The organism is Streptomyces stoeckheimensis, from assembly GCF_045822005.1.
GTDB classification, from domain to species: Bacteria; Actinomycetota; Actinomycetes; order Streptomycetales; family Streptomycetaceae; genus Streptomyces; species Streptomyces stoeckheimensis.
In genome coordinates, this window is sequence record NZ_CP169550.1 from 2,208,065 (window position 1) to 2,263,890 (window position 55,826).

General features: G+C 72.9%; 49 protein-coding genes and 3 pseudogenes (1 of these 52 cut by a window edge). 17 read left to right on the plus strand and 35 right to left on the minus strand.

From position 1 onward, the window contains the following. Positions 1-315 precede the first annotated feature (315 nt). Positions 316-1,200 (minus strand): hypothetical protein, encoded by an 885-nt coding sequence (locus ACE1OC_RS10220; RefSeq protein ID WP_407836757.1) that lies wholly within the window; start codon positions 1,198-1,200, stop codon positions 316-318. Between the two features lie 288 nt (positions 1,201-1,488). Next, positions 1,489-2,572 (minus strand): annotated as a pseudogene (locus tag ACE1OC_RS10225) (IS630 family transposase). Between the two features lie 315 nt (positions 2,573-2,887). Between ACE1OC_RS10225 and ACE1OC_RS10230 the strand changes: the two are divergent. After that, positions 2,888-3,562: a hypothetical protein gene (locus tag ACE1OC_RS10230; protein WP_407836758.1), complete on the plus strand. Its 675-nt coding sequence runs from the start codon at positions 2,888-2,890 to the stop codon at positions 3,560-3,562. A gap of 200 nt (positions 3,563-3,762) precedes the next feature. On the opposite strand, the gene ACE1OC_RS10235 is transcribed toward ACE1OC_RS10230, so the two are convergent. Next, on the minus strand, positions 3,763-4,422 hold the full coding sequence (locus ACE1OC_RS10235) for an ADP-ribosyltransferase (RefSeq protein WP_407836759.1): 660 nt from the start codon (positions 4,420-4,422) through the stop codon (positions 3,763-3,765). 203 nt (positions 4,423-4,625) lie between these two features. On the opposite strand from ACE1OC_RS10235, the gene ACE1OC_RS10240 reads away from it, so the two are divergent. Together ACE1OC_RS10240 and ACE1OC_RS10245 are read left to right on the plus strand one after the other, a co-directional pair. Then, complete coding sequence (locus ACE1OC_RS10240; protein WP_407836760.1) at positions 4,626-5,243, plus strand: excalibur calcium-binding domain-containing protein; 618 nt, start codon at positions 4,626-4,628, stop codon at positions 5,241-5,243. A 118-nt stretch (positions 5,244-5,361) separates the two neighbouring features. After that, positions 5,362-6,771 (plus strand): cytochrome P450, encoded by a 1,410-nt coding sequence (locus ACE1OC_RS10245; protein ID WP_407836761.1) that lies wholly within the window; start codon positions 5,362-5,364, stop codon positions 6,769-6,771. Between the two features lie 24 nt (positions 6,772-6,795). Here the strand turns inward: ACE1OC_RS10245 and ACE1OC_RS10250 are convergent, their stop codons facing one another. Continuing rightward, a complete protein-coding gene (locus tag ACE1OC_RS10250; protein WP_407836762.1) occupies positions 6,796-8,358 on the minus strand; it encodes an MFS transporter in 1,563 nt (520 codons plus the stop codon). 111 nt (positions 8,359-8,469) lie between these two features. Here ACE1OC_RS10250 and ACE1OC_RS10255 point away from each other — a divergent pair, with 111 nt between their 5' ends. Continuing rightward, a complete protein-coding gene (locus ACE1OC_RS10255) occupies positions 8,470-10,569 on the plus strand; it encodes a S9 family peptidase (RefSeq protein WP_407836763.1) in 2,100 nt (699 codons plus the stop codon). A gap of 97 nt (positions 10,570-10,666) precedes the next feature. Here ACE1OC_RS10255 and ACE1OC_RS10260 read toward each other — a convergent pair whose 3' ends face one another. From ACE1OC_RS10260 to ACE1OC_RS10280, 5 genes are read right to left on the minus strand one after another with little or no spacing between them, the layout of a single operon-like run. Next, positions 10,667-11,680, minus strand: a complete 1,014-nt coding sequence (locus ACE1OC_RS10260; protein ID WP_407836764.1) for an ABC transporter ATP-binding protein — start codon at positions 11,678-11,680, stop codon at positions 10,667-10,669. Then, positions 11,677-12,765, minus strand: a complete 1,089-nt coding sequence (locus ACE1OC_RS10265) for an ABC transporter ATP-binding protein (protein WP_407836765.1) — start codon at positions 12,763-12,765, stop codon at positions 11,677-11,679. The genes ACE1OC_RS10260 and ACE1OC_RS10265 overlap by 4 nt, the downstream gene beginning before the upstream one ends. Beyond that, on the minus strand, positions 12,765-13,751 hold the full coding sequence (locus ACE1OC_RS10270) for an ABC transporter permease (RefSeq protein ID WP_407836766.1): 987 nt from the start codon (positions 13,749-13,751) through the stop codon (positions 12,765-12,767). Before ACE1OC_RS10270 ends, ACE1OC_RS10265 begins: the two co-directional genes overlap by 1 nt. Beyond that, positions 13,748-14,731: an ABC transporter permease gene (locus ACE1OC_RS10275; protein WP_407836767.1), complete on the minus strand. Its 984-nt coding sequence runs from the start codon at positions 14,729-14,731 to the stop codon at positions 13,748-13,750. The genes ACE1OC_RS10270 and ACE1OC_RS10275 overlap by 4 nt, the downstream gene beginning before the upstream one ends. Before the next feature lie 22 nt (positions 14,732-14,753). After that, the gene (locus ACE1OC_RS10280) at positions 14,754-16,496 is read right to left on the minus strand and encodes an ABC transporter substrate-binding protein (protein ID WP_407836768.1); all 1,743 of its coding nucleotides are present in this window, start codon (positions 16,494-16,496) and stop codon (positions 14,754-14,756) included. Positions 16,497-16,673: 177 nt separating this feature from the next. Here ACE1OC_RS10280 and ACE1OC_RS10285 point away from each other — a divergent pair, with 177 nt between their 5' ends. Continuing rightward, positions 16,674-18,137: a hypothetical protein gene (locus ACE1OC_RS10285; RefSeq protein ID WP_407836769.1), complete on the plus strand. Its 1,464-nt coding sequence runs from the start codon at positions 16,674-16,676 to the stop codon at positions 18,135-18,137. Positions 18,138-18,163: 26 nt separating this feature from the next. Here ACE1OC_RS10285 and ACE1OC_RS10290 read toward each other — a convergent pair whose 3' ends face one another. The 9 genes from ACE1OC_RS10290 to ACE1OC_RS10330 all read right to left on the minus strand — a co-directional run bounded on the left by ACE1OC_RS10290 (position 18,164) and on the right by ACE1OC_RS10330 (position 28,703). Then, on the minus strand, positions 18,164-18,874 hold the full coding sequence (locus ACE1OC_RS10290) for a GntR family transcriptional regulator (RefSeq protein WP_407836770.1): 711 nt from the start codon (positions 18,872-18,874) through the stop codon (positions 18,164-18,166). 74 nt (positions 18,875-18,948) lie between these two features. Continuing rightward, on the minus strand, positions 18,949-19,881 hold the full coding sequence (locus tag ACE1OC_RS10295) for an ornithine cyclodeaminase family protein (RefSeq protein ID WP_407841524.1): 933 nt from the start codon (positions 19,879-19,881) through the stop codon (positions 18,949-18,951). 23 nt (positions 19,882-19,904) lie between these two features. After that, entirely contained in the window at positions 19,905-20,936 is a 1,032-nt protein-coding gene (locus ACE1OC_RS10300; protein WP_407836771.1) for a proline racemase family protein, read from the minus strand. Continuing rightward, positions 20,933-21,937: a proline racemase family protein gene (locus ACE1OC_RS10305; protein WP_407836772.1), complete on the minus strand. Its 1,005-nt coding sequence runs from the start codon at positions 21,935-21,937 to the stop codon at positions 20,933-20,935. Before ACE1OC_RS10305 ends, ACE1OC_RS10300 begins: the two co-directional genes overlap by 4 nt. Before the next feature lie 27 nt (positions 21,938-21,964). Further along, complete coding sequence (locus ACE1OC_RS10310; RefSeq protein WP_382973833.1) at positions 21,965-22,894, minus strand: dihydrodipicolinate synthase family protein; 930 nt, start codon at positions 22,892-22,894, stop codon at positions 21,965-21,967. A 112-nt stretch (positions 22,895-23,006) separates the two neighbouring features. Further along, positions 23,007-24,461 (minus strand): NAD(P)/FAD-dependent oxidoreductase, encoded by a 1,455-nt coding sequence (locus tag ACE1OC_RS10315; RefSeq protein WP_407836773.1) that lies wholly within the window; start codon positions 24,459-24,461, stop codon positions 23,007-23,009. Next, on the minus strand, positions 24,442-24,777 hold the full coding sequence (locus ACE1OC_RS10320; protein ID WP_267040174.1) for a (2Fe-2S)-binding protein: 336 nt from the start codon (positions 24,775-24,777) through the stop codon (positions 24,442-24,444). The genes ACE1OC_RS10315 and ACE1OC_RS10320 overlap by 20 nt, the downstream gene beginning before the upstream one ends. Positions 24,778-25,061: 284 nt before the next feature. Then, entirely contained in the window at positions 25,062-26,216 is a 1,155-nt protein-coding gene (locus tag ACE1OC_RS10325) for an NAD(P)/FAD-dependent oxidoreductase (protein ID WP_407836774.1), read from the minus strand. Between the two features lie 48 nt (positions 26,217-26,264). After that, positions 26,265-28,703: a collagenase gene (locus ACE1OC_RS10330; RefSeq protein ID WP_407836775.1), complete on the minus strand. Its 2,439-nt coding sequence runs from the start codon at positions 28,701-28,703 to the stop codon at positions 26,265-26,267. Between the two features lie 170 nt (positions 28,704-28,873). Here ACE1OC_RS10330 and ACE1OC_RS10335 point away from each other — a divergent pair, with 170 nt between their 5' ends. Next, a complete protein-coding gene (locus ACE1OC_RS10335; protein WP_407836776.1) occupies positions 28,874-30,268 on the plus strand; it encodes an aminopeptidase P family protein in 1,395 nt (464 codons plus the stop codon). Positions 30,269-30,337: 69 nt separating this feature from the next. Here ACE1OC_RS10335 and ACE1OC_RS10340 read toward each other — a convergent pair whose 3' ends face one another. The 3 genes from ACE1OC_RS10340 to ACE1OC_RS10350 form a co-directional block, all read right to left on the minus strand. Continuing rightward, a complete protein-coding gene (locus ACE1OC_RS10340) occupies positions 30,338-30,706 on the minus strand; it encodes a hypothetical protein (RefSeq protein WP_407836777.1) in 369 nt (122 codons plus the stop codon). Positions 30,707-30,886: 180 nt separating this feature from the next. Then, a complete protein-coding gene (locus ACE1OC_RS10345; protein WP_407836778.1) occupies positions 30,887-31,285 on the minus strand; it encodes a RidA family protein in 399 nt (132 codons plus the stop codon). Next, positions 31,282-32,529: an acyl-CoA dehydrogenase family protein gene (locus tag ACE1OC_RS10350; RefSeq protein ID WP_407836779.1), complete on the minus strand. Its 1,248-nt coding sequence runs from the start codon at positions 32,527-32,529 to the stop codon at positions 31,282-31,284. The genes ACE1OC_RS10345 and ACE1OC_RS10350 overlap by 4 nt, the downstream gene beginning before the upstream one ends. A gap of 162 nt (positions 32,530-32,691) precedes the next feature. Here ACE1OC_RS10350 and ACE1OC_RS10355 point away from each other — a divergent pair, with 162 nt between their 5' ends. The 4 genes from ACE1OC_RS10355 to ACE1OC_RS10370 all read left to right on the plus strand — a co-directional run bounded on the left by ACE1OC_RS10355 (position 32,692) and on the right by ACE1OC_RS10370 (position 36,504). Then, a complete protein-coding gene (locus ACE1OC_RS10355; RefSeq protein WP_407836780.1) occupies positions 32,692-34,338 on the plus strand; it encodes an AMP-binding protein in 1,647 nt (548 codons plus the stop codon). 4 nt (positions 34,339-34,342) lie between these two features. Beyond that, positions 34,343-35,152, plus strand: coding sequence for a PaaX family transcriptional regulator C-terminal domain-containing protein (locus tag ACE1OC_RS10360; RefSeq protein WP_407836781.1), 810 nt, complete (start codon positions 34,343-34,345; stop codon positions 35,150-35,152). 72 nt (positions 35,153-35,224) lie between these two features. Further along, complete coding sequence (locus tag ACE1OC_RS10365) at positions 35,225-36,064, plus strand: GNAT family N-acetyltransferase (protein ID WP_407836782.1); 840 nt, start codon at positions 35,225-35,227, stop codon at positions 36,062-36,064. Next, the gene (locus tag ACE1OC_RS10370; RefSeq protein ID WP_407836783.1) at positions 36,061-36,504 is read left to right on the plus strand and encodes a hypothetical protein; all 444 of its coding nucleotides are present in this window, start codon (positions 36,061-36,063) and stop codon (positions 36,502-36,504) included. Before ACE1OC_RS10365 ends, ACE1OC_RS10370 begins: the two co-directional genes overlap by 4 nt. 7 nt (positions 36,505-36,511) lie before the next feature. Here the strand turns inward: ACE1OC_RS10370 and ACE1OC_RS10375 are convergent, their stop codons facing one another. Next, positions 36,512-38,845, minus strand: a complete 2,334-nt coding sequence (locus tag ACE1OC_RS10375; protein ID WP_407836784.1) for a bifunctional salicylyl-CoA 5-hydroxylase/oxidoreductase — start codon at positions 38,843-38,845, stop codon at positions 36,512-36,514. Positions 38,846-38,849: 4 nt separating this feature from the next. Further along, positions 38,850-39,677, minus strand: a complete 828-nt coding sequence (locus ACE1OC_RS10380) for an enoyl-CoA hydratase family protein (protein WP_243331536.1) — start codon at positions 39,675-39,677, stop codon at positions 38,850-38,852. Positions 39,678-39,896: 219 nt separating this feature from the next. Here ACE1OC_RS10380 and ACE1OC_RS10385 point away from each other — a divergent pair, with 219 nt between their 5' ends. Continuing rightward, positions 39,897-40,316 (plus strand): ATP-binding protein, encoded by a 420-nt coding sequence (locus tag ACE1OC_RS10385; protein WP_274549995.1) that lies wholly within the window; start codon positions 39,897-39,899, stop codon positions 40,314-40,316. 37 nt (positions 40,317-40,353) lie between these two features. On the opposite strand, the gene argF is transcribed toward ACE1OC_RS10385, so the two are convergent. The 5 genes from argF to ACE1OC_RS10410 all read right to left on the minus strand — a co-directional run bounded on the left by argF (position 40,354) and on the right by ACE1OC_RS10410 (position 47,540). Continuing rightward, positions 40,354-41,364, minus strand: coding sequence for an ornithine carbamoyltransferase (gene argF / locus ACE1OC_RS10390; RefSeq protein WP_407836785.1), 1,011 nt, complete (start codon positions 41,362-41,364; stop codon positions 40,354-40,356). 135 nt (positions 41,365-41,499) lie between these two features. Continuing rightward, positions 41,500-42,729 carry an arginine deiminase gene (locus ACE1OC_RS10395; protein ID WP_407836786.1) on the minus strand — a complete coding sequence of 410 codons (1,230 nt, stop codon included), beginning with the start codon at positions 42,727-42,729 and terminating at the stop codon, positions 41,500-41,502. Between the two features lie 95 nt (positions 42,730-42,824). After that, positions 42,825-43,292, minus strand: a complete 468-nt coding sequence (locus ACE1OC_RS10400) for a hypothetical protein (protein WP_407836787.1) — start codon at positions 43,290-43,292, stop codon at positions 42,825-42,827. Positions 43,293-43,500: 208 nt separating this feature from the next. Continuing rightward, a complete protein-coding gene (locus tag ACE1OC_RS10405) occupies positions 43,501-46,059 on the minus strand; it encodes a polynucleotide kinase-phosphatase (protein ID WP_407836788.1) in 2,559 nt (852 codons plus the stop codon). Then, entirely contained in the window at positions 46,056-47,540 is a 1,485-nt protein-coding gene (locus ACE1OC_RS10410; RefSeq protein WP_407836789.1) for a 3' terminal RNA ribose 2'-O-methyltransferase Hen1, read from the minus strand. The genes ACE1OC_RS10405 and ACE1OC_RS10410 overlap by 4 nt, the downstream gene beginning before the upstream one ends. A gap of 68 nt (positions 47,541-47,608) precedes the next feature. Between ACE1OC_RS10410 and ACE1OC_RS10415 the strand changes: the two genes are divergently transcribed. Together ACE1OC_RS10415 and ACE1OC_RS10420 are read left to right on the plus strand one after the other, a co-directional pair. Continuing rightward, positions 47,609-47,854, plus strand: coding sequence for a hypothetical protein (locus ACE1OC_RS10415; RefSeq protein ID WP_407836790.1), 246 nt, complete (start codon positions 47,609-47,611; stop codon positions 47,852-47,854). A gap of 32 nt (positions 47,855-47,886) precedes the next feature. Continuing rightward, positions 47,887-48,039 (plus strand): annotated as a pseudogene (locus ACE1OC_RS10420) (IS5/IS1182 family transposase); the annotation flags it as partial. 6 nt (positions 48,040-48,045) lie between these two features. On the opposite strand, the gene ACE1OC_RS10425 reads toward ACE1OC_RS10420, so the two are convergent. Next, entirely contained in the window at positions 48,046-48,561 is a 516-nt protein-coding gene (locus ACE1OC_RS10425; protein WP_407836791.1) for a DinB family protein, read from the minus strand. A gap of 192 nt (positions 48,562-48,753) precedes the next feature. On the opposite strand from ACE1OC_RS10425, the gene ACE1OC_RS10430 reads away from it, so the two are divergent. Further along, positions 48,754-49,176, plus strand: a complete 423-nt coding sequence (locus ACE1OC_RS10430) for a hypothetical protein (RefSeq protein ID WP_407836792.1) — start codon at positions 48,754-48,756, stop codon at positions 49,174-49,176. Here ACE1OC_RS10430 and mmuM read toward each other — a convergent pair. Both mmuM and ACE1OC_RS10440 read right to left on the minus strand, forming a co-directional pair. Continuing rightward, positions 49,163-50,074, minus strand: a complete 912-nt coding sequence (gene mmuM / locus ACE1OC_RS10435) for a homocysteine S-methyltransferase (RefSeq protein ID WP_407836793.1) — start codon at positions 50,072-50,074, stop codon at positions 49,163-49,165. The two genes, ACE1OC_RS10430 and mmuM, sit on opposite strands and share 14 nt — an antisense overlap. 13 nt (positions 50,075-50,087) lie before the next feature. Continuing rightward, a complete protein-coding gene (locus ACE1OC_RS10440) occupies positions 50,088-51,011 on the minus strand; it encodes an LLM class F420-dependent oxidoreductase (RefSeq protein WP_407836794.1) in 924 nt (307 codons plus the stop codon). 287 nt (positions 51,012-51,298) lie between these two features. Here ACE1OC_RS10440 and ACE1OC_RS10445 point away from each other — a divergent pair. Further along, positions 51,299-51,499, plus strand: a pseudogene (locus ACE1OC_RS10445) (hypothetical protein); the annotation flags it as partial. 125 nt (positions 51,500-51,624) lie between these two features. Here ACE1OC_RS10445 and ACE1OC_RS10450 read toward each other — a convergent pair. The 4 genes from ACE1OC_RS10450 to ACE1OC_RS10465 all read right to left on the minus strand — a co-directional run bounded on the left by ACE1OC_RS10450 (position 51,625) and on the right by ACE1OC_RS10465 (position 54,448). After that, positions 51,625-52,110: a DUF6099 family protein gene (locus ACE1OC_RS10450; protein WP_243331552.1), complete on the minus strand. Its 486-nt coding sequence runs from the start codon at positions 52,108-52,110 to the stop codon at positions 51,625-51,627. 124 nt (positions 52,111-52,234) lie between these two features. After that, positions 52,235-52,627 (minus strand): nucleotide pyrophosphohydrolase, encoded by a 393-nt coding sequence (locus ACE1OC_RS10455; RefSeq protein WP_407836795.1) that lies wholly within the window; start codon positions 52,625-52,627, stop codon positions 52,235-52,237. Further along, on the minus strand, positions 52,624-53,730 hold the full coding sequence (locus ACE1OC_RS10460) for an ATP-binding protein (protein WP_407836796.1): 1,107 nt from the start codon (positions 53,728-53,730) through the stop codon (positions 52,624-52,626). Before ACE1OC_RS10460 ends, ACE1OC_RS10455 begins: the two co-directional genes overlap by 4 nt. A gap of 322 nt (positions 53,731-54,052) precedes the next feature. Continuing rightward, positions 54,053-54,448 carry a cell division protein SepF gene (locus tag ACE1OC_RS10465; RefSeq protein ID WP_250742110.1) on the minus strand — a complete coding sequence of 132 codons (396 nt, stop codon included), beginning with the start codon at positions 54,446-54,448 and terminating at the stop codon, positions 54,053-54,055. 182 nt (positions 54,449-54,630) lie between these two features. Between ACE1OC_RS10465 and ACE1OC_RS10470 the strand changes: the two genes are divergently transcribed. After that, positions 54,631-55,362, plus strand: coding sequence for a DUF2470 domain-containing protein (locus ACE1OC_RS10470; RefSeq protein WP_407836797.1), 732 nt, complete (start codon positions 54,631-54,633; stop codon positions 55,360-55,362). Positions 55,363-55,447: 85 nt separating this feature from the next. Next, positions 55,448-55,826, plus strand: the start of a protein-coding gene (locus tag ACE1OC_RS10475; protein WP_407836798.1) for an NADP-dependent oxidoreductase. The gene runs 548 nt beyond the window's last position; the window shows 379 of its 927 coding nt (coding positions 1-379); its start codon is at positions 55,448-55,450; its stop codon lies off the right edge, out of view.

Below are 55,826 nucleotides of genomic sequence, written 5' to 3' on the forward strand. Positions count from 1 at the left end.
CTGGCATGGAGCCCCGCAGTCACCGACCGCCGGGCCCTCACCTTCAGGGCGCCACGCAGCAGGTTCAATGCCCGCCGCCAGGGTGGCCCTCGGCGCGCTGGGCCCCACATACTTCAGGGGGATCGCCATTCCGAATGGCCGAACACGGGACGCGGTGCCGCCTACCCGCCACCGGGATCCTGTCGGGGCCTGCCAGGCGGTCGCGTCTCACCGGGCCGGAGCGACCGGCGAGCGCCGTACGTTGCCCAGCTCTATGTGAAGGCCACGGCGGCGGCGAAGCCCTGACGCCCAGGGGCGGGGGCTGCCATGCCCTGGTTATACGCCGCCCTCGATGAGGGTCCAGCCAGCGGAGATGTCGCCCAGCGGCCCGACGCTCTTGTAGTCGCCGTCGACCAGCTTCGAGGCCGAGGCGGTGCCGTCGGACTTGTAGAAGAGCAGGCTGTCCGAGGTTCGGCCCACCTTCTCCCAGAGGTCGGAGGTGCCGACCCCGCGGAAATGGAAGACCCAGCCGTCGGTCGCCGTGCCCGCCCGCAAGTCGAGTTTCCCGCCCGCCTTCGCCCAGGACAGCACCGAGTCCCTGGTGGCGGTCAGCTGGCCCAGGTGGTCCTCCCCCACCAAGCTGCCCCTGCGCCCGTAGACGCCGCCTTCCAGGGTTCCGTACTCGCTCTTGTCCCACGAGAAGGTGGCCGCCCCTGGCCGGGCCGCGGCGGTCAGCGTGTCGCACGAGCCGGCCATGGTCACCCAGCCCTTCTTGAAGTCGTCGTACGTGCGCACCTGTTGGTACTTGCCGTTCCGCAGGGTGCCGGTGATGCCGTGGCCGGTCTGGCCGTTGTAGAAGAGCACCGAGTCGCCGGAGGCCTCGACCTGGGTCCAACCCGTCGGGAAGTTGCCAAAGGTGCGGGTGCGCGCGTACTCGCCGTCGGTGAAGGTGCCGACCTCCCCAGCCCCGGTGATCTTGTTGTACAGCAGCAGCGAATCGTGGCTCGCCGCCGCGTGCGTGTAGCCGCGCGGCAGGTGGAACTCCCCGTTGGACTCCCAGTGGCCGGCGGAGAGGGTTCCGGTGACGGCGGAGCCGCTACCGGTCCGGTAGAACAGGATCGAGGTGTTCCCGCTGGTGCCGAAGCAGGACGCGGAAGCGGACGCGGGGGTGACGGGACCCGCCAGCAGAACCGCCACTGCAGAAGTCGCCAGCGTGACCACCAGGGATTTCCTCATCATTGCCCCATTTCGTCGCGCGTGGGCGCGCGCGTCGGGCGTCGTGGGGTCGCCCGTGCGTAGGGGGTTCCCCGCGTGGACGCGGTCGCAGCGGCCGACGTCACGGGTCGACCGAGGCTGCGACGGGCGGCACGACGTGAGCTCCAACAGGGCGCCCACCGGCGATTCCCGCCCATGTGCAACGCCCTCGTCCATTCTGCGCCGCATCGGGACCCGTCGCATCCAGGCCCGGCGCCTAGTGCTGTGACCGGGAAGGTTTGCAGGGTCGGGTGGTCAGGCCGCGGCGGGTAGTGGTCTGCCGCCCCAGCGGATGCCTTTCTCGCTGCGGATGCGGGCGCGTTCGCGTCGTCGTGCGCCGAGGACGTCGGGGTGGCGGGCGTTCTGGTTACGCCAGCGCAGGTAGGCGTGCAGGACCCTGGTCTGGACCGTGTGAGGGGTCCGAAGTGGGCCTCGATGGGGTTGGCCCAGGACGCGTAGGTCGGGGTGAAGCACAGCTCGACCTTGTGCCGGGCCGCCCACCTGCGGATTCTCCAGTTCAGGTGGGCGGAGAGGTTGTCGAGGATCACGTAGATCGGTCCGCCGTCCGGGCGTGCGGCCCGGATCGTTCTCAGGGCCGCCCAGGTGTGGTCGATGCCCTTGCGTCTGTGGTTGACGCCCCAGAGCTTGTCGTCGCCGACGGAGTAGCAGACGTGGAAGTAGGTGATTCCGTGGGTGCGGCGGTAGGTCGCCGGAAGGCGGTCGGGCCGGCCCCGATCTGCCCAGCAGGAGCCAGCGGTGGGGCGGATGCCGAGCGGGCCGAACTCGTCGAACGCGCACGTGCGGTCCGGCCGCTGGTTGATCGCGTACTCGATCCGGTCCAGCTTGGCGTCGAAGTCCAGGTCCGGGGACTCCTTCCAGGTTTCGTGCGCTGGAAGGTGATCCCCCGGCGGGCAAGTAGGCATCGAAGTGCCTCTCGGCCGATCCGGACAGGCCTGGCCATGTTGCGCCGCAGGTGATCGACAAGCTTGCGGATCGACCAGCGGGTGAAGGGCTTGCCGAGCTGGGCCGGTCGGGCACTGGCCGTCTGGACGACGAAGTCCTCGTCGTCAGGACTGAGTAGGCGGGGACGGCCTCCCGCCCACTGAGGGTTCAGGCATGCAAGCCCGATCTCGTTGAAGCGGTGGATCACATCGCGGACAGTGTCCTCGTCCGCCTGGACCAGCCGTGCGATCACCGGCACCCTGCTGCCACCGGCCGAAGCGAGCAGCATCATCGCCCGCCGAAACCGCACAGAACTGGTACTGCCCCGCCGGACGATGTGCTGCAGTTTCTGCCCCTCCTGCTCGGTCAGCCTGCGAACCCGGACCGGTTGCGCCATCCCGCCTCCCCATGCTGGTCGGAGAACTCATTTCCAACCAGCACAACCAGCAACCCGGCGACCCTTCCCGGTCACAGCACTAGCACAGACCGAAGCCCCCGCCGGCCGGCGGGGGCTTCGCCGGCCGGCGCGTGGGCCCTCGCGGCCCCGCCCCCTGCACGATGCAGCCGTCAGCCCGCGCATGCCGAGAGTCCGGCGAAGCGTCAGAGGAGCCTCGTGTCCGATCTGCCTCCCTACGGCCACTCCGTGCCGAACCAGCCTCCGCCGCCGGGGCGGTTCGGGTCCCCGCAGAGGACCGTTCTGGGGTGCGGTGGGATGGCGACGGTCTTCCTCGTGCTACTGCTGATCGTCGCGGCGTGCTCCGAGAGGGCGAAGTCGGAGCCCGTGCCTGCGCCCACCGTCACCGTCACGGTCACCGCCACCGCGCAGGCCCCGGCCGCGCTCCTGCCCATGCCCCGGATCGTGGGGTCCACGTACGCGGCCGCGGCGCAGCAGATCGAGATCCTCGGTGGAGGCGCCCTCCAGCGCAGGAGCGTCTACACGGACGTCACCCTCCCCGCCGATACCGGCGCCTGGTTGGTGTGCGTCCAGGGGCCGGCCCCCGGAGAGGGCATCACGAACGGCGGGCAGCGGGTGGCCCTGGCCGCGCCGGACGCGGCATGCCCGGACAGGGAGGGGACACGGCTCCACCCGGAGCCGCAACCGACCCCCACTCCGCCGCCGGCCCCGGCCCCCGAGCCGCCGAAGGACGACGACACGGGGTCGTCCTCGGGCGGAGGCGGTTTGATCGGGGGCCGCGGCTCGAGCGGAGGCGGCAGCGCAAGCGGAGGCACCACTTCGAGCGGAGGCAGCAGCGGCGGAGGTACGAGCGGCATTCAGTTCGGCCAGGCCTGCTCCCCGGTCGGCGCCAGTGCGACGACCTCGGACGGCCGCCCCGCGAAGTGCTTCATGGGCAAGGACGGCCGCGCGCGCTGGGGATACCGGAGCTAGGGCCTGTCGTCAAACTCCCGTCTGCCGCGCGGCGTCTGGCACGCGCTCTCGCCGCACCGGACGGAAGCCAAGTACGTCCAGTACGCGGGCTTCCGCCCGGCACGCCGAGAGCACGCACCAGACGCCGCGCGGCCGCCCTTCGGGCGACGACGGGATTTTGACGACAGGCCCTAGCCGGACGACTGGACCGAACGGCGGTTTCAGCCCGGGTAGTTCGCGCGCCAGGGCTCGTAGTGCGGGTTGTCCTCGCAGCGGTCCATGATTTCCACCTTCTTCACCGTGTCCACCGGGCAGACGGCCACGATGAACGAGCGGGCGATGCCGCCCGGGAAGGCCACCTCGACCTGGGAGGCGTACTTGTGGGTGTCGCCGATGGTCTGGTTGACGTCCACCCCGCCCGGGGCGTCGATGTAGTAGTTCCAGCCGCTCTTCCAGGACTTGTACAGGTCGTGGTTGTACGTGGTGGAGACGTACGGGGAGGGCTGGTTGACCAGCACGTAACTCTCGATGTCGTACTGGCCGTTCAGGGTGTCCTTCGGCAGGAAGCCCTCCTCGAAGACCACCGCCGGCGGGCGGCCGTCCGAGCGGTAGAGCTGCTTGCAGTTGATCCGCCAGGACGGGGAGGGCGTAATGCGCTCCACCTCCACGCGTTCGTCGGCGGCGGCGAAGAGGTGGTTCTGGACCCGGGGGCAGGAGTTCGCGGGAGCCGCCGCGTGGAGCGATCCCCGGGCGGAGGCGGAGGCTGAGGCAAGGGCTGAGGCAGGGGCCGAGGCGGACGCGGAGGCCGGGGGCAGCACGGCGGCGGCGAGGGCGGTCGCGAGCACGGCGGCGCGACGGCGCAGGGCACGGATGGTGATCATGGGCCCACCCTGGCGCCATCGCGCTGCGCTCGGGGGCATCCTCACCCGTTGGTGAGCGTGTCGGATTCCGCCTCGACTGGCTTGGATCGGGAGCGAGTTGGTGATGGAACGATCCTGCGGAGCCGAAGCGTGCCGACGGGGCCTGGGTAGGCTCCTGTGCCGCGGCGGTTCGACGCCCCGCGTGATCTTGGGGGGTCAGTTTCATGTCTGGGAATCGAGGCATCGCCATGGCCGGCGCCGTGGCGGCCGCCGTCCTGCTCCTCGCCGGGTGCGGGGAACCTGCCGACCCGAAGGGCAAGGACTCCGGCAAGCCGGCATCCGCGCCCGCCCCGAGCGGGTCCGGGCCCTCGATGCCGGGGCTCATCGGGAAGACGTCCGCCCGAGCCGAGGACCTCGTCAAACCCGTGCTCCCCAAGCCGGTAGAGGCGCGCAGCGCCTACGACGACGTCCCGCTCGCCGCCGACCACGGCCAGTGGACGGTCTGCTTCCAGACCCCGGCGGCCGCCACCCCCGTGACGGGCGACGCCTCCGTCGAGATCTCGCTCGTCGCGCCCGGAACCCCGTGCCCGGCCGCCGCCGGCGCCTCCCTGCATCCACCCAAGGGGTCGAGCCCCGCCAGGCCCCCGGTCCCCTCCGCGGAGCCGGGTCATCCGAAGCCGAAGCAGCCGAAGTCCGGCCCGACCCCGGCCCCCGGGCCGAAGGACGTCAGTTACCGGAACTGCGCCGAGGCCAGGGCCGCGGGCGCCGCTCCGATCCGGCGCGGCCAGCCCGGGTACAGCAGGCACCTCGACCGCGACGACGACGGCGTTGCCTGCGACTAGCCGGAGAGGAAGGGGCCCGCGCGACGGCGATATCCGGCCTGATGGCCCTCCGACCCTCGCACCCGGTGGGCCGTCGCCCCCAGAATCGCCCTGTCGGCACAGTTCAGAGGGCGGAGCCATGGCAGCAGCGCAAGCACCACGGACAGGCAGCAGCGACCGTACGGGGATTCCCCGGCTGGAGGGCTCCCCGCTGCTCGGGTCGCTCGCCGACCTGAAGTCGGACGCCCTCGGTACGTACGAGCGGGCGCGGCACCTGCACGGCGACGTCGTGCGGATCACGGCCGGCCCGCCGGGGCTGCGCACCGAGCTGCACTGCGTCTTCTCGGCGGAGGGGGCGCAGCAGGTCCTGGCCACGCAGGCGGCCAACTTCCGCAAGGACAACGCCATCTACCAGGAGGTCCGCGACGCCCTCGGCAACGGTCTGCTCACCAGTCAGGACAAGGACTACCTGCGCCAGCGGCGGCTGGTGCAGCCGCTGTTCACCAAGCGCCGGGTGGACGGGTACGCGGACGCCGTCGCGACCGAGACCGCTGCCACCCTCGCCGCCTGGGAGGCGGCCCCGGACGGGGTCGTCGACGTCGCGGACGAGATGATGGCCCTGGCGCTGCGTGCCGTCGCCCGAATCCTCTTCGGCACCGACGTGGACGCCACCGCCGACGTCGTGGACCGGTCCTTTCCGGTCATCACCGCCTACGTGATGCGCCGCGGCTACTCCCCCGTCAACGTCCCCCGCGACTGGCCCACTCCGGGCAACAAGCGGGCGGCCGCCGCGATGGACGAGCTGTACGCGGTGTGCGACGGGATCATCGCCGAGCGCCGCAGCGGCAGTAGCAGTAGCAGCCAGGAAGTCGGAGCCGGCGAGGACCTGTTGTCCTTGCTCGCCGCCGCGAGCAGTGTGGACGACGGGGAGTTCGACGCCACCGAGCTGCGCGAACAGGTGCTGATCTTCCTGCTCGCCGGGCACGAAACGACCGCCACCTCGCTGGCCTTCTCCCTGCACCTGCTGGCCCGCCATCCCGAGCTCCAGGACCGGGCCCGCGCCGAGATCACCGCGGTACTGGGGGACCGTACGCCCGGAGCCGCCGACCTCGACCGGCTCCCGTACCTCACCCAGGTGCTCAAGGAGGCCATGCGGCTCTACCCGGCGGCCCCGGTGCTCGGTCGCCGCTCGGTGGCCGCGGCCGAGGTCGACGGGCACACCATCCCGGCCGGTGCCGACGTGATCGTGGCGCCCTGGGTGACCCACCGCCATCCCGGCTACTGGCCGGACCCGGAGCGTTTCGATCCCGACCGGTTCACCTCGGAGGCGGAGGCGGCCCGGCCGCGGTACGCCTGGCTGCCCTTCGGCGGCGGACCGCGCGCCTGCATCGGGCAGCACTTCTCCATGCTGGAGTCGGTGATCGCGCTGGCGATGCTGCTGCGGGCCTACGAGTTCGAGGCGGTGGACACCGCGGTGTCCGTCACCGCCGGGATCACCTTGCGCACCACCGGTCCGGCGCGCTGCCGGATCCGTCGCGCGGGGGCCTGACCCGGCCGACGGCCGCCCGCCGGGTCAGGCCCCCGCGGCCGGTGTGTGGTTGCCCTGGAGGCGGGCGAGGTCCGAGGGCCGCACCTGGATGACGAGGAGTGCGATCAGCGCCGTGATCAGGGTGAACACGGCTGCCGCCACGAAGGCGGCGCTGACGCCCGAGGTGAGGACCTGGTCGCTCCAGGGCTTCGGGTACTGCTTGGTCTTGGCGAAGAAGAGCTTCTGTTCGGGTGTGGCGTTGCGCAGGAAGGAGCCCGCCTGGTCCTTGGCCTCGTTGCGGCTGGCCGTGCCGAAGACGGTGACCAGGATGGACAGGCCCAGCGAACCGCCCACCTGCTGCATCGCGTTCAGGAGTCCGGAGGCCGCGCCCGATTCCCGGTCGGGGACGTTCGAGAGGGCCATCAGGGTCAGGGACACGAACTGCATGCCCATGCCGGCGCTGAACAGCAGCATCGGGCCCAGGATGCTGCCCAGGTACGTCGAGTGGATGTCGGTCTGCGTGAGCCAGGCCAGTCCGGCGGCCGAGAGCAGGGAGCCGGTCACCATGAACGGCTTCGGCCCGAACTTCGGAAGCAGCTGCGAGGTCATCCCCGCCGTCACCGCGATCATCGCGCTGACCGGCAGGAAGGCGAGCCCGGCCCGCAGCGGGCTGAAGCCCAGCACGTTCTGCACGAACAGGGTCAGGAAGAAGAACATGCCGAAGATCGCGCAGGCGAAGAAGAGCATGATCGCGTACGTGCCGGCCCGGTTGCGGTCGGCGAACATGTGCAGCGGGGTGATGGGCTGGGGCGAGCGCCGTTCGTTGACGACGAAGAGGGTCAGCAGGACCACGGCCGCCGCGAAGGAGCCGAGCGTCAGCCCGTCCAGCCAGCCGTCCTGGGACGCGCGGATGAATCCGTAGACCAGTGCCACCATGCCGATGGTGGAGAGCAGGGCGCCCGCGAGGTCGAAGTGTCCGGGGCGGCGTGCGGATTCGCGGATCACCTTCGGGGTGACCAGGGCGATCAGCAGCGCGATCGGAACGTTGACGAAGAGCACCCAGCGCCAGTTCAGCCACTCCACGAGCACCCCGCCCGCCAGCAGCCCGATCGCGCCGCCGCCTGCCGAGACGCCGGCGAAGACCCCGAAGGCCCGGTTGCGTTCGGGTCCTTCGCGGAAGGTGGTGGTGATCAGTGCGAGGGCGGTCGGGGAGGCGATGGCGCCGCCGACGCCCTGGAGGGCGCGGGCGCCCATCAACTGGCCGGCGTTCTGGGCGAATCCGCCCAGCAGGGAGGCCAGGCCGAAGAGCAGGACGCCGAAGATGAAGACGCGCCGCCGGCCGAGGATGTCGCCGGTGCGGCCGCCGAGGAGCAGCAGTCCGCCGAAGGTGAGGGTGTAGGCGTTGACGACCCAGGACAGGCTCTCGGTGGAGAAGTCGAGTGCGGTCTGGATGTGCGGCAGCGCGATGTTCACGATGGTGATGTCGAGAACGACCATGAGCTGGCAGGAGGCGAGCACGAACAGAGCTAGCCCGTGATGGCCATCGCTGTCTTGGACCTTGCCGTCGGTCCCGGTGCTGGTACTGCTCGGCGTAGCGTTCGGGTCCACTTTTTCGACGCTAAACCTGTACCCGGGGTGACACCACTCGAACGGCCTAGGCTATGTGGCATATGCTGTGTGGTATGTGCCGTGTAGTATTTCACATGACACACTGATTCCATGGATCGCATGGATGACTTCCTCAGGCTCTCCGCGAGCACCGCCCGGTTCACCTACGGCGCCCCGCGCGCCTTCGCCTTCGGGGACGAAGGCCGGCTCCTCTGGTTCCTCCGCTCCACCGGCCCCACCGATCCCTTCGACGGCCTCTGGGTCCTGGACACCACCACCGGCGCCGAAACCCGGCTCGCCGACCCCCGCGAACTGTCCCCCGAGCCCGCGCCCCTCCCCGTCGTCGAGCGCCGGCTGCGCGAACGCTCGCGGCTCGTCGCCGCCGGGATCGGCTCGTACGCGCTCTCCGCCGACGGGCTCACCGCGGTGTTCGCGCTCTACGGGCGCCTGTACTGCGCCGCGTACGAAGGCGCCCGCGCGGCGGACGCCGGAACGCCCGCGCAGCCCAAGGAACTCCCCACCGCCGGGCCCGTCTTCGACCCCCGCCCCAGCCCCGACGGCTCGCGCATCGCCTACGTCACCGGCGACGCCCTGCACACCGTCCCCGGCGGCCGGGTCAGCCCCGAGGACGGAGCCCGCTGGGGCGTCGCGGAGTTCGCCGCCGCCGAGGAGCTCGACCGGCACCGCGGGCACTGGTGGGCCCCCGACGGCGAGCGCCTGCTGGCCGCCCGCGTCGACGAATCCGCCCTCCAGCGGCGCTGGTTCGCCGACCCGGCGCACCCGGAACTGCCGGCCGAGGACTTCGCGTACCCCGAGGCGGGCGGCCCCAACGCCGACGTGCGGCTCTGGGTGCTCGGACCCGGCCCGGACGCCGCCGTGCGGCTCGACTGGGACACCGAGACCTACCCCTACGTCTCCGACGCGGACTGGGACTCGCCCACCGAGATCCTGCTCACCGTGCACGACCGGCTCCAGCAGAACGCCCTGCTGCTCTCCGCCGACCCGGACACCGGCCGCACCCGGGAGCTGTCGCGCACCACGCACCCCCAGTGGGTGGACCCCATGCTCCCCGGCACCCCGGCGCGCCTGGCCGACGGCCGGATGCTCACCTCGGCCGACACCCCCGGCGGGGCCGCCCGCGCGCTCGCGCTGGACGGCGTGCTCCTCACCGGGGACGGGCTCCAGGTCCGCAAGGTGGCCGGCGCCCACGGGAACCGCCTGCTGATCGAGGCCGGGCAGCGCGACCCCTCCGAGCAGCAGGTGCTCCTGCTGGACCCGGACACGGGCGACCTGACCCCGCTCGCGGACGGGCCCGGGGTGCACTCCGTCCAGGCCGCAGCCGGAGCGCTGCTGCTGACCTCCGCCGACGCCGACGGGATCCGGCGCGTCCTGCGGAGCTCCGACGGGCGGGAGTTCGTCCCTGTGGACCTGTCGCAGCCGCTGCCGTACCGGGTGGTCCCGGTGCTGGAGCGGGTCACCGAGCACGCGGTGCCCACCGCCCTGGTCCTGCCGCGCGGGCACGTCCCCGGCACGCGGCTGCCCGTCCTGATGGACAGCTACGGCGGCCCCGGCATGCAGGACGTCAGCGCCGAGCCGCGCCGCTGGCAGCACCGGCAGTGGTGGGCCGACCAGGGCTTCGCCGTGGTCACCGTCGACAACCGCGGCACCGCGTACGTCTCGCCGCGGTACACGCACGCCATGTACCGGGGTTTCTCCGAGGTGACCCTGGAGGACCAGGTCGCCGCCCTGCAGGCGCTCGGGGCGCGCCACGCCGACCTGGACCTGACCCGGGTCGGCGTCCGCGGCTGGTCGTACGGCGGGTACCTGTCGGCGCTCGCGGTGCTGCGCCGCCCGGACGTCTTCCACGCGGCGGCGGCCGGGGCCGCGCCGACCGACTTCCGGCAGTACGACACGGCGTACACCGAGCGGTACCTGGGTCTGCCCCAGGAGCACCCGGAGGTGTACGAGCGGGACAGTCTGCTCGCCGACGCCGCGGGTCTGCGCCGGCCGCTGCTGCTGGTCACGGGGCTGGCCGACGACAATGTCCACCCCTCGCACACCCTGCGGCTCTCGCAGGCCCTGACCGACGCGGGCCGCCCGCACCAGCTCCTCGCACTGCCGGGGGTCACCCACATGACCCCGGGCGGGGTGCGGGAGAAGGTCATGGCGCTGGAGCTGGAGTTCTTCCGCAAGGAACTGGGCCTGGCCTGAGGCGCCACCGGAACGAAGGGAGGGCCCCGGAGCGAGATCATCGCTCCGGGGCCCTCCCCGTACCCGGGTTCCCCGCCGGTCCCCCGGGAGTCCGCGGCTACGCCATGTGGCAGGCCACCTCACGGGAGGCGACCGTCCGCAGCAGCGGCCGTTCGGTGCGGCAGATCTCCTGCGCCACGGGGCACCTGGGGTGGAAGGTGCAGCCCGGGGGCGGGGCGGCCGGACTCGGCGGATCGCCGAGCAGCACGATCCGCTCGCGCCGCCGCTCCGCCGCCGGGTCGGGCAGCGGTACGGCGGACAACAGCGCCCTGGTGTACGGGTGCTGGGGGTTCTCGTAGAGCGACTTCTTGTCGCCCATCTCCACGATCCGGCCGAGGTACATGACGGCGACCCGGTCGCTGACCCGTTTGACGACCGAGAGGTCGTGCGCGATGAACACGTAGGCCAGGCCCAGTTCGGCGCGCAGCCGCTCCATCAGGTTGACGATCTGCGCCTGGACGGAGACGTCGAGCGCCGAGACCGGTTCGTCGGCGACGATCAGCCGGGGGTTGGTGGCGAGCGACCGGGCGATGCCGATGCGCTGCGCCTGGCCGCCGGAGAACTCGTGCGGATAGCGGTCGATGTGCTCCGGGATCAGCCCGACGAGCTCCATCAGCTCGGCGGCCCGGCGGCGGGCGTCCGCCGCGCCCGAACCCTGCACGAGCAGCGGGTCCGAGATGATCCGGGCCACCGTCTGGCGGGGGTTGAGGGAGGAGTGCGGGTCCTGGAAGACCATCTGGAGGTTCCGGCGCAGCGGGCGCAGGGCGCGCTGGGAGAGCCGGCTGATGTCCTTGCCGTCGAACTCCACGCTTCCGGAGGTCGGTTCCAGCAGTCGGACGAGCATCCGCCCGGTGGTGGACTTGCCGCAGCCGGACTCCCCTACGAGGCCCAAGGTGCGGCCGGCCTCCAGGTCGAAGGAGACTCCGTCGACGGCGCGCACGGGCGCCCCCCGGCGCCCGGTCGCGGACCGTTTGCCGGGGAAGGCCATCGTCAGGTCGCGGACCCTCAGCAGCGGCTGTTCCGCTCGGGCCGCCATGGCGGGAGCCCGCGTCGGGGCTGCTTCCGTGCTCATCGGGACACCTCTCGGGCAACGGTCTCTCCGGGTGTGGCCCGCGGCCCCGGCGGGCCTGCGGGGGCCGGGGTTCCGCGGCCCGCGAAGTGGCACGCCGCCTGTCGGCCGGACCCGTACACCGTGAGTTCGGGCCGCTCGGTCCGGCAGCGCTCCCGTTCTTCCTCGCCACCCGCGGCCGCGACCCCGCACCGCGGGGCGAACGCGCACCCCGGGGCGGGGGCGAGCAGGGAGGGCGGGGAGCCGGGGATGGCCCGCAGCGGTTCGTCGTCGGCGTCGTCCAACCGGGGCAGGGAGTCCAGCAGCCCCCGGGTGTACGGGTGCGCCGGGTCGGCGAACAGGTCGTCCACCGAGGCCTGTTCGGCGGCCCTGCCGCCGTACATGACGAGCACCTCGTGGGCGACGCGGGCGACCACGCCCAGATCGTGGGTGATCATGACGACGCCGAGTCCGCGCTCCTGCTGGAGCCCGGCGATCAGCTCCAGGATCTGCGCCTGCACGGTGACGTCGAGCGCGGTGGTGGGCTCGTCGGCGATGAGCAGGTCGGGTTCGCAGGCCAGTGCCATGGCGATCATCGCGCGCTGGCGCATGCCGCCGGAGAACTGGTGGGGGTACTCCCCCGCCCGGCGGGCGGGTTCGGGGATGCCGACCTCGCCGAGCATGTCGACGGCGCGCCGCTTCGCGGCGGCCCGGCCGGCCCGGAAGTGGACCCGGAAGTGCTCGGCGATCTGCTCGCCGACCGTGTAGTAGGGGTGCAGGCTGGACAGCGGGTCCTGGAAGATCATGGCCATCTTGCGGCCGCGCAGCTTGGAGAGCTCCTTCTCGGACTTGGTGGTCAGTTCCTGTCCGTCGAGGGCGATGGAGCCGCCGATCTCGGCGCCCCGGTGCAGGCCCATGACCGCGAGGGAGGTGACGGACTTGCCCGAGCCGGACTCGCCGACGATGCCGAGCGTGCGGCCGGCCTCGACGGTGAAGCCGAGGGAGTCGACGGCGCGTACGCTGCCGCGCGGGGTGGTGAAGGTGACCTGCAGGTCGCGGACTTGGAGCAGCGGGGTCGCGGGGGCCGCGGCGTGCGAAGGCGGAGCCATCAGTACCTCACCCTCGGGTCGATGACGGCGTACAGGAGGTCGACGGCGAGGTTCGCGACGACGATGAAGAAGGCGGCCAGCAGGGTGACCCCGAGCACCACGGGCTGGTCCGAGCTGACCAGGGCCCCGTAGAACAGCCGCCCGATGCCCGGGAGTCCGAAGATGGACTCGGTGATGACGGCTCCGGCGAGCAGGCTGCCGAGGTCCATGCCGAAGATGGTGAGGATCGGGGTCATCCCGGAACGCAGTCCGTGTTTGACCACGACGGTGCGCTCGGGCATTCCCTTGGCGCGGGCGGTGCGGATGTACGGCTCGGCCATGGCCTCGATCATCGAACCGCGGCTCTGGCGGGCGTACATGGCGGCGTAGAGCAGGGCGAGTGCGGTCCAGGGCAGGAGCAGGTTGCTCGCCCAGGCGAGGGGGTTGTCGGTGAAGGCCTGGTAGCTGGGGTAGGGCAGGATCCCGGCGATGCGGATGACTCCGTAGATGAGCATCACGGAGGTGAAGTACACGGGCAGGGAGGCTGCGGCCACCGCGCCGACCATGAGGACCTTGTCCGTGGCCGTGTCCTTGCGCAGGGCGGCGGTGACTCCCGCGCCGAGGCCGAGGACGAGCCAGAGGGCGGCCGCGCCGACGGCGAGGGAGGCGGAGACCGGGAGCCGGTCCATCAGCAGGTCCCATACGGGCAGGGAGTTCTCGTACGAGTAGCCCAGGCAGGGGAAGTCGCACTGGACGGCGTACTGGCCGGTGCCGAGGGTGCGTCCGGTGAAGATCCCGGTGAGGAAGTCGGCGAACTGCCGCCACAGCGGCTGGTCCAGGCCGAGGTAGGCGCGTACGTCGGCCAGCCGTTCGGCGCTGCAGGTCTTGCCGCAGGCGGCCGCGGCCGGGTCGGAGGGGAGCACGTAGAAGATGAGGAAGGTGACCGCGGCGATGGCCAGGAGGACGCCGGCCAGGGCGAGCAGCCGGCGCGCGAGGTAGAGGATCACGTCCGGCCGCCCCTCGGGTCGAGGATGTCGCGCAGGGCGTCGCCGAGCAGGGTGAAGGCGAGGACCGCGAGGAAGAGGAAGAGGCTCGGGATGACGAAGTACATGGGGTCGGTCTCGTAGAAGGCCACGGACTCGGCGATCATCTGGCCCCAGGAGGGGGTGGGCGGGCGGACGCCGACGCCGAGGTAGCTGAGCGCGGCCTCGGTGCTGATCATGCCGGGGATGAGCAGGGTGGTGTAGGCGATGACCGGGCCGGAGACCCCCGGGAGGATGTCGCGGGTCAGGATCCGCCAGGAGCTGGATCCGCCGACGCGGGCGGCGTCCACGTACTCGCGGTGTTTGAGCGAGAGGGCCTGGCCGCGGACGACGCGGGCGACGCCCGGCCAGCCGAAGACGCCGATGACGACGGTCATGAGGACGATCCGGTTGACGTCCTTGGCCACCGACAGCATCGCGATCATGAAGATGAGGGACGGGAAGGACATCGTCAGGTCCATCAGCCGGGACAGGACGGCGTCGGTGCGCCCGCCGAAGTAGCCGGCGGCGATTCCGGCGGCGGTGCCCGCGACGACCACGATGGCGGTGGCGGCGAAGGCGATGAGCAGCGAGACCTGGGCGCCGTGGACGACGCGGGCGAACAGGTCGCGGCCGCTGACGGGTTCGACGCCGAGCCAGTGCTCGGTGCTGATCCCGCCGAAGGAGCCGAGCGGCTGGCCTCCGAGGTAGGGGTCGATGGCGGACTTGTCGAACTCGTCCGGGGACCAGCCGCCCAGCGCGCCCAGCCAGGGGGCGGTGGCGGCCATCAGGACGAAGAGGAGCACGACGCAGAGACTGACGCGGACGGCGGGGCGGCGGCGGAGTTCCCGCCGGGCGAGCTGCCAGGGGCTGCTGCCCGGGGGGACGGCCCCGGCCGGTGCGCCGTCCGGGGCTGCCGGACGGGCGGCGCCCGGTCCGGCGGCGCCCGGTGCGGTGGTGGTCATGGTGTCAGGGGCCCCCGCGTCCTCAGCCCTGGCTCTTCGACGGGTCCTTGAGGCCGATGGTGGCGTAGTCGAGCTGGCCGACCCAGACGGGGTGGCCGAAGGCGCCGGCGATGTTGGTGCCGACGAGCAGCGGCTTGCGCTCCAGCAGCACGGGGACGGCCGGGGACTTCTTCATGATCTCGGCGTCGAGGTCGATCCAGGCCTGGTTGGCCTCCTTGGCGTCGGCCATGGCGTTGATCTCGTCGATCCGCTTGATCGTCGCCTCGTCCTTGAACTGCGAGTAATTGCCCGAGTTGCCCTTGGCCTTGATGGTGCGGCCGTCGAAGACGAAGGGGAGGAAGGTGGAGCCGGAGGGGTAGTCGGGGCACCAGCCGGACAGCACGAGGTCGGGGGCGGTGGTGGTGTCGCCGATGACGTCGTAGTAGGCGCCCGGGTCGACGGTGTCGATGACCACCTCGACGCCCGCGCGGGCCAGGCCCTGCTGGACGGCCTCCGCCTTGCCCTTGTCACCGGTGGAGACGGCCAGGGAGACCTTCAGGGTCTCCTTGCCCGCGGCCTTGAGGAGCTCCTTGGCCTTGGCGGGGTCGCCGGACGGCGCGATCTTCAGGGTGTCGGCCTGCTTGCCGCCGGAGAGGGCCGGGGGCAGGTAGGCGGTGGCGACCTCGTTGAGCGCCGGGCCGCCGCCCGCGGTGACCACGGCCTCCTTGTCGACGGCGTACTGGAGGGCTTCGCGGACCTTCGGGTCGTCGAAGGGGGCGCGGGAGTTGTTCATCTGGAGCATCTCGGTACAGCCCTGCGACTCGGCCAGCAGCCGCGACTTGACCTCCGGCTTGGGCAGCACCTTGGGGGCGCTCTCGGGCCGCATGTCGGACCACTGGACGGAGGAGGCGTCGGCGCCCTCCCCGGCGATGATCCGGTCGTCGATCTGACCGCCCTTGAGGCCCATGACGACCACGAACTTGTCGGGGTAGGCCTTGCGGACGGTGTCGGTCTTGGCGTCCCAGTGCTCGTTGCGGACCAGGACGAGCTTCTTGTCGCGGTCGTACGACTCGATCTTGTACGGGCCGGAGGAGAACGGGCGGGCGTCGTACTGCGTGCCCTTCTCCTGCGACTCGGGGACCGGGGCGAAGGTCGGGAGGGTCGCGGTCGCGGAGAACTCGGCGACGGGCCGCTTCAGTTCGAAGACGATCGTGCGGTCGTCGGGGGTCTTGACGGAGTCGAGGTGCTTGCCCTGGAGCGGGCCCTTGTAGCCCTCGGCGTCGGCCAGGTACTGGGCCGCGTAGTCGGGGCCGCCGGTGAGGTCGGGGGCCATGGAGCGCTCGACGTTGTACTTGATGTCCTGGGCCTTGATGGGCGATCCGTCTTCGTACTTCACGCCCTCCTTCAGGGTGAAGGTCCAGGTGCGGCCGCCGTTGGAGGGGGTGCCCAGGTCGGTGGCGAGGTCGGGGACGAGCTCGCTGCCGGACTTGCCCGGCTCCGCCTTGAAGGTGACCAGGGTGCGGTAGAGGAGGCGGGTGCCGAAGTCCATGGTCGGCATGACCCAGTTGCGGGCGGGGTCGAGGTGGGCGAAGTCCTGGTTGGACAGGACGGTGAGGGTGCCTCCCTTGACGGGTGCGCCGCCCAGGATCTTCCCGTCGTTGGCGGAGGCGGGGTTGGAGGCACCGCCGCCGGCGGAGCCCTTCTTGGGGTCGGAGCAGCCCGAGGCGCCGAGTGCGAGTGCGGCCACCAGGGCGGTGGCGAGGGCGAGTTGGGTGCGCTTGGTCATGGGTCACTCCAGTGAAGGGCCGCGCTCTATGATGTGACCGGTAACATAGTAATGTGAAATTGTACTGACAAGGGGTTGGAGCCGCCGTTATCCAGCCGTGTCCAAATCCGCCCGCACGCGTGGGCCTTGCGGACGCCGACCGGGCTGGGCGGTGAGGGCGACGCCTATGCTCCCGCCATGGATCCGATAGAGCCCCCCGAGCCGCCTCCCGGCCCTCCCGAGCTCGTGCATCTGGCCGCAGTGCTGACCGGGTTGACCCGGAACGAAGCCCTGCCGGAGGAGCTGGCGGTACGGCTCCTGCCTCACGACCTGGCACCGCTGCGGCTGGCTCTGCGGAAGGGGTTCGCACCGAGTCCGGCCCTGTGCGAGGAGTACCTGGCACACGGCGAGTCGCAGGCGCTCGCGCACAACGCGGCGCTGCCGCCCGAGATCGCCACACGGCTCGCGGCCGATCCGGACCCCGAGGTCCGTGCGGTGCGCGCGAAGCTGGAGAGCGCCGGCGCCGGGCGACACGCTCTGTTCGCCGCCGACACCGAAGCTCAGGTGCGGATCGCCCTCGCGGGCCAACCCGACCTGTCCGCCGAATCCCTGGCCGCTTTGGCCGCCGACACCGACGCCGGGGTGCGCGCGGCGCTCGCACGGCGGCCGGAACTGCCCGAAGACCTGCTCCGGAGGTTGCTCACCGACACCGAGCCGGAGGTACGGGCGCGCGCCTGCGGGCACGGCGCACCCCCCGACCTGCACGCCGCCCTGCTGGCCGATCCGGCCACGCGCAAGGAAGTCGTACGTTCCCTGGAACTGGACCCGGAGACGGCCTCGGCTCTGGCCGCCGACCCCGACGAGGAGGTACGGGCGAAGCTCGCCGCCCACCCGGCGCTGCCTCCGCGGGTACGGGACGCACTGGCGCGGGACACGAGCCCCGACGTGCGGGGGAAGGTCTTCGCCCGCGCGGACACCCCACCGGAGCTACGCGACGAGATCCACGCGTGGCTGACCGCCGGAGCCCGCCGGTCCGAAGAGGACTGGGAGAACGCGGAAGAGGACGACGTCTTCTGCGAGATCACCCTCGTGTTCCTGGAGATGGGGTCCTACCCCTGGGTCGCGGCCGACCCCGTCCCGTACGTCGCCTCCCCCTATACGGGGCTGCGGCGCGCGGCGGCGTGCAGTGAGCGGCTGCCGGCCGAGCTGCTGCGGGGGATGCTCGAGGACGAGGACCCGACGGTCCGCATGATCGCTCTGGAACGGACGCCCGACGTGGACCCCGCCACCGCCGAGGACATCGAACGGCGCCACGAACGGTCGAAGTTCCTTGACCGGCCCGCGGATTACTTCCCGTTCGCGCCCGAGACGCTCCGACGCTTCGCCGCCGACCCCGACCCCCGCATGCGCCTCCTCGCGCTGCGTGACCCCGACGTGCCCGCCGCGCTGCTGGAGCGGCTGGCGGCGGACGAGGACCACACCGTACGGCGGGCCGTCGCCGAGGACTCCCGGACGGCCACGGGCACGCTGCTGCGCCTGCTCGGTGACGGCTCGGAGTCCGTCGCCATGTCCGCCGCCGCCTCCCCCGGCCTTCCGGTGGAGGCGATGCGCGCGGTGCTGGACCTGGCCGCCCCCGACGCCGCCGGGCGCGGGCCCGCATAGCCGCCGTTCGGGTGGTCGGCGGTGGGCTAGAGGCCCGAGCCCAGGCGGCCCTTGGTGCGGCCCACCGGTTCGTCGCGGCCCTGGGCCCAGAGGGAGCGGACGTGGCCCAGGTGACGGGTCATGCAGGCTTCGGCCGCCTCCGCGTCGCCGCTGAGCATCAGGTCGAGGAGCTCGATGTGCTCCTCGGCGGAGGAGACCAGCTTGCCGGCCTCGTCCAGGCCCGTCAGGCCGTACAGCCGGGAGCGCTTGCGCAGGTCGCCGACGGTTTCCACCAGGCGGTCGTTGCCCGAGAGGCCGAGCAGGGTGAGGTGGAAGCGGCGGTCGGCCTCCAGGTAGCCGATGAGGTTGTGCTCGCGCGCGCTGGTGACGATCTCCTGCGCGATGGGGCGCAGGGCCTCCAGGGCCTCGGGCGTGGCGATCTTCGTGATCTTGCCGATGGTCGGGACCTCGATCATCGTGCGCAGCTCGGTGTACTGGTCCAGATCGCGCTCGCTGACCTCCGTGATGCGGAAGCCCTTGTTGCGGACCGGCTCCACCAGGCCCTCGCGGGCCAGGTCGAGCATGGCTTCGCGCACGGGGGTGGCCGAGACGCCGAGCTCGGCTGCGAGGCCGGGGGCGGAGTAGACGCTCCCGGGGCGCAGTTCACCCGCTATCAGGGCGGCCCTCAGGGCGTGGCCGACCTGGTCGCGGAGCCGTTCCTGAGCCTTGATGAGACTGTGCTGCTTCAGGTCACCCATTGCATTTCCTCCGAGACCGCTCACACCACCGGCGTGCGGAGGAACAGCGTACAATGTCACGTTGTGCTCGCTCCTCAGTGGACACCGCTCCCGGCGGCCTCGAACAGAGCGACCGCCACAGCGAGATCTTCCCAGGCCATGCCCACACTCTTGAAGAGCTGTGGACAACTCGCCGCCCCCGCACCCGGCATCCGGCCCGCAACCAGGTCGGCCAGGGTGCCGCTGATATGACCGGCACCGATCGCCCCTTCCGCCTCCGGCACCAGCAGGTCCCCCGCCTCGCGCAGAGCCGCCGCACGCGACTCCACGTACACGGCCGCCCGCCGGACCAGCGCCGTGTCCACCTCGCGGGCGTCCGGCTCGTGCGAGCCGACGGCGACCACGGTGGCGCCCGGCGCGATCAGCCGCCCGTCGAAGAGGGGTTCGCGGGAGGTGGTGCAGCAGATCACCAGGTCGGCGTCGGCCACTTCCGCCGCCGCCCCCGTCCGGGCGGGGACGCCCAGCCCCCGCGCGTGCGCCGCCAGCTTCTCCGCGCCGGCGGCGCTGCCCGCGGACCCCGCACGGGCCACGACCACCACCTCCGCCAGCTGCCGCATCGCGTGCACTGCGTCGAGGTGCCCGTACGCCTGCGGTCCCGAGCCGAAGAGCAGCAGCCGCAGCGGCCGCCCGGCCGGGGCCAGGTGGCGCAGCGCGAGGGCCGAGACCGCCGGGGTGCGCAGGGTGGTCAGCGCCGCCCCGTCGAGCAGGGCGAGGGGGCGCAGGGTGGGCCCGTCCAGGAGGAGGTAGGACCCCGTGATCCGGGGCAGTCCGAGCGCCGGGTTCCCCGGGGCCACCCCGGCGATCTTCACGCCGGCGTAGGCCCCGGTGGCGGCCGGCATGAGCAGCAGCTCCCCGCCGCCCGGCACGGGCAGGGCGCTGCGCGGCGGGCAGGTCTCCGGGTCCAGCCCGGCCAGCAGTACGCCGGCCAGCGCGTCCGCGGCGGCGGCCGGGGTGAGCAGCCCGGCCATCTCCGCGCCCGACAGCTGGGGGATCACAGCAGGAACCCTGCGCCGAGCGCGTCCTGCGGGTCGACGCTGAAGAGGTGTTCGCCCGTGCGGTACGCCGTACCGGTGACCTCCGTGACCACGCCCTCCGCCACCCGCGCGGCGACGCGGCCGGTGAACACCGTGCCCACGACCGACTCGTGCAGCAGGTCCTCCCCCTCCCCCAGCCGCCCGTCCTCGGCCAGCAGCGCGAGCCGCGCCGAGGTGCCGGAGCCGCAGGGCGAGCGGTCGATCTGCCCGTCGGCGAAGACGGTGACGTTGCGCTGGTGCGGCCCGAAGGGGGTGTCGGGGAGCTCCTCGTACAGGGTCACCCCGTACACCCCGGAGAGCAGCGGCCCGTCCGGGTGCCAGGTCCCGGGGTGGGTGGCGAGGGCGGCGCGGATCTCCTTCCCGGCCCGTACGAGCGCGGGCAGGGAGGCCGGGGTCACGTCCAGGCCGAGGTCCCGGGCGGGGAGGGAGGCGTAGCAGGCCCCGGCGTGCGCGATGTCCACCTCGGCCATGCCGAGGGTGGTGGCGACGGGCACCTTGCGGGCGCTGGTACGGGCCGGGACGTTGCGGAAGGTGACCCCGGTGGTGCGGCCCCCCGAACGGTGCACGGTCGCGGCGACCCGCCCCGAGGGAACGTCGATCCGCACCTGGACGTCCCCGTCGTCCGGGGCGGCGACCCGGCCGGTGTCCACGGCCCAGGCGCCCAGCGCCATGGTGCCGTGGCCGCAGGCGGTGGAGTAGCCGTCCTTGTGCCAGAACAGCACCCCGAAGTGGGCCCCGTCGTCGTCGGGCGGGACCACGAAGCCCCCGTACATCCCGGCGTGCCCGCGCGGCTCCTGCACGAGGAGCCGGCGTACGTCGTCCAGCGGGCCGCGCCGGGGGGCCGTGCCCGATCCCCCCGGCCCGATGGCGGTGGCACAGCGCTCGGCGACGGTGTCCCCGGGCACGGGCGGCGCTCCCCCGTAGGTGAGGTCGACGATGCGGAAGGGCTCGCCGGCGGTGTGGTAGTCCACGGTTCGTACGACGGTCACAACAGAAACCCTCCGGGGAACGGGTCGGACGGGTCGAGGAAGTACTGGGCGGTGCCGGTGATCCAGGCCCGCCCGGTGACGGTGGGCACGAAGGCCGGGCGGCCGCCCACCGTGGTTTCGCCGATGAGGCGGCCGGTGAACTCGGTGCCGATGAAGGACTCGTTGACGAAGTCCGTGTCCAGGGGCAGGAGTCCGCGGGCGTGCAGCTGCGCCATGCGCGCGCTGGTTCCCGTACCGCACGGCGAGCGGTCGAACCAGCCGGGGTGGATGGCCATCGCGTGCCGGGAGCGGCGGGCGTCGGAGCCGGGGGCGGCGAGGTAGACGTGCTTGACCCCGCCGAAGGAGGGGTTCTCGGGGTGGACGGGCCGGTCCGGGGAGGCGTTGATCGCCTCCATCACGGCCAGTCCGGCGGCCAGCAGGTCGTCCCCGCGCTCCCGGTCGAAGGGGAGCCCGAGGGCGTCGAGTTCGACGAAGGCGTAGAAGTTGCCGCCGTAGGCGAGGTCGTAGGTGACCGTGCCGTATCCGGGGACCTCTGCCTTGAGGTCGAGGCCGACGCAGAAGGCCGGGACGTTGGTGAAGGTGGCGGCGGTGGCCGCCCCGTCCTCGACCCGGACGGCGACGCTGACCAGCCCGGCCGGGGTGTCGAGCCGGACGGTGGTGACCGGCTCGACGACGGGCACCATGCCCGTCTCCACCAGGACGGTGGCGACCCCGATGGTGCCGTGCCCGCACATGGGGAGCAGGCCCGACACCTCGATGTAGAGGACGCCGAAGTCGGCGTCGGGGCGGGTCGGGGGCTGCAGGATGGCGCCGCTCATCGCGGAGTGGCCGCGCGGCTCGTACATGAGCAGGGTCCGGAGGTGGTCCAGGTGCTCGATGAAGTGGAGCCGCTTGTCGGCCATGGTGGCGCCGGGGATCACCCCGACTCCCCCGGTGATCACCCGGGTGGGCATGCCCTCGGTGTGCGAGTCCACCGCGTGGTAGATGTTTCGGGTGCGCATCAAGTCCCCCTCGGACTTCGGACTGGGTTAGTTGAGGCCCTCGGCGAGCGCCTTCTCGGTCGCGGCGCGGACGCCGGCCTCGATCTCGCCGGTCAGCGGGAAGCGGGGCGGGCGGGTCGGGCCGCCGGGGCGGCCGGCCAGGTCCATGGAGAGCTTGATGGCCTGGACGAACTCGGTCTTGGAGTCCCAGCGCAGCAGGGAGTGCAGGGACTTGTAGAGGGGCAGGGCGGTGTCGAGGTCTCCCGCGACGGCGGCGCGGTAGAGGGTGGCGCAGGCCTGCGGGAGCGCGTTGGGGTACCCGGCGATCCAGCCGACCGCGCCGGCCAGGGCCAGTTCGAGCAGGACGTCGTCGGCGCCGATCAACAGGTCGAGTCCGGGGGCCAGTTCGGCGATCTCGTAAGCGCGCCGCACGTCTCCGCTGAACTCCTTGACCGCGACGATGGATCCGTCGGCGTGCAGCCGGGCCAGCAGGGACGGGACGAGGTCCACCTTGGTGTCGATGGGGTTGTTGTACGCGACCACGGGCACGCCGACGCGGGCGACCTCGGCGTAGTGGGCGCGTACGGCGTCCGCGTCGGCCCGGAAGGCGTTCGGCGGCAGCAGGAGCACGGATCCGGCGCCGGCCTCGGCGGCCTGCTCGGCCCAGCGGCGGGATTCGGCGCTGCCGTAGGCGGCGACTCCGGGCATGACGCGGGAACCGTCGCCGGCGGCCTCGACGGCGGTACGGACGACGCGGGCGCGCTCCTCGTCGGTGAGGGTCTGGTACTCGCCGAGGGATCCGTTGGGGACGACGCCGTCGCAGCCGTTGGCGATCAGCCAGGCCACGTGTTCGGCGTAGGCGTCGTGGTCGACGCTCAGGTCTTCCCGCAGGGGCAGGGTGGTGGCGACCATGATGCCGTGCCAGGGGCGGGTGCGGGTGTCCGTACCGGCGGGCGCGGGGGTGTGCGCGTGGGTCATGAGGATGCTCCCTAGGGTGATGTGTGACATTTTACTAGTGGGTACGACGTGGCCACAAGAGGTGCGGCCGCCCTGTCGGCGGTCCCGTCAGGGAAGTTCGCCCGAAAGCGCCTCAGTGAGGCGGTTCGGCGGGGAGTGCGGCGAGGTGGCGGAGCGGGACCGGGCAGGACAGCGGCCTGCGGTCCGGGGCGGGGTCGGTCCCGGCGAGGGCGGCGACGGCCGGCCCGCACATCCGGCCCTGGCACCAGCCCATCCCGGCCCGGGTGAGGAGTTTGACCGTACGGGCGTCCCGCGCCCCCAGGTCTTCGACGGCCTCCCGGATCCGGCCCGCCGGAACCTCCTCGCAGCGGCAGACGTCGGTGTCCTCGCGCAGCCAGCCGGTCCAGCCGGGGCCCGGCCGGTGCGCGCCGGCCATCGCGGCGGCGAAGGCGCGCAGCCTCGTACGGGTACGGGCGAGGCGCGCCGGTACCGGCCGGCCCGCGATGGAGTGGGCGGCGATCTCGCCTTCGGCCAGGGCCAGTTGGGCTCCGCCGATGCCGCCGGTCTCCCCGGCGGACCAGATCCCGGGGACGGAGGTGCGCTGCTCGGCGTCCAGTTCCAGGGCGACGGTGGCGTCCGGGCTCGGGCGGGTGGCGCAGCCGAGACCGGTGGCCAGCTCCAGCTGGGGCACGAGCCCGTGGCCGACGGCCACGGCGTCGCAGGGGATGCGGCGGGCGGTGCCGGGGAGCGGGCGCCAGTCGCGGTCGAGGCGGGCCACGGTGACGGCCTCGACCCGGTCGGTGCCGTGGGCCTCGGTGACGGCGTGCCGGGCGAGGAGGCGGACCCCGTGGCGGAGCAGGGCCCCGCCGTACGTGGCGCCTTCGGCGAGCTTGCCGGGGTTGCGGAGCAGCGCGGGGGCGTGGGCGGCGTAGCCGGTGTACGCGGCGGCCTCCACGACCGCGGGCACCCGGGCTCCGGCGGCGGCGAGCGAGCCGGCCACGGCGAGCAGCAGGGGGCCGCTCCCTGCGACGACGACCCGGCTGCCCGGGAGCACGAGCCCGGCCTTGAGCATGGCCTGCGCCCCGCCGGCCCCGACGACTCCGGGCAGGGTCCAGCCGGGGAAGGGGAGCTGGCGCTCGTAGGCGCCGGTGGCGAGCAGGACGGCATGGGCCCGGACCGTGGCGGGGGCCTCGTCGGGGCCGGCGACGGCGTGCAGGGTCCAGGCGGGGCCGGTGCCGGGGCTCCCGGCGGGGTCCGGGATCACCGTCCAGACGTGGTGGTGGGGGAGGTACGTGATCCGGCCGGCCGATGCGTGGGCGCGCAGGGCGGCTTCGCGCGAGGCGAAGGCGGACCATCCGTGGTGCAGGGCCTCGGGGCGGGCCGCGCCGAGGCCGGGCGCGGGGTGGCGGAAGTACTGCCCGCCGGGGCGCTCCCCCGCGTCCAGGAGGGTGACGCGCAGGCCCAGGCCGGCGGCCGTGACCGCGGCGGCGAGGCCGGCGGGGCCGGCGCCGACGACGGCGAGGTCGGCGAAGGCGTGGGCGGCGGCCTGAGCGGAGGCGGACGGGGAGTCAGACGGCGAGGTCGTCACGGCCGGTCCCTTCCTGGGTGGTGACGTGGTCGCCCGGGCGGGCGGGTACGAGGCACGCGCGCTGGTTCGGGCGGCCGTTGACGGTGACGAGGCAGTCGTAGCAACTGCCGATCCCGCAGAACGCTCCGCGGGGGGCGGCGGTTTCGCGGGTGGTGCGCCAGGCGAGGATGCCGGCGGACCAGAGGACGGCGGCGATGCTCTGTCCGGACTGGGCCGGGAGTTCGCGGTCGTCGAAGCGGAGGCTCCAGGTTTCCGCGGGGGTGCCGCCCACCAGGTCGCGGGGTGACCTTCGCCGGCCCCTCGTCGCTTCGCTCATCGCTTCCGTCCTCCTCGATTCCTCTGACTCTGCGCGATCCCGCACCGCGGTTGCCCTGCGGGGCCGTCCCCGCCCCGCCCTTCCACCGCTCCCCGGGCTGCGCCCGGACCCCTCCTGGGGCTCCGCCCCAGACCCCGCGCCTCAAACGCCGGCGAGGCTGGATCTATCAGCCCCTCCGGCGGGGTCCGGGGCGGAGCCCCGGGGAACGGGCGAAGGGCGGGTGGGGGACTCCACGCCGCGCAGCGGCACCCCCGGCGCCGGCGGCGCCGCACCCGGACCCCCGGTCATCTCGTGGACTCCGCGAAGCGGGACGGGGTGAAGGGGCTCGGGTCCAGGGCCGGGGTCGTGCCCGTCAGGGCCGCTGTGATCAGGGCTCCCGTCGCCGGGGCCAGGCCGATGCCCGCGCCCTCGTGGCCGCAGGCGTGGAACAGGCCCGGGACCCGGGGGTCCGGACCGATCGCCGGGAGGTGGTCCGGCAGGTACGGGCGGAAGCCGTGGTAGGTGCGGAGCACCTTGACGTCCGCCAGGACCGGGAAGAGGGCCGCGGCCTGCGCCGCCAGCCGGCGCAGGGCCTCCGTCGACAGCGAGCGGTCGAAGCCGACCCGTTCGCGGGTGGCGCCGATCAGGACCGGCCCCGCCGGGGTGCCTTCGACCACCGCCGAGGACTGCAGCGCCGCCGACCCGCTCGCGACGTCCGCGATGTAGTCCGCGGCGTAGACCTTGTGCCGCACCACCCTCGGCAGCGGCTCCGTCACCAGGACGAAACCCCGCCGGGGCAGCACCGGAAGGCCGACTCCGGCCAGCGCGGCCACCGCCCCGCCCCAGGTGCCGGCCGCGTTGAGCACCGCCGGGGCGAGGAGGTCGCGGCGCGGCGTACGGACTCCGCGGAGTTCGCCCGCCGGGCCGCGGAGGAGCTCCGTGACCTCCTCCCCGAGGTGGAGCACCACGCCCGGCGCCGCGGCCAGCAGCTGCGCCGCCGCCTGGGCCGGCTGAACCTGGGCGTCCTGCGGGTAGTGGAAGCCGCCCGCCAGGTCCGGGGCGAGGTGGGGCTCCAGTTCTCGCAGCTCTCCCGGTCCCACCTCGACCGCGTCGACGCCGGCCGCGCGCTGGCCGTCCGCGAAGCCCCGCAGGGCCTTCACGGTGGCCTCGTCGGTTGCGACGACCAGGCCGCCCTTGGCCTCGTACTCGATCTCCCCGGGGAGTTCGAGCGCGAGCTCCCGCCAGAGCCGCGCCGAGAGCAGCGCGAGGTCCAGCTCGGGGCCCGCCTCCTTGTCGGAGACGAGCAGGTTGCCTTCGCCGGCGCCGGTCGTGCCGCCGGCGACCGGGCCGCGGTCGACGACGGCCACGCGGAGTCCGGCGCGCGCCGCGTAGTACGCGCACGCGGCTCCGACGACGCCTGCGCCGATGATCACGAGGTCCAGGGGGTGTCTCTTGGGCACGGCAGTAATATGTCACATATCTCTAGATGGGGACAGAGGTGGCCGAGGTCAGCCGCGCAGCGGGCCCTCGCAGCTGTAACTCGACGTACCGGCCACATGGTTGGTCCAGACGTCCAGTGCGCCGAAGGAGCAGTTCATGTCCGCCAGGTTGTTCGAGGCCGCGCCCGCCCGGTCGAGGATGAAGTAGTCGACCGTCTCGGACATGTCCTTGAAGTTCTGATCGTCGCTGCGCCAGTCCTTCAGGTTCGCCGTGATCCTGCCGGTACAGGTGAACCGGCGCTTGCCCGGCTCGCCGTTCTCCACGCAGTCCGGCGTGCTGTACGTGGCCGTCGCGAAGGTGGACTTCACGTCCGCGAGCGCCGCGTCGCGCAGCTGCGCGTTCGGGGTGAAGGCGGTGTTCGGCACGAACAGCTGGTCGACCTTGGCGATCTGGGCGTCCAGGAACCGGTCGTAGCCGGTCTGGACGGCCGCGTCCCGGCCCATCCTGCTGCGCCAGGCGTCGAAGCCCGCCGGGTCGTTGGCGCGCAGGTGGCCGTACATCGCCCGCAGCTCCGAGGGCCGCTCGGTCCACAGGAACTCGAAGAAGGCGCCCGAGTACCCGTAGAAGCGGAAGCCGTCGTTGGCATATGTGGCGTGCAGGAGCTGGTCCACCGACATGCGCGGGCCGCCGCCGGCCGTGTCGGCGATGATGCTCTTGATCAGGGACTTGCGTACGGCGATGCCGTTGTCGCGGGTCGCGCCGTCGAAGAACTCGGCGGTGCCCTCGTCCATGGCGGTCGTGCGGTCACCCTCGTACCAGGCGCCCTGGCCGAAGGTGCCGGGGACGGCGAAGCGGCCGTTGAGGTAGTGCGTGTACTCGTGGCGGAAGAGCTCTTCCAGGGTGAGCTGGGAGTCCTGCGGGACGCGGCGCTGGTAGGTGTAGAAGGTGGCGCCGTTCTCGATGTAGATGCCGCCGTTGTTGGTGCCGTACCCGGTGAGGATCGGGTGGTAGTTCACGTAGTCCGCGCGGGAGGCGTAGAGCACGATGTTCAGGGTGGCGTTGACGTCCCCGGCGATCGGCTGGTCGGTGCCCACCACCCGGTGGTACTGGGTCTTGACCTGCTTGCTCGCGTAGTAGAGCTGGTCGACGGTGGCCCGGTCGAGGGCGGTGCGGACCTTGATGGCGCCGCTGTCGTACGTGTAGGTGTTCGGGAAGAGCTCCCGCTCGATGTCCTCCTTGCACACCCCGTACGGCTTGCACGCCTGGTAGAAGTTGAGCCAGGAGACGGCCTTCGCCCACGGCTCGCTGCCGTCGCCGAAGGCGGCCCTGGCCGGGGCGAGGAGCGCGCCGAGGTCGGCGGTGGTCGCGTCCTTCAGGCCCGCGACCTGGCCGAAGCGGCCGAACTCGGCGATGGCGTCGCGCGCCACCCAGGCGTTCGCGGTGCCCTTGAGGTGGGCGTACGCGGCGAAGTTCTTGAAGGTGGTGCGGTACGGGGCGTCGGCGGCGGCCGCCGCGTGGAACGCGGTGTCGTTGTTGTACACGCCGAGGTAGTTGACGGAGAGGGCGGCGAGAGCCGCGCCCGCCCAGGCGGTGTCCAGGTGCGTCGCGGTGTGCGACGGGTCCATGGTGGCCAGGACGTTCTTGATCAGGCCGAGTTGGTGGTGGCGCAGGCCGGGGGCGCTGCCGGCGTAGAGGGCCTCGCGCAGGGTGCGGGCGTTGGAGCCGGTGGCGTCGAAGGTGCGGGCGGCGCCCGCGAAGGCGGCGATGGCCTGGCGCATGGCGTCGACGGTCGGGGCGTCGGTGACGTCGATCTCGGTGCGGGAGTGGTCGTGGTAGGCCACGGCGTGCAGGTAGGTGAACATCTCCTCCAGGTGGGAGGAGTTCAGGCCGTCGTGGGAGGCGGCCAGGCCGGATATCCGGCGGGAGACGGCCTGCACGTGGGCGTCCGACATCACGGGGGCCAGGCGGGCGTCCCAGGTCCAGATGAGGCCCGAGAGGCAGCCGCCCTTGGCCGCCGTGACGGCCGGGTCGGCGAGGAAGTCGGCGAACTGCTCCGGGGTGAGCCCGGTGATCCCGTCGAGGGTGCAGGGGACGCCCGCGGCGGTGCCCTGGGCGGCGGCGGCGAGCCTGCCGCTCTTCGTGGCCGTCACGGCGGCGGGCGCGGTGACGGCGCCGGGCACCTTGCCTTCGGCGACGGCCCGGCCGTCCGGGGTCGGGCCCCCGGGGGCCGGGGCGGGCGCGGGGGCCGCCTGCTGCGCATCGGCGAGGTGCTCGACCTCGTCGAAGGGGTTCTCGCCGGCCTGGCCGGCCTCGGCCCCCGGGGCGCCTCCGGCGAAGGTGCCGGATACGGCGGTACCCGGGACTCCGGCGGTGCCGGTCCCGGCGGCCGGAGTCCCGACGGCCTGGGTGTCGGCGGCCTGGGTCGTGGCCTGGCCCGCCGTGGCGAGGAGAGCGACCGTGACGGCGGCGGAGAGGAGAGACGTGCGCACAACTCTGAGCTGGGACACCAAGGACTCCTGGCTGCGAGGGGCGGTGGGGGAAAGTGCGGAACTGCCCTGCTTCACGCGGCGTTTGACGGGGATTAACGGGGCGCGGTGTGAGCTGTAACATAGTAATGTGAAATTGCACTGACAAGACCTGTGCGCCCACCAGTTCGCATCTTCTCGAGGGAGCCCCTGTGACCGACACCCCCTCCCGCCCCACCGCCGGGCTCAACATCGGCAGCCACGACCTGCCGGTATCAGCCGAGTTGTCCCGCTTCATGGCGTCGGACTGGGCGGCCTCTCCCCTGCCGGACGCCGCGCGCGTCCCCTCGTACGCCGTCACTCCCGCCCGCCGCGCACGCCTCTCCGCCCGCTTCCCCGGCGAGCGGCTGATCATCCCCGCGGGCGAGCTGAAGGTCCGCAGCCACGACTGCGACTACCGCTTCCGCCCGCACAGCGCCTACGCCTGGCTGACCGGGCTCACCGGCGAGGACCAGGTCGGCCACGTCCTGGTCCTGGAGCCGGCCGGCCCGCACGGACACGAGGCCGTCCTCTACCTGCGCCCGCGCTCACTGCGCAGCGGCGGCAACGAGGAGTTCTACCGCGACCGCCGCTACGGGGAGTTCTGGGTCGGCCGCCGCCCCGACCTCGCGGAGGCCGAGCGGCTCTCCGGCATCCGCTGCGCCCACCTGGACGCGCTGGGCTCCCCGACGGGGCGCAATGCCGCCGCGGACCCGGAGCTCGCCGTCGCCCTCTCCGAACTGCGCCTGGTCAAGGACGCCTGGGAGGTGGCCGAGCTGCAGCTCGCCGTCGACCACACCACCGCCGGGTTCGAGGACGTCGTACGGGACCTCCCGCGCGCCCTGGCCCACCCGCGCGGCGAGCGGTGGATCGAGGGGGTCTTCAACCGCCGCGCCCGGGCCGAGGGCAACGGCACCGGCTACGAGACGATCGCCGCGTCGGGCGCGCACGCCTGCGTGCTGCACTGGATCCGCAACGACGGCCGGCTGAACGCGAGCGACCTGCTCCTGATGGACGCGGGCGTGGAGACCGACGGCCTCTACACGGCGGACGTCACCCGCACCCTCCCGCTGTCGGGCCGGTTCTCCCCCGTCCAGCGGCAGGTCTACGAACTGGTCCTGGCCGCCCAGGACGCGGGCATGGCGGCGCTGCGGCCGGGCGCGAGCTTCCGCGACTTCCACCGGGCCGGGATGCGGGTGATCGCGGAGGGTCTCGCGGAATGGGGGGTGCTCAAGCACGCCGAGGGCGATCTGCACCGGCGCTACACCCTGTGCAGCAGCGGGCACATGCTCGGGCTCGACGTGCACGACTGCGCGCAGGCGCGCGCGGACACCTACCTGGACGGGGTCCTCGAAGAGGGCCAGGTCCTCACCGTGGAGCCGGGGCTCTACCTCCAGCCCGACGACGAGACCCTCCCGCCGGAGCTGCGCGGCATCGGCGTCCGCATCGAGGACGACCTGGTGATCACGGCCGAGGGCGCCCGGCTGATGTCGGGCGCCCTGCCGCGCACGGTGGCGGGCATCGAGGAATGGATGGGGAACCTGCTGGAGGACGGCGGCGGCCGGTAGCGGGGCGCGGAACGGGGCGCGCCCCAGTTCGTCGCCCGGGCCCCGGTACGCCGGGGCCCGGGCGGTCAGTCAGTCGTTCCAGTTGTTCCCGTTGCGGTAGCCGCCGTCGCGCCAGTTGTTGTCGTGGTTCCAGTTGCCGTTGTCGTGGTTCCAGTTGTCGTTGTCGTTCCAGTTTCCGTGGTCGTTCCAGTTTCCGTGGTCGTTCCAGTTGTCGTGGTCCCAGTTGTCGTTCCAGTTGCTGTTGCGCCAGTTGCTGTTGTCCCAGTTGCCGTGCCAACTGTCGTTGTCCCAGTTGTCCCAGCACCAGCTGGGGCGATCGGCGCGCGAGGTGTCGCAGCAGTAGCGCCACCAGTCGTCCCCGCGCCAGTCGCTGCCGCGCCAGTCCGAACAGCGGTACGTCTGCGGCAGACCTGAGGCAAAGGCGCTACCGGCCGGCATCAGGCCGAGTGTGATCCCGGCGGCCCCGGCCACGGCTGCCGCAATGAACCCACGGCGCATAGTCATACACCTCCGAGAATGAAGGGCTGATTACTCCGGATCGCTCCGTTTTGAGGCATTTCAACCCTCCCCCCTCCCCTGCCCACTGTCAAAGGCACCCGCGCTCACCAGCGAAAAGACCTACGGGAGCACCGCCAGCCCGTCCAGCTCGACGAGCGCCGTCTCGTCCCACAGCCGGACCACGCCCACGACCGCCATCGCCGGATACTCCCGGCCCGCCAACCTCCGCCAGATCCGGCCCAGTTCGGGGGCGCAGTCCCGGTAGTCGGCCACGTCCACGGCGTAGACCGTGACCCGGGCCAGATCGGCCGGTGCGCCGCCCGCCCCCGCCAGCGCGGCCAGCAGGTTCGCCAGCGCCTGCTCGAACTGCTCCGGCAGCGTCCCTCCCACCACCTTCCCCGCGCCGTCGAGCGCCGTCTGCCCGGCCAGGAACACCAGCCGGCCCCCGCTCGCGACGACGGCGTGCGAGAAGCCCGTCGCCGGGGACAGCTCCTCCGGGTTGATCCGCTCCAGGCTCACGCCTCCCCCACCTCCTGCGCCTCCCGCATCTCCTGCGCCTCCTGCATCTCCCGTGCCTCCCGGTAGAGCTCCTTGGCGATGATCGTGCGCTGCACCTCGCTCGCCCCCTCGTAGATCCTCGGCGCCCGCACCTCCCGGTACAGGTGTTCCAGCAGGTGGCCCCGGCGCAGGGCGGCCGCCCCGTGCAGCTGCACCGCGTGGTCGACGACGTACTGGGCCGTCTCCGTGGCCAGCAGCTTCGCCATGGCCGCCCGCCTCGGCACCTGCGGGGAGCGCGCGTCGGCGTCGTAGGCCTCCGCCGCCGCGTAGACGAGGAGCCGGGCCGCCTCGGTCCGGGTGGCCATCTCGGCCACCCGGTGCGCCACGGCCTGCAGGTCGCCCAGCACCCCGCCGAAGGCGGTACGGGCGGCCGTGTGCGCCACCGTCGCGTCCAGGGCGGCCCTGGCCATCCCGACGGCGAAGGCGCCCACGCTGGGGCGGAAGAGGTTCAGGGTGTCCATGGCCACCCGGAAGCCCCGGCCCGGCTCCCCCAGCAGGTCGTCCGGGCCCACCGGGACCCCGTCGAAGGCGAGCGCGCCGATGGGGTGCGGGGAGAGCATGTCGAGGGGCTCCCCCGAGAGCCCGGGCCGGTCCGCCGGGACCAGGAAGGCACTGACCCCCTTGGCTCCGGGGCCTTCGCCGGTGCGGGCGAAGACGGTGTAGAAGTCGGCCTCGGGCGCGTTGGAGATCCAGCACTTCTCCCCGCTGAGCCGCCAGCCCCCGCCCCGCCGGCCGCCGCCCCGGCCGGAGCCCCGGCCAGAGCCCCCGCCCCCGCCACCGCCACCGCCCTCGGCCACCGCTTCGAGCGCCAGCGCCCCCGCGTCCGATCCGGCCCCCGGCTCGCTCAGCGCGAAGGCCGCCACCGTGCGCCCGGCCCGCACGCCGGGCAGCCACCGCTCGCGCTGCGCGTCGCTGCCCGAGCGCAGCACCGGGTACGCGCCCAGTCCCTGGAGGGCGAGGGCCGTCTCCGCCTCCGTGCAGCCGTAGGCGAGGGATTCGCGCAGCAGGCACAGTTCCAGCGCGCCCGAGGTGAACACCCGCCCCAGCAGCCCCTCTTCGCCCAGCGCGGCCAGCAGCGGCCGGTTGACCCGGCCCGGCTCCCCCTTCTCCGCCAGCGGCCGCAGCCGCTCCGCCGCCAGTGCGCGCAGCCGCGCGCACCACTCCTCCTGGTCGGTCCCGAGCGCGAATCCCGTGAATCGGGTCATCCGTATGCCCCAGCCTCTATCGCGTCCTGTTGACTCCCGTCACCATGACGATACGCTCGTGCTGCGTTCGCACGGCCCGGCTCTTCCACTTCGGTCCACAGTCCATACGCAGGGTCCGGCCCCCACCCGGGGTGCGGGCCGTCGCAAGGGGGCGAACCCGCCTTGGAGCTCAAGCCTTCCGCTCACCGAGACACCTTCGCGCGCGACCACCTGCCGCCCGCGCACGCCTGGCCGCGGCTGCTCTTCGAACTCCCCGGGCTGGCCTACCCCGACCGGCTCAACTGCGGTGTGGAGCTGCTCGACGCCACCATCGCCCGGCTGGGCCCCGACCGCCCCGCCTTCCGCGGCGCGGACGGCACCGTGTGGACGTACGGGGAGCTGCACGCCCGCGTGGACCGGCTCGCGCACGTGCTCACCACCGATCTCGGCGTGGTCCCCGGCAACCGCGTGCTCCTGCGCGGCCCGACCGGCCCCTGGCTCGCCGCGTGCTGGCTGGGGGTGATGAAGGCGGGCGCGGTGGCCGTCACCGTCCTGGCCCAGCAGCGTGCGCAGGAGCTGGCCACGGTGTGCTCGATGGCCCGGGTGAGCCACGCCCTGTGCGAGGCGGAGGTGGTGGACGACCTGGTGAAGGCGGGGGTGCCGGGTCTGCGGATCACCACGTACGGCGGCGCGGATCCGGACGACCTGCTGCGTTTGGCGGAGCGGCATCCCGAGCCCTACCCGGCGGTGGAGACCTCCGCCGACGACGTGGCGCTGATCGCCTTCACCTCGGGCACCACCGGGCGCCCCAAGGGCTGCATGCACTTCCACCGCGATCTCCTCGCGGTGGCCGACACCTTCTCCCGGGAGGTGCTGCGCCCCCGCCCCGAGGACGTCTTCGCGGGCAGTCCGCCGCTCGGCTTCACCTTCGGCCTCGGCGGACTGGTGGTCTTCCCGCTGCGGGCCGGCGCCTCGGCCCTGCTGCTCGCGGACGGCTCCCCGCGCCGGCTGCTGCCCGCGCTGGCCGAGCACCGGGTGTCGGTGCTGTTCACCGCGCCCACCGCGTACCGGTCGATGCTGGACACGCTGGGCCCGTACGACACGGGCGCCTACGACCTCTCCGCGCTGCGCCGCTGCGTCTCGGCGGGCGAGAACCTGCCGGCCGCCACCTGGCAGGCCTGGTACGAGCGCACGGGCCTGCGGATCATCAACGGGATCGGCGCCACCGAGCTGCTGCACATCTTCATCTCGGCGGCCGACGAGGACATCCGGCCCGGCACGACGGGCCGCGTGGTGCCGGGCTGGGAGGCCCGGGTGGTGGACCAGGCGGGGCTGCCGGTCGCGGACGAGGTGCCCGGGCTGCTGGCCGTACGGGGGCCGGTGGGCTGCCGCTACCTGGCGGACCCGCGGCAGGGCGAGTACGTACGGGACGGCTGGAACCTCACGGGTGACACCTACGTCCGCGACGCGGAGGGCTATTTCCGCTACGTGGCCCGGGCCGACGACATGATCATCTCGGCCGGGTACAACATCGCGGGCCCCGAGGTCGAGGAGGCCCTGCTGCGCCACCCCGACGTGCTGGAGGCGGCCGTGGTCGGCCGCCCCGACGAGCGGCGCGGACAGATCGTGGTCGCGTACGCGGTCCCCCGGGAGGGCGCGGTCCTCACCGAGGACGCCCTGCGCACCTTCATGCGCAGCGAGCTCGCCCCGCACAAATGCCCGCGCACCTTCGTCTTCCTGCCCACCCTGCCCCGGACGGCGACGGGCAAGCTGCAACGCTTCCGGCTGCGCGACCAGGACGATCCCGAGCAGAACCACGAATTAGAGTGAAGCCGTGGTCGAGCAGCACACTCCGCGATCCTTGATCGTCACGTTCTACGGCGCCTACGGGCGGGCCTTCCCGGGCCCGGTCCCGGTGTCCGCGCTGGTCCGCCTGCTGGGCGCGGCCGGCGTGGACGCGCCGTCCGTCCGCTCGTCCGTGTCCCGGCTGAAGCGGCGCGGCTTCCTGCTGCCCGCGCGGACCGGGGACCGCGCGGCGGGGTACGAGCTCTCCGGGGAGGCGCGCCGGCTCCTGGAGGACGGCGACCGCCGGATCTACGGAACCACCCGCCCGCCGGAGTCCCAGGAGTGGCTGCTGGCCGTCTTCTCCGTCCCGGAGCAGGAGCGGGCGAAGCGGCACCTGCTGCGCTCCCGGCTGGCCGGGCTCGGCTTCGGCGCGGTGGCGCCCGGCGTGTGGATCGCCCCGGCTCAGTGGGACGGGGAGACCCGGCACACCCTGGAGCGCCTGCACCTGACTCCGTACGTGGAGCTCTTCCGCGGCGCCCACCTGGGCTTCGCCCCGACGGCGGAGTCGGTCTCCCGCTGGTGGGACCTGGCGGCGCTGGCCAAGCAGCACGAGGAGTTCCTCGACCTCCACGAGCCCGCCCTGCGCGCCCTCCAGACGGGCACGGCCGCCCCCACCCCGGAGGCCGCCTACCGCGGCTACCTGCTCGCCCTGGACACCTGGCGCCGGCTCCCGTACGCGGACCCGGGCCTGCCGCGCGCGCTGCTCCCGGCGGACTGGCCGGGCGACCGCTCGGCGGCGGTCTTCGCGGAGCTCCACGAACGGCTGCGGGACCTCGGGGCCGGCTTCGTGGAACTGTGAGCCCGGCAGCCCGGCAGCCGGCAGCCCGGAAAACCGGCTGTACCGCACGCCCGACGCGGGTGATCATGTGCCATGACGTGGACCTTCACCCCTGATCTGGCGGCCTGGGCGGCCGCCGTGCGACCCGCCGTGGCAGCGCGGCCCGTGCCCCACACCCAGCTGGTCACGGTCATCGACGCGCTGGAGCGGCAGGGTCTGGACGCCTTCGGATCCGAGCCGCCCCTCTTCGGCTGGTGGACCGGGCCCGACGGGCTGGTCGCGGGCGCCCTCGTCCAGTGCCCTCCGCACCCGCTGCTGATCGGCACCCTGCCCGCCGAGGCGGTCCGGGAGCTGGGAGCCGCCCTCGCCTCCGAGCCGGTGCTCGCCGGGGTCGACGCGCTCAACGCCCGCCGCGAGGACGCGCGGGCGCTGGCCGTCTCCTGGGGGAAGCCGACCGAGGTCGTGGAGGAGAACCGCCTCTACCGGCTCGCCGGGCTCATCGCCCCCGACCCCGCCCCGGCCGGGCGGGCCCGGCCCGCCGAGGAGGCCGACCTCCCGCTGCTCCTGGAGTGGGTCACCGCCTTCAGGCAGGAGTCCGGCGAGGGCGGGGCCGCCTCGGAGGCGGCCCTGCGCGACCGGCTCTCGTACGGGGGCATGCTGCTCTGGGAGGACGCCGGGACCCCGGTCTCGCTGGCCGGGTTCTTCCGCCCGATCGACGCGGTGACCCGGATCGGCCCGGTCTACACCCCGCCGGAGCTGCGGGGCCGGGGCTATGCGGCCGGGGTGACGTACGCCGCGACCGAGGCGGCGCACGCGGCCGGGGCCGCGGAGGTGCTGCTCTTCACCGACCTGGCGAACCCCACCAGCAACCGCGTCTACCAGCGCCTGGGATACACCCCGGTCGAGGACCGGGTGGAGGTGGCCCTGGCATGACCGGCCCCGCAGAAGGTGAGGAACCGGTCGAGCCCTTCTGGATGCTGGCCGCGAACGTGGTCATGTGGCGCCGCTACGGCGAGGGCGGCCAGGGGCAGCGCCCGGGCACGAAGATGTTCAAGGGCGGCTCCAAGGTGTTCGTCGGCACCACGCGGGGCGGCCTCCGGGACTGCGAGGTCGCCGGGCGGCCGCGACACGGTCGCGGGTACCGGCAGTCCTACGTGGCCACCCGGCACCTGCACAGCTTCCGCCCCGTGCTCGTACGCTCCCCTGCCCTCCTACGGTTCGAAATGGGCTACTTGGAGGAGGAGTACGCCCAGAACCTCGCGGTGCTCCTGGAGCACCATGCCTGGGAGCTCCGCTCCGGCGCCTGGCCCGACTGGCCGCATCCGGAGCCCTGCCACTGCCACGAGTGCCTGACCCTGCGGCCGCACCGGTAGCCCGGGGCTACCCCCGCCCCGTGGGCGGCTTGCGGCTGCCCGCGCGGTAGGGGGCGGGCCAGGGTGCGGCCGGGCCGGTGTAGGACTGGTCGGCGGCCGCGTGCAGGGTCCAGTGCGGGTCGTAGAGGTGGGGGCGGCCGAGCGCGCAGAGGTCCGCCCGGCCCGCCAGCAGCAGGGAGTTGACGTCGTCCCAGGAGGAGATCGCCCCGACCGCGATCACCGGGACGTTCAGGGCGTTGCGGATCCGGTCGGCGTACGGGGTCTGGTACGCACGCCCGTACTCGGGGGTCTCCTCCGCCACCACCTGTCCCGTGGAGACGTCGATGGCGTCGGCGCCGTGGGCCGCGAAGGCTCCGGCGATGGCCACCGCCTCCTCGGGCGAGGTGCCTCCCGGCGCCCAGTCGGTGGCCGAGAGGCGGACCGTCATCGGCCGGTCCGCGGGCCAGACGGCGCGGACCGCGTCGAACACCTCCAGCGGGAAGCGGAGCCGGTTCTCCAGCGAGCCGCCGTAGGCGTCGGTGCGGTGGTTGGTCAGCGGGGAGAGGAAGCCGGAGAGCAGGTAGCCGTGCGCGCAGTGCAGTTCCAGCAGGTCGAACCCGCTCTCGGCGGCCCGGACGGCGGCGGTCGCGAAGTCGGACCGGACGGCGGCGAGGTCGGCGGCGCCCAGGGCCCGGGGCACGGCCGAGGCCCCGGGGCGGTAGGGCAGTGCGGAGGCGGCCACCAGGGGCCAGTTCCCCTCGGGGAGCGGGACGTCCATGCCCTCCCACATCACCCGGGTCGATCCCTTGCGGCCCGAGTGGCCCAGCTGGACGCCGAGCGCGGTGCCGGGCGCCGAGGTGTGCACGAAGCCGGCGATCCGCGCCCAGGCGGCCGCCTGCCCGGCGGTGTAGAGGCCCGTGCAGCCCGGGGTGATCCGGCCCTCGGCGCTGACACAGACCATCTCCGTCATCACCAGGGCGGCCCCGCCCAGCGCCCGCGCGCCGAGGTGCACCAGGTGGAAGTCGCCCGGCACGCCGTCGCCGCCCGCGCCCGCGCCCGAAGCCGAGTACATGTCCATCGGGGAGACCACGACCCGGTTGCGCAGGGTCAGCCCCCGCAGGGTGAACGGCGTGAACATCGGCGGGGTTCCCGCCCCGTCCGGGCCTTCGTCCGCGCCCTGCGGGCAGCCGAAGTCCCGCTCCACGGCCCGGGTGAAGCGCGGATCGCGCAGGGCCAGATTGCCGTGGGTGACCCGCAGGCTGCGGGTCAGGAGGTTGAAGGCGAACTGCCGGGCGGGCTGCTCCACGTACCCAGCGAGTTCCTCGAACCACCGCATGCTCGCGGCCGCCGCCCGCTGGGTGGAGGCCACAGCCGGCCGGCGTGCGGCCTCGTAGGCGGCCAGTGCGGCCGGGACGTCCGGCTCGGCCTCCACCGCCCGGGCCAGTGCGAGCGCGTCCTCCACCGCCAGTTTGGTGCCGGAGCCGATCGAGAAGTGCGCGGTGTGCGCGGCGTCGCCGATGAGCACCGTGTTGCCGTGCGACCAGCGCGCGTTGACCACCGTACGGAACTGCGTCCACGTGGAGCCGTTCCCGCGCAGCGGCCGTCCCCGCAGTGCCTCGCCGAAGATCTTCGCGCAGCGCGCCGCCGATTCCGCCTCGTCGCAGAGGTCGAAGCCGGCACGGTGCCAGACCTCCTCGCGCATCTCGACGATCACGGTCGAGGAGTCGGCCGAGTACGGGTAGGCGTGCAGTTGCATCACCCCGTGCTCGGTCTCCGCGATCTCGAAGCGGAAGGCCTCGAAGGGGAAGTCGGCGGCCAGCCAGATGTACCGGCACCGTCCGCCCGTCAGCGTGGGCCCGTAGTGCTCCGCCGCGGCCTCGCGGGTCCGGCTGTGCACCCCGTCGGCCGCGACGACCAGGTCGTACGAGGCTGCGAGCGCCTGCGGCTCGGGGGCCGGCGTGCGGAAGCGGAGCCGGACGCCGAGGCCCGCGCAGCGCTCGTGCAGGATCTCCAGGAGCCGGCGCCGCCCGAGCGCGGCGAACCCGTGGCCGCCCGAGGTCAGCAGGCGGCCCCGGTGCACGATGTCGATGTCGTCCCAGCGGACGAACTCGGCGCTCAGGGCCGCGTAGACGACGGCGTCGGCCGCTTCGATGCCGCCGAGCGTCTCGTCGGAGAGGACCACCCCGAAGCCGAAGGTGTCGTCGGGGGCGTTCCTCTCCCACACGTCCACCGCGTGCCCCTGCCGGGCGAGCAGCGCGGCGGCGTACAGCCCGCCCGGGCCCCCGCCGACCACGGCGACCCGCAGGGCGGCGCCCTCCCGGCCGGTGCTCATCGCGCCGGTGCTCATCGAACCGGTGCCCATCGAACTACCGGCCCTTCCACTGGGGCGGCCGCTTCCCGGTGAAGGCCGCGTGGAACTCCCGGTAGTCCTCGCCGTTCATCAGTAGGGCCTGGGTGTTCGCGTCGAGTTCCACCGAGGCGGCGAGCGGCATGTCCAGCTCGGCGGTCAGCAGCGCCTTGGTCTGCGCGTACGCGAGGGCCGGACCGGCGGCGAGGTGCGCGGCGAGCTCCGCCGCTCGTACGGAGGCCTTGCCCTCCTCGGTGACCTCGCTGAGCAGCCCGATCCGCTCGGCCTCCGGCGCCCTGACCTGCTCCCCCAGCATCAGCAGCCGGGTGGCGTGCCCGAGCCCGACGACGCGGGGCAGCAGGTACGCGGCGCCCATGTCGCCGCCGGAGAGGCCGACCCGGGTGAAGAGGAAGGCGAAGCGGGCGGTGGGGTCGGCGATGCGGAAGTCGGCGGCGAGGGCGATGACGGCCCCGGCGCCGGCGGCGACCCCGTGGACGGCGGCGATGACCGGGAAGGGGCATTCGCGCAGGGCGCGCACGACCTGTCCGGTCATCCGGTTGAAGTCGAGGAGCTGGGCGGTGTCCATCGCGAGGGTGGCGCCGATGATCTCGTCGACGTCGCCTCCGGAGCAGAAGCCGCGGCCTTCGCCGCCGAGCACGAGGGCCCGTACGGAGCGCTCCCGGGACAGTTCGGCGAGCAGGTCGCGCAGGTCGGCGTAGGCGCCGAAGGTGAGCGCGTTGAGCTTCTCGGGGCGGTCGAGGGTGACGGTGGCGACGCCGTCCCGCCGGTCCACCCGGAGGTGGTTCCAGCGTTCGGTCGCGGGTGTGGAACCGAGGAAGGGACTCACCCTCCCGAAGGTATCACCGGTCCATGACTGTCGTCAGGGAAGCGCGATAACTGTGGGTCCGTGCCGCCGGCCGGACTCCACACGTACCGAAGGTCCCGAGCCGGTGTGCCCGACGTCCCTTGCGATCACGTCGGGGTGCCCTACGGCCGGACATTTCCACTTCGTATCGTTGAAAACAGGATTTCCCCCGCCCCTACGACCCACGGAACGGAGGCCGCCTTGCCCGAACCATCCGCCTGGCGGATAGCCCTGCCGCACACGACGGCGGCCGTACCCATCGCCCGCGCCCTGGTCCGTACGGCCCTCGCCGACATCGACGCACCCGCCGACAGCGACACCGCCGAACTGCTCACCGCCGAACTGGTCGCCAATGCCGTGGAGCACACCCCCGGCGACGCCCCCATCGAGCTCGTCGTGGAACTGCTGGCGAACGGCTGCCAGGTCGAGGTCCACGACGGGGATCCGCAGCCCCCCGCCGACCTGACCGCCCCCGGCCCGGACGACGCCCATCCCGACCCCTGGCAGGAGCACGGCCGCGGCCTGCTGCTGATCCGGACCCTGAGCTCGGCCTGTGGGCACCGCGCCACCCCGCACGGCAAGGCCGTGTGGTTCACCCTGCCGTCCCGGGCGGCCCTCTAGGGCGCCTGGGCCCCGGCGCCTCGGCCCCGACGCATGACTATGCGGTCGGCTCCGCGAGGGTCGCGACGAGCACGGCCTTGATGGTGTGCAGCCGGTTCTCCGCCTCGTCGAAGACGACGGAGTGCTTGGACTCGAACACCTCGTCCGTCACCTCCAGCGACTCCAGCCCGTGCCGCTCGTGGATCTCCCGGGACACCTTGGTGCCGAGATCGTGGAACGCCGGCAGGCAGTGCATGAACTTCACGTCCGGGTTCCCGGTGGAGCGCAGCACGTCCATGGTGACGGCGTACGGGCTCAGCGCCTCGATGCGCTCGTCCCACACCTCCTTGGGCTCCCCCATGGACACCCAGATGTCGGTCACCACGAAATCGGCCTGCCCGACGCCCTCCGCGAGGTCCTCGGTGAGCGTGATCCGGGCGCCGCTGGCGGCCGCCAGCTCGCGCGCCGCGGCCACCACGGGCTCGGCCGGCCAGTAGTGCCGCGGCGCGACGATCCGTACGTCCATGCCCAGCAGCGCGCCGGTCACCAGGTACGAGTTGCCCATGTTGAAGCGGGCGTCGCCGAGGTAGGCGAAGGAGATCCGCTCCAGCGGCTTGGTGCAGTGCTCGGTCATCGTGAGCACGTCGGCCAGCATCTGGGTGGGGTGCCAGTCGTCGGTGAGGCCGTTGAAGACGGGCACGCCGGCGTGTGCGGCGAGCTGCTCGACGGTGTCCTGCGCGTCACCGCGGTACTGGATGCCGTCGAACATCCGGCCCAGCACCCGCGCGGTGTCCTTGGCCGATTCCTTGTGGCCCATCTGGGAGCCGGAGGGGTCGAGGTACGTGGTGTGGGCGCCCTGGTCGGCGGCGGCGACCTCGAAGGCGCAGCGGGTGCGCGTGGAGGTCTTCTCGAAGATCAGGGCAATGCTCTTGCCCTGGAGGCGGCGCCGCTCGGTCCCGGCCTTCTTGGCCGCCTTGAGTTCGGCGGCGAGCTCGACCAGGCCGCGGAACTCGGCGGCGGTGAAGTCGAGCTCCTTGAGGAAACTGCGGCCGACAAGATCGGTGGCCATGGGGGCGCTCCAGAGTCACGGTGACAGGGGATGCTGGAAGTCTATACGACGGGCTGCATTGATATACAGAGCCTTCGCATACGTGCCGGGCCCCGGCGTCCCCCGCTCCTTCTTCCCCCCAGCCCCCGCCCCCGCCTAGGCCACCGCGTCCCGCTCCACCGGGCAGCTCATGCAGCGCGGCCCGCCCCGGCCCCGCCCCAGCTCGCTGCCCGGGATCTCGATCACCTCGATGCCTTGCTTGCGCAGGTGGGTGTTGGTCGTGACGTTCCGCTCGTACGCGACGACCACGCCCGGCTCCACGGCCAGCACGTTGCAGCCGTCGTCCCACTGCTCGCGCTCGGCGGCGTGCACGTCCTGGGTCGCCGTGAGCACCCGGATCGCGTCCAGCCCGAGGGCGGCGGCGATGGCCCGGTGCATGTGCTCCGGCGGATGGTCGGTCACCTTCAGCTCGCTCGGCCCGCCGCCGGGCTCGATCGTGTAGGAGCGCAGCATGCCCAGGCCCGCGTACTGGGTGAACGTATCCGCGTCGACCATCGTCATCACCGTGTCCAGGTGCATGAACGCGCGCCGCTTGGGCATGTCGAGCGCCACGATCGTCGTCGCCGACCCGGCGGCGAACAGCCCGCGCGCCAGCATCTCCACCGCCTGCGGGGTGGTCCGCTCGCTCATCCCGATCAGCACGGCGCCGTTGCCGATGACCAGGACGTCGCCGCCCTCGATGGTCGAGGGGTAGTCGGCCTGCCCCTGCGACCAGGTGTGGAAGGGCCCGGAGCCGGTGAAGAGCGGGTGGTGCTTGTAGATGGCCTCGAAGTGCACGGTCTCGCGCTGCCGGGCCGGCCAGCGCATCGCGTTGATGGACACCCCGTCGTAGATCCAGGCGGAGGTGTCCCGGGTGAAGAGGTGGTTGGGCAGCGGCCCCAGCAGGAAGCCGTCGAGGTCCAGGGCGTGGAAGCGGACCGACACCGGCTCCGCGTGCCGCTCCAGGAACTCCCGCTTGGTCATCCCGCCGATCAGCGCCTCGGCCAGGTCCCCCGAGGGGAGTCCGTCGAAGACCGCCCGGAGGTGGTCGGTGGCGAGCGGACCGTACTCCTTCTCGTCGAAGACCCGGTCCAGGACGAGGTGTCTCGCCTCCGGGATGTCCAGGGCCTCCACCAGCAGGTCACCGAAGAGGTGGACCTCCACTCCGCGGTCGCGCAGTACGTCGGCGAAGCCGTCGTGCTCCTGGCGGGCCCGGCGCACCCACAGCACGTCGTCGAAGAGCAGCGCGTCCTTGTTGCTCGGCGTGAGCCTCTTCAGCTCCAGGTCGGGCCGGTGGAGGATGACGCGGCGAAGCCGCCCGGTCTCGGAATCGACATGGAATCCCATGCCGTACACGTTCGCAGACCGGGCGGCTTTTTGACGTGGCGTCGGCTCAGCGGGTTCGGACCGCCGGATCCGGCGGCGGTCCGGGGCCCGCCGGTTCAGCGCAGGCCGAGCAGGGCCTCCGGGGTGCCGGTGAGGTCCGGGGCGATGATGCCCAGCGCGGGGGCGTTCACGTTCGGCAGCCCGTGGTTGGACCCGTCGGGCATGGTCAGCGGGGAGCCGACGAGCAGTCCGGGGGTACGGGTGCGCACGGTGGTCGCGGGTGCGTCCAGCGAGCCCTCGCCGTCCGTCTCGGGCTTGCCGGCCAGGTTCGGCACCGGGGAGGTGAGGAGGGTGTCCCCGAGCTCGGTGCCGATCGGCACCGCCGGCAGCAGCGGGGTCGGCAGCATGTCGCCCTTGTGGAACCGGGGCGCCTCGGGCGCTCCGACCACCGGCACCGGCACTCCGGTGGCCAGGTGCGGGACGTCCACGCCGAGCGTGGTCCGCACCGCGTCCAGGGGGACTCCCACCGGCACCGCGTCGGCCATGGCCGGGGTGGCCGCGCCTGCCGCGGCCATACAGGTCATGAGTGCCGCAATGCTTCCGCGCGCGGTCATCTTCATAGGTGACGTTCCGTCCTTCCAAGGTCGCGGACATTCCGCTGCCCTGGATGAACGATCCCGCCGGTGGTTTTCCCGGAGTTCTCCGCGAAAGTTCCCCCATACGACCTAATGAGCGGCCGTACGGGGGCCTTTCCTTGACGCCTCGACGCCTTCGGCACCTGGCTCCGGCCCGTCAGAGCCGCGGGTCCACCGGCTCCGACTCCAGCGCGAGGACGGCGAAGACCGCCTCGTGGACCCGCCACAGCGGCTCCCCGGCGGCCAGCCGGTCCAAGGCCTCCAGACCGAGCGCGTACTCGCGCAGGGCGAGCGAGCGCTTGTGCCCGAGGTGGCGCCCGCGCAGCCGCTCCAGGTGGTCCGGACGCGTGTACTCGGGACCGTAGATGATCCGCAGGTACTCGCGTCCGCGCACCTTCACCCCCGGCTGCACGAGCCGGCCCTTGCCGTCCTTGGCGTACGCCTGGAGCGGTTTGACGACCATGCCCTCGCCGCCGGCGGCCGTCAGCTCCCACCAGTCGGTGCCCGCCCGTACCGAGGCCTCGTCGGCGGTGTCCACCAGGATCCGGCCGGTGCGGCGCAGCAGCCCGGTCCCGGCGGCCTCGTCGGCGGCGACGAGCCGGTCCAGCCAGAACAGCTGCTCGTCGTGGGGCACGGCCGCCAGCGAGCGCCCGGCCACCGCCAGCAGCTGGAACGGGGCGAACCGTACGCCGTCCAGCCCGTCGGTGCTCCAGCAGTAGCGCCGGTACGCCTCGGTGAACTTCGCCGCGTCCGCGGCCCGCCCGCGCTGGCGCTCCAGGAGCTCCCCCGTGTCGATGCCCCGGGCCGCGGCCGCCTCCAGGGCGGCGACGGCGTCCGGGAAGACGGCTCCGGAGGCCGCGCCCACGGCGGCGTACTGGTTGCGCAGCAGGCCGGCGGACTTCAGCGACCAGGGCAGCAGTTCGCCGTCGACGAGCAGCCAGTCAGTGTCCAGCTCCTCCCACAGCCCGGCGTCGGTGACCGCCGAGCGGAGCCGGACGAGGACCTCCTCGGTGACCTCGGGGTCCTTGAAGAAGGGCCGTCCGGTGCGGGTGTACACGGACCCGGTGGGGCCGTCGACCCCGAACCGCTCGCGGGCCGTGTCCGCGTCCTTGCAGAGCAGCACGGTGGCCCGGGAGCCCATGTGCTTCTCCTCGCACACGACCTGGGCGATGCCGTCCTTGCGGTACTGCGCGAAGGCCTCGGTCGGGTGCTCCAAGTAGCCGTCCTCGTGCGAGGTGGCCGTCGGCGCCATGGTCGGCGGGAGGTACGGCACCAGGCGCGGGTCCACGGCGAAGCGGCTCATCACCTCCAGGGCGGCGGCCGCGTTCTCCTCGCGGACGTTGACGTTGCCCAGGTGCCGGGTCTCCACGATCCGGCGGCCCTGGACGTCGGCCAGGTCGAGCGGACGCCCGTCATGACCGCCCGGGACCTCGGTGACGAGCGGCTTGACCGGCTCGTACCAGACCTTCTCGGCCGGTACGTCGACCAGTTCGCGCTCGGGCCAGCGCAGGGCGGTCATCTTCCCGCCGAAGACGGCTCCGGTGTCGAGGCAGATGGTGTTGTTGATCCAGGCGGTGTTCGGGACCGGGGTGTGGCCGTAGACCACGACGGCCTTGCCCCGGTAGTCCTCGGCCCACGGGTAGCGCACGGGCAGCCCGAACTCGTCGGTCTCGCCCGTGGTCTCCCCGTACAGGGCGTGCGAGCGCACCCGGCCGGAGGTGCGGCCGTGGTACTTCTCGGGCAGTCCGGCGTGACAGACCACAAGCTTGCCGCCGTCGAGGACGTAGTGGCTGACCAGGCCCTGGATGAAGGTGCGGACCTCCTGGACGAACTCCGCCGGCTCCGCTTCGAGCTGCTCGATCGTCTCGGCGAGGCCGTGGGTCCGCTGGACCTTGGATCCCTTGAGGTGACGGGCGAGCTTGTTCTCGTGGTTCCCGGGCACGCACAGGGCGTTGCCGGAGCCGACCATGCCCATCACGCGGCGCAGCACGCCGGGACTGTCCGGGCCTCGGTCGACGAGGTCGCCGACGAACACGGCGGTGCGGCCCTCGGGGTGGGCGCCGTCCTGGTAGCCGAGCTTGGCGAGCAGGGTCTCCAGCTCGGAGGCACAGCCGTGGATGTCACCGATGATGTCGAAGGGGCCGGTGAGGTGGGTGAGGTCGTTGAAGCGCTTCTCCAGGACCACCTCGGCCGACTCCACCTCCTCGGGCGTGCGCAGCACGTGCACCTTGCGGAAGCCCTCGCGCTCCAGTCCGCGCAGCGAACGCCGCAGGTCGCGGCGGTGGCGCTGGATGACCGCGCGGGGCAGCCCGGCCCGCTCCGGGCGGCCCGCGTTGCGCTCGGCGCAGACCTCCTCGGGCAGGTCGAGGACGATCGCGATGGGCAGGACGTCGTACTCGCGGGCGAGCTGGACCAGCTGCCGGCGGGACTCGGCCTGGACGCTGGTGGCGTCGACCACGGTGAGGCGGCCGGCGGCGAGCCGCTTGCCCGCGATGTAGTGCAGGACCTCGAAGGCGTCCTTGCTGGCGCTCTGGTCGTTCTCGTCGTCGGCGACCAGGCCCCGGCAGTAGTCGGAGGAGATGACCTCGGTGGGATTGAAGTGCGTGCGGGCGAAGGTGGACTTGCCCGAACCGGTGGCACCGATCAGGACGACGAGGGACAGGTCGGTGACGGGAAGAACGCGCTTGCGATCGGTGGTGGGGGTGGTGGTGGTCATGCCTCCTCGCCCTCCTTCGGGGTGTCGGTGCCGGCAGTGGCGGTGTTCAGGGTGAAGACGGCCATCTGGGTCGGCGGCCCCACCTCGGGGTCGTCGTCCCCGACGGGCAGGTGCGCGACGGAGTAGCCGTGCCGGGAGGCGACGTCCCCGGCCCAGGCCCGGAACTCCTCGCGGGTCCACTCGAAGCGGTGGTCGCCGTGCCGGACGTGCCCGGCGGGCAGGGTCTCCCAGCGGACGTTGTACTCGACGTTCGGGGTGGTCACGAGGACCGTGCGGGGGCGGGCCGAGCCGAACACCGCGTACTCCAGGGCGGGCAGCCGCTCGAGGTCCAGGTGCTCGATGACCTCGCTGAGCACGGCCGCGTCGTAGCCCACGAGCCGCTTGTCGGTGTACGCGAGCGAGCCCTGCGTCAGGCGGACGCGGGAGCTCTGCCGCTCCCCCATCCGCTCCAGCCGCAGCCGCTTCGCGGCGATGTTCAGTGCCCGGACGGACACGTCCACGCCGACGATCTCGGTGTACGCCGGGTCCTTGAGCAGTGCCTGCACCAACTGGCCCTGGCCGCAGCCCAGATCGAGGACGCGGGCCGCACCCGCCGCTCCCAGCGCGGTGAGGATCGCCTCGCGGCGCAGCACGGCGAGCGGTACGGGCCGCTCCTCCGTGTCGTTCCCCTCGTCCACCGCGTTGTCCAGCTCCTCCACCTCACTGCCGTCGGCCTCGGCGAGACGGACCAGCTCGAGCCGCTCCAGGGCGTCCTGGGTCAGCCGCTTGTGGCGGGCCAGGTAGCGGGAGGTGATCAGCCCGCTCTCCGGGTGTTCGGCGAGCCAGCCGTCTCCGGCGCGCAGCAGCTTGTCCACCTCGTCGGGGGCGATCCAGTAGTGCTTGGAGTCGTCGAGGACGGGCAGCAGGACGTACAGGCCCCGCAACGCGTCGGACAGCCGCAGCTCACCCTCCAGGACGAGGCGTACGTACCGGGAGTCGCCCCACTCCGGGAAGGTCTCGTCGAGCGCGACCGGGGTGGCCGTCACCGACTCCCAGCCGAGCGGGCCGAACAGCCGGCGCACGAGCTCGGCGCCGCCCCTGGCGGGCAGGACCGGGATCTCGATGCGCAGCGGGCGCACCTCGTCGGGCAGCTCCGGGCGGGCCGCGCACTGCCCCTTCAGCGCGCTGCGGAACACGCCGCTCAGGGCGACGGCCAGCAGCGAAGAGGCGGCGTAGGGGCGGTCGTTGACGTACTGCGCGAGCGCGGCGTCCGGCGTGCCGCCCTGCCCCTTGCCCTGACCGCGCCGCACGAGCGCGACGGGATCCACTTCCAGCAGCAGGCCCGCCGTGCACCGCTCGTCCGTGGCTTCGGGGTAGAAGACGTGGGCGGTGCCGTGGGAGGTGGAGAACGCCTGCGTCTTGCCGGGATGCTTGTGCAGCAGGAAGCCCAGGTCGGTGGCGGGACGCTCGGCCGTGCCGGTCGTGGAGATCGTCAGGAACATGCGAGCGATTGTTGCTGGTCAGCGGTGTTGCCCGCGCCCTATTTTCCGGCGGCGCCTACCGTCGAATCATGAGCGGCATCGTTGTTGTGTACGAGCTCGACCAGCCGGTGGCTGGATCCGTCCACCGGGTGCACGCCGCGCCCACCGCCCCGGGAGGCGGCACCGAGCGCGGCCCGCGGACCATGTGCGGCAAGGACACCTTCGCCATGGAAACGGCCGACTGGAAGCCGTCCGAACACCCGGACGCCTGGTGCCCGCCGGAGTACGCCGACGCGGTGTGCCCCGGCTGCGAGGCGGTGATGGGCGAGGACTAGGGCCCGCCCGGCGGACCACGGTGGTCTCGTCGCGTTTCGCGAAGTGGAAGACCGTGTCCGAGCGGCACAGGCGCTGGTCGGCGGACGGACCATGGGACAGGCTCTTCGCGGCCGTCCTGGTCGGTGCCGACGCGGACAGCAGCATCGACTGGTCGATGGTGAGCGTCGATTCGACTTCCTGCCGGGGCGATCTAGTAGTACCCCTTCGCCTCGTCGAGCAGCTCCCGCACGATGTCCGCGTGTCCCGCATGCCGCCCAGTCTCCTCGACGAGGTGGATGAGCATCCAACGGAGGTTGGCGCTGCCGGCGCGGAAGTCGGGGTGGCGGCCGACGTCGTCCAGGGAGGCCGCGGCCACGATCTCGTTGCTGCGGGCACACTGGGCCTCGTACTCCACGAGCAACTGCTTCAGCGGAACGCCATCGGCCCGCCAGTCGGCGCCCTCGTCCGTCTCGTCAAAGGACGGGTTCTGTGCCTTGTCGCCGCCGAGGAAAACCACCTCGAACCAGGTGTGCTCGACCCACCGCATGTGGCTGATCAGCCCGGCCATCGTCATCGCCGGCGAGGTCGGGATTACGGAACGGTGCGCGTCGGCCTCGCTCAGACCATCGCACTTCCATCGCAGGATCTGCCGCTGGAGGTCCAGCCAGCCGATGAGTGCGGTGCGCTCGTCGGCCTGCATGGGGGGACGCTCAAGTGAAGGTGCCATGCCTGCACGTTACGCGGTCACAAGATCCGCCGGACAGGCCCAGGCGACACCACCCTCCGCGATCGGGTCCCGCGGCGGGTCCCCAGGGTGATGACGTCTCCATCATGACAGGTCAGAGGCGGTTTTCGTAGGACGGACGGCACAGCCGATCCGCCTTGTCCGGGGCCCTGCGCGGACCACAAGATCTCTCTCATGAATCCCACGGAGAACATCAATCACGACGCCGTGCTGCGAGCCCGGGTGGCGCTCCTCGGATCGGGCACGCTGCCCGTCCGGGAGCGGGTGGCCGCCTATCGCGTCCTCGTCCGGGTGAGTCCGTTGGCCTATCTGCCGCTGCTGGCGGCCGCGTTGTTCGCGTACAGCCGCCAGGAGTTCGCCCACCGGCCCGGGATAGCGGTTGCCCTGCGCGCCGAGTCCGTCGCCGCCGCGCGCCGGATGTGCGCGCTGGAACCCGAGGAGACCCAACTGCTCCTCACCGCACTGGTGCACTACCGCGAGCAGCTGCTCCTGATGGAGCGTCCGGAGGAACTGGCCGCCGTGGAAGCGGAGATGGAGAAGCTCGTGGCCACGGGCGGCGGATCCCCGGGCGTGCGCTGGGACCTCAGCGGAGCGTAGCGGCCAGTTCCGCGATGCGGTCGGGGCCGATGCGGCAGCAGCCGCCGATGAGGCGGGCTCCGGTGCGCCGCCAGGCGGCCGTGGGCCAGGGGGCGGGGGTGGCCGGGGTCCGCCAGGTGGCGGTGGCGGGCTCCCAGACCGAGCCGTCGTTGGGGTAGGCCAGCAGCGGTTTCGCGGTGACGGCGGCGGCCGCTTCGAGGGCCGGCAGGACCTCCGCCGGGTCGCAGCAGTTCACGCCGACGGCGATGACCTGCGGGGACCCGGCGGCGAGGGCGAAGGCCTCGGCCAGGGGCTGCCCGGCCCGGGTGCGGCCGTCCGCCACCGTGTAGCTCAGCCAGGCGCGGGCTCCGCTCTCCGCGAGCACGGTGAGCAGGGCTTCGGCCTCGGTGGCGTCCGGAACGGTCTCCAGGGCCAGCAGGTCGGGGCCCTCGGCCAGCAGCGCCGCGATCCGGGGCCGGTGGAAGTCGGCCAGCTCCCGCACGCTCAGGCCGTACCGGCCGCGGTACTCGGAGCCGTCCGCCAGCACCGCCCCGTACGGGCCCACGGACGCGGCGACCCACACCCCGCGCTCCGCGGCCCGGGCCGCCTCGTCGGCCAGCCGCACGCTGCGCCGCAGCAGGGCGGTGGTGCGCTCCGGGCCGTGGCCGCGCCGGGCGAAGGCGGCGTACCCCACCTGGTAGCTCGCGGTGATCAGCACCTCGGCGCCGGCCCGGGCGTAGGCGGTGTGGGCGGCCGTCACCTGCTCCGGCCTCTCGGTGAGGACCCGGCCCGTCCACAGGCCGCCGGACAGGTCGCAGCCCTGGTCGGCGAGCTGGTTGCTCAGCCCGCCGTCCAGGAGCACGGTCCGCCCGCCGGGGCCGGCCAGGGCCTCGGCGAGCGGCCGGGATGCGCGGGGCACGGTGGCCGTCCCGTCAGCCGAGCTGGGACTGGACCCGGGAGGAGATCAGCTCCAGGTGGTCCAGATCGGCGAGGTCGAGCACCTGGAGGTAGAGACGGGAGGAGCCGACCGCCTCGTAGGCTCCGATCCGGTCCACCACCTCGGCCGGGGAGCCGGCCAGGCCGTTGGCCTTGAGTTCCGCCACGTCCCGGCCGATGGCGGCGGCCCGCCGGGCCACCTCGGCGTCGTCCTTGCCCACGCACACGACGAGCGCGTTGGAGTAGACGAGGTCGCCGGGCTTGCGGCCGGCCTCCTCGAGGGCCGTGCGGACCCGGCCGAACTGCCGCTCGCTGTCCGCGATCGAGGCGAACGGCATGTTGAACTCGTCCGCGTACCGGGCGGCGAGGCGCGGGGTGCGCTTCGCGCCGTGGCCGCCGATCAGGACCGGGATCTTGTCCTGGGCCGGCTTGGGCAGCGCCGGGGAGTTCTCCACCTGGTAGTGGACGCCCGCGTAGTCGAAGGTGGCGCCGGGCTCGGTGGCCCACAGGCCGGTGACGATCTCCAGCTGTTCTTCCAGCCGGGCGAGGCGCTCGGCCGGGAAGGGGATGCCGTACGCCTTGTGCTCCTCCTCGAACCAGCCTGCGCCCAGGCCGAGTTCGATCCGGCCGCCCGACATCTGGTCGACCTGTGCGACCTGGATGGCGAGCACGCCGGGCAGCCGGAAGGTACCGGCCGTCATGAGGGTGCCCAACCGGATTCGCTGGGTCTCGCGGGCCAGGCCGGCCAGGGTGATCCAGGCGTCGGTGGGACCGGGCAGACCGTCGGCCGCGCCCATGCGCAGGTAGTGGTCCGAGCGGAAGAAGGCGTCGAAGCCGAGGTCCTCGGTGGCCTTGGCGACGCTCAGGAGGGTGTCGTAGCTCGCGCCCTGCTGGGGCTCGGTGAAGATACGGAGATCCATGTCCCCATCCTGCCCCTTCGGCCCCGGCCGGGTGAATCTGCGTCAACCGGGCGGTCGCCGCCGCCCGCGCCAGTGACCAGCACGGATGGGGATCGTTGGCTCGGACGGAGCCGGACCGCCCGGCCCGCGCGCCGGCGGCCTTCGCCGATGCGTCCACCGCCCCCTTCCGCCCCGGAAGGGCCAGGGCCGAGGAGGCCGCCATGTCCCAGGAGTCCGCGCCGGAGACCCGCCGGCAATCCCGTCAGGACTGCCAGACCGGACAGGCAGCGCACGACCACGCACGCCAGGAGTCCGCGGTACCCGCCCAGGGCGGCGCACCGAAGGGCCTGCTGCAGCAGATGGAAGAGCTGATGGCGGCGCTGAACGCCGACCTCTCGCAGCTCGACGCCGACCTCCAGTCCTCCACCGACCGCAGCCCCGGCACTGCGCTGCACCAGGACGGCCGCACCCCGGAAACCGGAGACCGCCCGTCCTACCGCTCCTCCTGACCGCGCGGGTCCCGTCGCCCGCGACGGGACCCCACCGAAACACCCCGACCCCCGAAGCACCCCGACTCGGGCGCCCCCCGACTCGGGCCACGCCGGCCCGGGCGACCCGTTCCGGGCCCCCCGGCTCAGGCCACGCCGGAGGCGGATCCCCGTTCGCGGACGGCCATCCGGCGCAGGATCGCCCGGACGCGGTCGCTCGACTCGTCGGCCGCGTCTATCGACTCTATGCACTGCCAGTACAGACCCTCGTCGTCCGTCCCGCAGGCCACCCCGACCAGCGCTATGCCCACTTCGCCGAGCAGCGCCTGGAGTCCGAGCAACGCCTGCCGGGCGTCCGTCACCTCGGTCAACTGCGCGGCCCGGGGCGGGAGATCGGGCGCATAGCCCTCTCCGCGCAGAGCCGCCCGGTCGAGCACCCCGCAGCCTCTGCCCCCCGCTTCACCCAGCCCCCGTGCCTCCGATCTCAGCTCCGGCGGCCCGGTGACCGCCAGCCAGCTGCCAATGCCCTGCGCGAGGGCCTGCGCCTGCCAGGCCTCGCCCACGATGTCCCAAGCCGCCCCGCTCTGCGCCAGCGCGTGCCGGCCGGCTGCGATGAGCCGTACCGCGTCCATATGCCGTCCCCCGTCCGCACGACATCTTGCCGTTCTCTCCACTACCCAGAGTGAGGGCAACGGGCCGGTAAAGCCAGGGGTATTCGGAAATTGTGGACACCAAAGATGGTTGTGGATATCGCCATCACTCCGAAGAGTGACGGCCTGCCCCCGGAGTGCCCGGGACGGGGAACCTCAGCTCGTTCCGGTCGATCTTCGCGGCGAGCGCATCCAGCACATCGACCCCGAGAACCTCACAGAACTGCAGCAGGTAGGCGAGTACGTCCGCCACCTCATCGGCCACTCTGTGTGCGGTGTCCGGCTTCTCCATGACCTTGGCGGACTGTTCGGGCGTCAGCCACTGGAAGATCTCCACCAGTTCGGCCGCTTCGACGCTCAACGCCACCGCCAGGTTCTTGGGCGTGTGGAAGGGTTCCCACCCGCGCGCCGCCGCGAACTCGGCCAGCCGCCGCTGGAGCCGGTCGATCCGCTCGCCGGCCCCCTTCTCGTCCCCGGTCACTCCACGCTCTTCGCTCATGCACCCAGGTCTACCACCGAGACCCCCGCGACCCCCCGGGCGGCCGTCGCGCAGGCCTCGCCCGCGGAGGCGGCCAGCCTGACCTGCCCGCGCCCGCACGCCAGTACGGCCAGCCGCAGCAGTTCGGCGGTCTGCCGGCCGTCCAGGTCCCGGTCGAAGCCGTCCGCGAGCACCGCCAGCGTCTGCCGCGCGGAGGGCAGTTCGGCCGCCGGATCCACGTCCAGGACCCCCGGCCCGGTCAGCAGCACCAGCGCGAGCGCGAGGAAGCGCAGCTCGCCCGCGCCCAGCCTGGCCAGCTCGGTGGCGGGCCTCGACGGGCCCCGGTCCAGCAGGCCGGTGACCGGGCCGCCCTCCGGATCCCGTACGTCCAGTCCGGCCACCCACCCCGCGCACCCGGTCCGGGCGGCCCCGGTGAGCAGCCCGTACCGGGTGCCGCACTCCAGGCGGGTCCGGCGCAGTACGTCGGCCAGGTTGGCGCAGTCGGCCAGCAGCCGCCCCTCCCCCGGCGCCACGGGCTCCCGCATCCGCTCCGGGCGGGGGTCGCAGGGGAACACCGAGCGCAGCGCGACCACCACTTGTTCGGCGGCGGCCAGCACCTGCCGCTGCCCCTCGGTGGCCCCGGCCACGCGCAGCGGGAGCAGCGCGGTCCCGAGCCGGTCGTCGGGCAGCGGGGCCCGGGTGACCCCGGTAGATCCCCCGGTCAGCCAGGCCGCCTGGACGGACCGTCGCCCGGGGTCGCGCAGTGCGGTGGCGAGGAGGACCTGCCCGTCCACCGAGAGCCGTTCGCCGACGATCCGCAGCGCGGGCTCCGCCTGGACGGCGAGGTCGAGCCGGACCGGCCCGGCGGGGCCGTCGACCGTACAGCCGATCCGGAACCCCCGTCGCCGCTCCGCGTCGGGCGCCGCCCGGTCGGGGATCCGGGCCCGCGGATCGGGGAACACCTCGTCCAGGGTGGCCCCGGCACCCAGGGCGGCCAGCGCGCCGTAGGCCTCCAGCACCTGGGACTTGCCGCTCCCGCTCGGCCCGGCGAAGAAGGTGACGGGCCCGAGCGCGAACCGGGCCCCGCGGTGCGCCCCGTAGGCGGAGAGCCGCAACTCGGTCACGGCCGGCCGCAGATACCTGACGCCGTCGACGAGGGCCGGACCCGATGCCGCGGCCTGGGCGGGAACCCGACCCGGGACCGAGGCGGGGGCTGGGGCCTGGGCCGGGGCCGGGGCCGAAGTCGCTAATCCCGGACCGGCGAACACGGCGGAGACCGCTGGGACCGCAGGCCCGGCGGAGGCAGCGGAGGCGGCAGGCTCGACGCGGGCGGCGGGAGGCGCCGCGCGGGTCGCCGGAGTGGGGAGGTGGGAGGTCATGCGCGGGACGGTACGGGCCGCCGGACCCCCCGTGGGTCCGGCGAACCGTTCCGCCCGCGGGACCTTCCTACGATCGGGGGACGGCCGCGGCCGCGATCCCCTCCACCTCTGTCCCGACGGGCGCCAGCAGGAAGACGTTGCGGTCGACCCGGTGCATCCCGCTGCCCAGGCCGAAGACCACGCCACTGCTGAAGTCCAGGATCCGCTTGGCGACTTCGCCGTCCGCGCCCGTGAGGTCCAGCAGCACCGGGATCTGCGCGATCAGGTACTCCGCCACCTCCCGCGCGTCCGCGAAGACCTGAACCCGGATCACCACGAAGCGCCGCTGCTCCGCCGCGGACGCCCCGGGAACCGTGGGGATCGTGCGGTGATCCACCCGGGAGGGCCACTCGTTGCGACTCCGCAGGGGGACCACCTGCGCGAGCCCCTCCCACTGTTCGTCGGTGACGTCGTACCTGCTCACCAGGCCGCCTCGGCCTTGCGCTTCATGTGCATCCCCCCATCCTCTCGCGTTTCACCCGTTCAGCCCAACACCGACACGAGGCAGCTGAGAAGCCCCTCCGACTACCCCCCACTCGCCGGGTAGGTTAGGTTAGGCATACCTAAGTATGCGCCATCTCGCCACTCGGGACGACGGAGATCCACATGCACCTGCCCCTGCCGCTGCCCACCGACGCCGAGCGGGTCCGGTCCGTCCTGGCCGCCGCCCACTCCATGACCGTCGTCACCGACGGGCAGCGCACGGAGATCCGCCACCTCGACGGCACCGACCCCCTCGGCCGGCTGCACCTGCACCCCGCCGAACCGGGCGGCGGCGCCGAGCACCGCCCCGCGATCCGGCTGGAGTTCACGGATGTCGCGCCCACGCCCGTACGGGACCGCGTGCGCGCCCGGGTCACCCTCGTCGGCCGCCTGCTCACCCCCTTCGCCGCATACACGGACGAGGGCTCCGGATCCACCTGCATGGAATTCGGCCGGGCCGTCCTCGAAACCGCCGACGGAGCCCGCTCGTACGTCGGTCTCGACGAGCTGGACGCGGCCCGCGTCGACCCGCTCGCCCCCTACGAGGCCGGGATGCTCACCCATCTCCTCGACGACCACGCCGAACTCGTCACCCTCCTGCTGCGCCTGGTCCGGCCTCAGGCCCCGGCGGAGGCGCAGTCGAAGGCCGGCGCCGGGTCCGCCGTCCTCCGCGCGCTGCCGCTCGCCATGGACCGGTACGGGATCACCCTGCGCCTGGAGGAACGGCGCGGCCACCACGACGTACGGATCCCCTTCCCCTCCCCGCTCGACGACGTGGAGCAGTCCGGGGCGCAGATCCAGGCCCTGTTCAGCGCGGCCCGGCGCAGCTCGCACCGCAATACGCTCCCTGCCTGAGCGACCCTCCACGGAGCCGGCCATTCCGGAAAAAGGCCCCGCGGGCTCGGAATACGGGCGTCGGGCCCCCCCGTTGGGGATGATCATGAAGGCAATCGCATACACCGCATACGGAACACCTGACATCCTCGCCCTCACCGAGGTTCCGGAGCCCAAGGTCGCTCCGGGCGAGGTGCTCGTCCGGGTCAAGGCCGCCGGCGTGAACCCGGTGGACTGGAAGCTCGCCTCCGGGTACCTCGACTCGATCCTCGAAGTCCGCTACCCGGTCATACCCGGCTGGGACGTCGCGGGCGTGGTCGAGGCGGTCGGCGAGGACACCTTCGACTACGCCGTCGGCGACGAGGTGTACGGCTACGTCCGCAAGGAGTGGGTGGAGCTGGGCACTTACGCCGAGCTGGTCTCCGCCCCCGTCCGCACCCTCGCCCGCAAGCCGCGCGAGCTGACCTTCGAGCAGGCCGCCGGCA

Coding starts and splice junctions, on each gene's coding strand:
- ACE1OC_RS10230 (WP_407836758.1), top strand. CDS start 2,888: ATGGCGACGGTCTTCCTCGTGCTACTGCTGATCGTCGCGGCGTGCTCC.
- ACE1OC_RS10375 (WP_407836784.1), bottom strand. CDS start 38,845: ATGGGCACCGGTTCGATGAGCACCGGCGCGATGAGCACCGGCCGGGAG.
- ACE1OC_RS10405 (WP_407836788.1), bottom strand. CDS start 46,059: ATGACCACCACCACCCCCACCACCGATCGCAAGCGCGTTCTTCCCGTC.
- ACE1OC_RS10290 (WP_407836770.1), bottom strand. CDS start 18,874: ATGGGTGACCTGAAGCAGCACAGTCTCATCAAGGCTCAGGAACGGCTC.
- argF (WP_407836785.1), bottom strand. CDS start 41,364: ATGGCCACCGATCTTGTCGGCCGCAGTTTCCTCAAGGAGCTCGACTTC.
- ACE1OC_RS10245 (WP_407836761.1), top strand. CDS start 5,362: ATGGCAGCAGCGCAAGCACCACGGACAGGCAGCAGCGACCGTACGGGG.
- ACE1OC_RS10320 (WP_267040174.1), bottom strand. CDS start 24,777: ATGAGCGAAGCGACGAGGGGCCGGCGAAGGTCACCCCGCGACCTGGTG.
- ACE1OC_RS10340 (WP_407836777.1), bottom strand. CDS start 30,706: ATGCCGGCCGGTAGCGCCTTTGCCTCAGGTCTGCCGCAGACGTACCGC.
- ACE1OC_RS10415 (WP_407836790.1), top strand. CDS start 47,609: ATGAGCGGCATCGTTGTTGTGTACGAGCTCGACCAGCCGGTGGCTGGA.
- ACE1OC_RS10455 (WP_407836795.1), bottom strand. CDS start 52,627: ATGAGCGAAGAGCGTGGAGTGACCGGGGACGAGAAGGGGGCCGGCGAG.
- ACE1OC_RS10370 (WP_407836783.1), top strand. CDS start 36,061: ATGACCGGCCCCGCAGAAGGTGAGGAACCGGTCGAGCCCTTCTGGATG.
- ACE1OC_RS10240 (WP_407836760.1), top strand. CDS start 4,626: ATGTCTGGGAATCGAGGCATCGCCATGGCCGGCGCCGTGGCGGCCGCC.
- ACE1OC_RS10395 (WP_407836786.1), bottom strand. CDS start 42,729: ATGGGATTCCATGTCGATTCCGAGACCGGGCGGCTTCGCCGCGTCATC.
- ACE1OC_RS10410 (WP_407836789.1), bottom strand. CDS start 47,540: ATGTTCCTGACGATCTCCACGACCGGCACGGCCGAGCGTCCCGCCACC.
- ACE1OC_RS10305 (WP_407836772.1), bottom strand. CDS start 21,937: ATGCGCACCCGAAACATCTACCACGCGGTGGACTCGCACACCGAGGGC.
- ACE1OC_RS10450 (WP_243331552.1), bottom strand. CDS start 52,110: ATGGACGCGGTACGGCTCATCGCAGCCGGCCGGCACGCGCTGGCGCAG.
- ACE1OC_RS10400 (WP_407836787.1), bottom strand. CDS start 43,292: ATGACCTGTATGGCCGCGGCAGGCGCGGCCACCCCGGCCATGGCCGAC.
- ACE1OC_RS10440 (WP_407836794.1), bottom strand. CDS start 51,011: ATGGATCTCCGTATCTTCACCGAGCCCCAGCAGGGCGCGAGCTACGAC.
- ACE1OC_RS10255 (WP_407836763.1), top strand. CDS start 8,470: ATGGATCGCATGGATGACTTCCTCAGGCTCTCCGCGAGCACCGCCCGG.
- ACE1OC_RS10430 (WP_407836792.1), top strand. CDS start 48,754: ATGAATCCCACGGAGAACATCAATCACGACGCCGTGCTGCGAGCCCGG.
- ACE1OC_RS10235 (WP_407836759.1), bottom strand. CDS start 4,422: ATGATCACCATCCGTGCCCTGCGCCGTCGCGCCGCCGTGCTCGCGACC.
- ACE1OC_RS10280 (WP_407836768.1), bottom strand. CDS start 16,496: ATGACCAAGCGCACCCAACTCGCCCTCGCCACCGCCCTGGTGGCCGCA.
- ACE1OC_RS10265 (WP_407836765.1), bottom strand. CDS start 12,765: ATGGCTCCGCCTTCGCACGCCGCGGCCCCCGCGACCCCGCTGCTCCAA.
- ACE1OC_RS10295 (WP_407841524.1), bottom strand. CDS start 19,881: ATGGCCGGGCTGCTCACCCCGGCCGCCGCCGCGGACGCGCTGGCCGGC.
- ACE1OC_RS10350 (WP_407836779.1), bottom strand. CDS start 32,529: ATGACCCGATTCACGGGATTCGCGCTCGGGACCGACCAGGAGGAGTGG.
- ACE1OC_RS10310 (WP_382973833.1), bottom strand. CDS start 22,894: ATGACCCACGCGCACACCCCCGCGCCCGCCGGTACGGACACCCGCACC.
- ACE1OC_RS10425 (WP_407836791.1), bottom strand. CDS start 48,561: ATGGCACCTTCACTTGAGCGTCCCCCCATGCAGGCCGACGAGCGCACC.
- ACE1OC_RS10365 (WP_407836782.1), top strand. CDS start 35,225: ATGACGTGGACCTTCACCCCTGATCTGGCGGCCTGGGCGGCCGCCGTG.
- ACE1OC_RS10275 (WP_407836767.1), bottom strand. CDS start 14,731: ATGACCACCACCGCACCGGGCGCCGCCGGACCGGGCGCCGCCCGTCCG.
- ACE1OC_RS10260 (WP_407836764.1), bottom strand. CDS start 11,680: ATGAGCACGGAAGCAGCCCCGACGCGGGCTCCCGCCATGGCGGCCCGA.
- ACE1OC_RS10470 (WP_407836797.1), top strand. CDS start 54,631: ATGCACCTGCCCCTGCCGCTGCCCACCGACGCCGAGCGGGTCCGGTCC.
- ACE1OC_RS10285 (WP_407836769.1), top strand. CDS start 16,674: ATGGATCCGATAGAGCCCCCCGAGCCGCCTCCCGGCCCTCCCGAGCTC.